Raw genomic sequence first — 56,235 nt, 5'->3', positions numbered from 1 at the left:
CAAGGCCCTGCTCTGGCAGAACGAGCACCCCGAGGAGTACGCGAAGGCGTACTACCAGCAGGTGCAGGGGCTCAACGAGGCCGACGCCCGGGCCGTCGTCGCACTGGCCGGCATCCGGGGCATCCCGGCGACCTGGGACAACGCCATCACCCGGCTCCAGGAGACGGCCGACCTGCTCGCCGTCGAACAGGGCCACGACAAGCTCGACGTCACCACGCTCGTCGACCGGCGCTTCGAGAAGGTGCAGGCCGACGCGGCAGGCGCCCAGGTGGTCACCGGTGATGCCGCATGACCACCACCGTCCAGCCGCCCGCCGTGGCCACCGCACCCATCGAGGACGTCCGGGTCGTCCGCCGGCGCCTCGGCCCCGGCAGGCGCATCCCCGGCGCCTTCTGGATCGGCCCGCTCCTGGTGCTGACCGTCTGGTCGCTGGGCTCGGCCACCGGCCTGCTGAAACCGGCGATCCTCTCCGCGCCCTGGGACGTCGCGGTGGCCGCCCGCGAACAGTGGACCGGCAACGACCTGCTCGGCAACATCCTCGCCTCCCTGCAGCGGGCCGTCCTCGGCCTCACCCTCGGCGTGGTCACCGGCAGCGTGCTCGCCGTCGTGTCCGGGCTGTCCCGGATCGGCGAGTCCCTGATCGACGGCCCGATCCAGATCAAACGGTCGGTCCCGACGCTCGCGCTGATCCCGCTGTTCATCGCCTGGTTCGGCATCGGCCAGGAGATGAAGGTGCTGACCATCGCCCTGATCAGCCTGGTGCCGATCTACGTGCACACGCACAACGGGCTGCGCGGCATCGACGGCCGGTACGCCGAACTGGCCGAGACCATCGGCATCGGACGCACCGAGTTCGTCCGGCACATCGTGCTGCCCGGGGCGCTGCCCGGCTTCCTGCTCGGCATGCGGTTCGCCGTCACCTCGTCGCTGCTGGGCCTCGTGGTCGTCGAGCAGTACAACGCGACAGCCGGCATCGGCCACATGATCACCCTCGCCGAGCAGTACGGGCAGACCGACGTCATCGTGGTCGGCCTGGTCATCTACGGCGTCTTCGGCTACTGCGCCGACAGCGCGGTCCGGCTCATCGGAAGGAAGGTGCTCGCATGGCGGCGCACGCTGGAGGACTGACCTCGACCCCCGCGGTACGCGTCCGCGACCTGCACCGCAGTTTCAGCGCGAACGGCGGGGTGCTCAACGGCCTCGACCTCGACATCGCGGCCGGCGAGTTCGTGGCCCTGATCGGCCGCTCCGGCACCGGCAAGAGCACCCTGCTGCGGGCCCTGGCCGGGCTCGACCGCGACGTCAAAGGCAGCGGCCGGATCGCGGTGCCGGACAGCGTCTCCGTGGTGTTCCAGGACTCCCGGCTGCTGCCCTGGAAGCGGATCCTCGGCAACGTCACGTTCGGGCTGCGCGGCGGCGACGCGGACCGGCGTGGCCGGCAGGCGCTGGCCGAGGTGGGCCTGGCCGGCCGGGAGCAGGCGTGGCCGTACCAGCTGTCCGGCGGTGAACAGCAGCGCGCCGCGCTGGCCCGGTCCCTGGTCCGGGAACCGCGGCTGCTGCTGGCCGACGAGCCGTTCGGCGCCCTGGACGCGCTGACCCGGATCCGGATGCACACGCTGCTGCGCAAGCTGTGCGAGGCACATCGGCCGGCGGTGCTCCTGGTCACCCACGACGTCGACGAGGCGATCGTGCTGGCCGACCGGGTGATCCTGCTGGACGGCGGGGTGGTCCGCACGGACGTCCCGGTGGACCTGCCGGACCGCTCCCGGAACTCCCCCGCGTTCGCCGACCTGCGCGCGCATCTCCTGGATCAACTCGGTGTGGAGGCGTCATGACCCGGCAACTGCATCTGAACCTGTTCCTGCACGACACGGGACACCACGAGGCCTCCTGGCGGTTGCCGGAGTCGGACCCGTACGCCAATCTCTCGCTCGAAGCCCATCAGCGCCTGGCCCGGATCGCCGAGGACGCCCGGTTCGACTCGGTGTTCCTCGCCGACAGCCCGGTGCTCTGGTCCGACCCGGGGCGCCGGCCCTCCGGCAAGCTGGAACCGACTCTGCTGCTGGCCGCGCTGATCGGCAGCACCAGCCGGATCGGGCTGATCGCGACCGCGTCGACCTCGTACAACGAGCCGTTCAACCTGGCCCGCCGGTTCGCCTCCCTCGACCACCTGTCCGGCGGGCGGGCCGGTTGGAACGTCGTCACCACCGCCGGTGACGCGGCCGCCCGCAACTTCGGTCTCGACGACCAGCCGCTGCACGCCGACCGGTACCGGCGGGCCGACGAGTTCCTGGACGTCGCCACCAAACTCTGGGACAGCTGGGCCGACGACGCGATCGTGGCCGACAAGCACGCCGGGGTGCACGCCGTCGCCGACCGGGTCCGCGCCATCGACCACCGCGGCGACTGGTTCCGCGCCATCGACCACCGCGGCGACTGGTTCCGGGTGGACGGGCCGCTCAACCTGCCGCGCTCCCCGCAGGCGTGGCCGCTGCTGGTGCAGGCCGGTTCCTCCGAGGACGGCAAGGAGTTCGCGGCGAAGTGGGCCGAGGCGGTCTTCACCGCGCAGCCGACCCTGGCCGAGAGCCGGGCGTTCTACGCCGACCTGAAACGCCGGGCCGCGGCGGCCGGGCGCGACCCCGACCACGTGGTGATCCTGCCCGGCATCGTGCCGATCATCGGCGACACCGAGGCCGAGGCCCGCGAACTCGACGCCGAACTGGAACGGCTGATCGCCCCGCAGTACGCCCTCGCCACCCTCGCGCAGACGCTGCGCGTACCGCCGGAAGCCCTTGACCTGGACCGGCCCCTGCCGCCGGACCTGCCCTCCGAAGACGAGATCGAGGGCGCGAAGAGCCGACGCACGCTGATCGTGGACTGGGCGCGACGCGACAACCTGACGGTCCGCCAGCTCATCGGCAGGCTGGGCGGCGGGCGCGGGCACCGGACCTTCACGGGTACGGCCGTGCAGGTCGCCGATACCATCGAGGAGTACTTCACCACCGGCGCGGCGGACGGCTTCAACATCATGCCCGCGGTACTGCCCTCGGGCATCGAGGCGTTCGCGGCGAAGGTCGTGCCGATCCTGCAGGAACGCGGCCTGTTCCGCACCGAGTACACCGGCCGCACGCTGCGCGACCACTACGGACTGCCCCGGCCCGCCGGCCGCCTGGCCCTTACCGGGGGACCCCGGTGACGTTCCTCTGGTACATCCCCAACACCGTCGACCCGGGGCACCGCGGCGACGACGCCGTGACCGGGTACGGCAGCCTCGAACACTCGACCGACCTGGCGCTCACCGCCGAACGGCACGGCTGGGCGGGCGCGCTGATCGGCACCGGCTGGGGCCGGCCGGACACGTTCACCGTGGCCACCGCGATCGCGGCGCGGACCACGACGTTCCGGCCGCTCGCCGCGATCCGGCCCGGCTACTGGCAGCCCGCCCATTTCGCCGCCGCGGCCGCCACCCTCGACCACCTCAGCGGCGGACGCCTCCTGATCAACATCGTGAGCGGCCGGGACAATGTCGCCGCCTACGGCGACACTGAGGGCGACCAGAAGCAGCGGTACGCCCGGACGGCCGAGTTCCTCCGCCTGGTGCGCCGGTTGTGGACCGAGGAGAACGTCACCTACGCCGGCGAGTACTACGGTGTCACCGGATCCACGGTGGCCCTGCGCCCGCACGGCACCGGCCCGCGCCTCTACTTCGGCGGTGCCTCCGCCGCCGCGGAACGGGTGGCCGCGGCCCAGGCCGACGTCCAGCTGTTCTGGGGTGAGCCGCTGGACGGCATCGCCGAGCGCGTCGCCCGGCTGCGCGCGCTCAGCGCCACCCTCGACCGGGACCTGCCGCCACTGGAGTTCGGCCTGCGGATCACCACGGTCGTCCGGGACACCACCGAGCAGGCGTGGCGGGACGCGGAGGCCAAGGTCGCGGCCCTGGGCTCGGAGGCGCTGCCGCCCCGAGGATTCGACCGGCAGCACGGGCCCGCGGTCGGCCAGCAGCGGCTGCTCGACCTGGCCGCCCGCGGCGAGGTCCTGGACAGCTGCCTCTGGACGGCACCCGGCCGATACGGCGGTGGCGGCGCCGGCACGACCTGGCTGGTGGGTTCGGCCGGTGACGTGGCGGCGGCGCTGCGGCGCTACGCCCAGTTGGGGATCAGTCACTTCGTGCTGTCGGACACGCCGTACAAGCAGGAGACGGCCCGGGTCGGCGACGCGCTGCCCCTCTTCCGCGCCGCCGTCTCTTCGGGCGCCGCCTCCCCGGGCGCCGCTATTTCGCGCGCCGCTTCCCCGGGCGCCGCTTCCACGGGCGCCGTCAGCGGGGGCTCCTCGACCCGCTCACCGCAAGCGGCCCGGTAGGCTTGGCGGGCCGCCCCCCCGTGCGGGGTCGGCCGGTGGGCGTCGACATACAGGCGGCGGACAGCGCCGGCCCGGTGACGGCTTTTCTCCGGTTTCTGCCGGTGTGGATTGAGTGCGGAAGTACAGCGTGCGGGACGTCAACGCGCGGCGGATGAGTGCGGCGTGGTGTTTCTTGCCCGCGGCTCCTCACGGTCATGGCCGCGGTCGGTCCGTGTGGCGTTGTTGATCTGCTAGCGGTGCGAGATCGCGGTTTTGACCCCTTGATCACAGCGATTTCGTAGCGCTAGCAGATCAACATCTCCGTACGCACACCGGCGTCACGCGCCCGTCTCCCCGCCGTCACGGCCGCCGCTGATCCGTCACCGCGGGTCCGGCGCCGGGTGGACGGGTGCCTGCGACCGGGTCGTGCGGCGGACGGTGCCGCGCCGTTCGTACTCGAGCACCATTTCGGCCTGCAGGGCAGCGTCGGGACCGAAGAACCGCTCGACGAGCCACAGGCCGAGGTCGAGCCCGGACGTCACACCGCCCGAGGTGACCAGGTCGCCGTCGTCGACCACGCGGCCAGGGACGGCCTCGCCACCCATCGCCCGCAGGTCGTCCAGGGCGACGTGATGGGTGGTGCAGGGCCGTCCGGTGGTGAGCCCGGCGGCGGCGAGCAGCAGCGTCCCGGTGCACACCGACGCGACGACCAGGCCGGGCCGGCGTGCGCCGGCGAGCGCGTCGGGCAGGGTGCGCCGGCGGATCTGCTCGCTCACTCCCGAGCCGTCCCCGTAGCCGCCGCCGGGCACCACGATCACGTCGGCGTCCCCCGGCGACCAGGCGCCACGCACGATCATCTCGATGCCCGAGTTGGTGGTCACGGTGCGCGCACCCTCGGCGGTGACATAGGAGTGCGCGATGTCCTCGACAATCCCGAACACGGCCACCGGCCCGGTGAAATCCTGCTCCTCCGCGCCGTCGTACAGGACTGTCTGAATCCTTACCGAAGTCATGCCCCGAGTGTTCCGCCTGGCACGCCCCGCCGGACACCGGCACGACCGCCGCCGACCCGTAAGATCCGGCCACATGCGCAGGATCGCGATTCTCGCCCTCGACGGCGTCGTCGCCTTCGACCTGACCATTCCGTGCCAGGTGTTCGCCGCAGCCCGGTTCGCCGACGGCACGCCCGCCTACGAGATCCGGGTCTGCGCCGACCGGTCCGTCACGACCACCGCGTGCGAGCAGCAGCCCTTCCAGATCTCCTCGCCGCACGGCTGGGACGACATTCTCGACGCCGACACGGTGATCGTGCCCGGTGCCGATCCGGATCGGGCGCCACATCCGCGAGCCGTACGCCTGCTCCGCGAGGCCGCGGCCCGTGGCGCCCGCATCGCGTCGATCTGCACCGGCGCCTTCGTCCTCGCCGCCGCCGGCCTGCTCGACGGCCGCCGGGCGACCACGCACTGGCAGCTCGCCGGCCGCCTCGCCACCGGGCATCCCCGGATCGAGGTGGATCCGTCAGTCCTCTTCGTCGACGAAGGCACGGTCCTCACCTCCGCCGGTGTCGCCGCCGGGCTCGACCTGTGCCTGCACCTGGTGCGCCGCGACCACGGCGCCGCGGTGGCGGCCACCACCGGCCGGATGATCGTCATGGCACCGCAGCGGGCGGGCGGCCAGGCGCAGTTCATCGACCACCGCCCCACAGCCGGCGACGCGGGCGACCTGGTTCCGACACTCCAGTGGATCCAGGAGCGTCTCGAGACGCCGTTGACCGTCGCCGACATCGCCGCCCGCGCGGCGATGAGCCCCCGCAATCTGGCCCGGCGATTCCGCGCCCACACCGGGGCCACGCCCATGCAATGGCTCCTCGGCCGGCGCATCCAGCGAGTCCGGGAACTGCTCGAGACCACCGACCTCACCGTGGACCGGATCGCCCGGACCACCGGCTTCGGCTCCACCGAGACCCTGCGGCACCATTTCGGGCGGCAGGTCGGCTGCACACCCAGCCTCTACCGCGCCACGTTCCGCGGTCCGGTCCGTTGACCGCGGTCACCCCTCGCGGCATGTACCACCGCAACGAGCCGGGCGGCACTGTCACGCCGGGGGGCCGGACGGGATCATCGCGGGGACCGGCGGGCCCTGTCCGGACCGGTGCCGTCCGACCCGGCTGCGGGCATCGAACCGCCGGCGGTACTCCGACGGTGCGGTGTGGAACGCCGCGGCGAAGCTCTGCCGCAGCGTGACCGTGCTGCCGAACCCGCACGCCGCAGCGACCTGGTCGATCGGCAGGTCCGTCGACTCCAGCAGGCGGCGGGCCTCGTCCAGGCGCTGACGCCGGACCCAGACCGCCGGGGTGACGCCGGTGGACGCCTGGAACGCCCGGATGAACGTGCGCCGGCTCAGGTGCGCGACGCCGGCCAGCCGCTCCACCGGCAACGGCTCCGCCAGATGCCGCAACGCCCACTCCAGCACCGCCGCGATCGGGTCGCCCGCCGGTCGCGGCGGCAGCGGCCGTTCGATGAACTGGGCCTGCCCGCCGTCGCGGTGCGGCGCCACCACGAGGCTGCGGGCCACCCGGTTGGCCGCCGCGGCGCCGAGCCGGGCCCGGACCAGGTGCAGGCACGCGTCGAGCGCGGAGGCGGTGCCGGCGGAGGTCAGCACGTCACCGTGGTCGATGTAGAGCACCGAGGCGTCCAGGTCGACGTCGGGGTGCCGGGCGGCGAGCATGTCGACGGCCTGCCAGTGGGTCACCGCGGTGCGCCGCGACAGCAGGCCCGCGTCGGCGACGGCGACCGCACCGAGGCACAGCCCGGCGATCGTCGCACCGCGGCCGTGTGCCCGCGTCAGGGTGCGCCGGAGCGCCGGACCGGCGGCGCGGCCGTCCTCGAACCAGGAGGGCACGACCACGATGTCGGCCTCCTCGGCGGCCGCGGGTCCCCGGATGCCGCCGATCGGATAACCCTCAGCGGTACGGACGGAGCCGGCCCGGTCGGCGAAGAGCACCGTCGTCCAGTTGCCGAGTCCCTGCCGCGCCACCTCGTCGAAGACGAGCTGCGGCACCGACAGATGGAACATCGTGATGCCGTCGAAGGCGTGGACGGCGATGCGCAGGCCGCCGTCGGAGGTTGGCACGATTTCATCGTAACGCCGCACTCGTGCCAATGGCCGGCAGCCGTCCGGGCCCGCAGACTCGATACGTCGCCCGGCAGGGACGACACCGCCGAACCAAGGAGAACCGATCATGACCAGCCCGAACCGTGCCCTCGTCGTCATCGACGTGCAGCAGGACTACTTCGGTGGCCCGCTGGAGATCCAGTACCCGCCGCACGCGGACTCGCTGCCGCAGATCACGCGCGCGATCGACGCCGCCACCGCCGCGGGCATCCCGGTCGTCGCGGTGCAGCACACGATGGGCGACGACGCCCCGCTGTTCAACCCCACCCTGCCCGGCTACCAGCTGCACCCGGAGGTCGCCGCCCGCCGCACGGACGCGTGGAAGCAGGTCGTCAAGCAGTACGGCACCGTGTTCGCCGGCACCGACCTCGTCTCCTGGCTGCGGGACCGCGGCATCGACACGGTCACGTTCGTCGGGTATATGACCAACAACTGCGTCCTCGCCTCCGCCGCCGAGGCCGAGACGCACGGCCTGGCCGCCGAAGTGCTCGCCGACGCCACCGGCGCGATCAACATCGCCAACGAGGCCGGCTTCGTCGACGCCAAGACCGTGCACACCACGCTGATGGCCCTGTTCAACTCGAACTTCGCCGCGGTCGCCGACACCGCCACCTGGTCCGCGGCCGTCGCCGCCGGTGAGGCGCTGCCCAAGCCGGACCTCGGCGCCTCCGCCGTGACCGGCGCCCAGCGCGCCGGCCAGGCCTGACGCGCCGGCCAGGCCTGACGGGTCGCGGCCCGATCGGTCGCGGCCTGACCGGTCGCAGGCTGATCCGTCGCGGCCTGACCGGTCGCCGCTCAGGCGGGCACGGTGCGGCGGCCGAACGCCCGCATCGCCGCCGCGCCCACCAGCGGCCCCGGGACGAGCAGCCAGAACGCCCATCGCCAGCCGGCCGCGGCGGCCACGACGGGCACCAGCTGGATCGTGACGACGGTCAGGGCGAAACCGATGGCCGTCTGCGCGGTGAGGGCGGTGCCGACGTACCGCGTGTCGGCCACCTCGCTCAGGGCGGTGGAGAACACGCCGGAGTCGGCGACGACGGCGGCGCCCCACACCGCGGCGAGCACGACGACCACGGCCGGCGCGGCGGTGAAGACCAGCGGCGAGATCAGGCAGCAGGCGCCGCTGACCGCGAGCGCGGTGACGGCGGCGGGTGATCTGCCGAACCGGTCCGCGGCCCACCCGCCGGCCACGCAACCGACCACGCCGGCGATGCCGGCGGACAGGAACACCAGCAGGCTGACGGTAGCGTCGGCACGGCCGGTCCGGGCGGCGGTGCCCGCGATCAGGAAGCTGGGCAGCCACGTCCACAGCGCGTACAGCTCCCACATGTGACCGAAATAGCCCAGGTTCACCAGTCGCGGCCCGCGCTCGCGGAACATCGTCAGCGCGTACCGGGGGTGCGGCCGCGGCGGCACGCCGGAGCCGAACTGCGGCCCCTCCCGGACCAGTGCCGCGGCCAGCAGCGCGCCGAGCGCCGCGCACCCGGCGGCGGCGCCCATCACGCCGCGCCACGGCAGGTCGCCGAGGCCGCTGATCAGGTGCGGCAGGGCCGAGCCGAGGGTCAGTGCGCCGATCATGACGCCGAACGCGAGACCCCGGCCGGCGGGCGGCGCCCAGGACCCGGTCAGCTTCATGCCCACGGGATAGACACCGGCCAGGAAGACGCCGGTGAGGAAACGCAACGGTACGGCTGCGGCCAGCCCGTCCGCCAGCAGGGCGAAAACGGCCGTGCACGCGGCCGCCAGCGCGGCGCACCCCGCCATCAGCAGATGCGCCCGCACCCGGTCGGCCAGGTTCAGCGCGGTCGAGGTGACCGCGCCGGCCACGAACCCCAACTGGACGGACGCGGTCAGCCAGACCGAGGCGGTCGCGCTGATCTGCCACGACTCGCGCAGCGCCGGCACCACGGCGGAGGCGGAGAACCACACCGCCAGGCCGAGCACCTGCACGGCCGCGATCAGCGCACGCTGCGCCGCGGGCTGGACCGCCATGGGCGTACTCCTCGAGTGATCATCCGGACGGGACCGGGCGATCTTCCCGCACCGGGCGGCGGCGGATCTCCCGGATCGAGCGGTAGCGGTCCCGGACACACACCGATGTGACGCGAGCCACCGATGACTCCGGCGCACCCGGCTGGTCTGATGGTCGGAATCGACCGACCTGAAGGAGATCGACATGTCCGAACCGGTGAAGGGCCCGGCCAGCTACTTCCCCTCGATCGAGAAGAAGTACGGCCAGCCGATCGCGCACTGGCAGCAACTGATCCGCTCGTCGCCGCTGACCCGGCACGGCGAGTTGGTCACCTGGCTCAAGACCGAGCACGGCCTCGGGCACGGCCACGCCAACGCCCTTGTCGCGCACACCCTCGCCGAGGACAAGCAGAACAGCTGACCGGCTGCGGAACGGAATAGTGCCAACCGCATTGCAACCATCGTGGAACCGCAATGAACACCGGCACATGAAATTGCGATAAGCCCTGCTCAGACGCGTACAAAAATTGTTTCACCGGTTTTCTCAAGCTCCGGGCGGATGCCGCCGATACGGCTGATCCGTGTCCGGAAATTGGGGAGGAACCGGAATGGTCAAGGGCTTTTCTCGTACGGCCGCACGTCGTGCCACCGCCGTGGTCGCACCGGCGCTGATGCTCGTCCTGGCCGGCGCCGTGCCGGCACAGGCCGCGCCGGCGCCGGCCGCACCCGACGCGTCGATCGCCGCGTCGGCCGGCACGACCTGGGCCGAGACCATGCGCCTCAAGCTGGGCCGCGACATCCACCTGACGCGGCTCGGCACCCAGCTGCCCGCCCTGCGCGTCACCGCGAAGACCCACGCCAGCACCCTGGCCGCGGCCCGCACGGCCGAGACCGCCGCGGTGGCCGTGGTGAACCGGGAGACCGCCACGGTCCGCACCACCCACGCGAAGCACGCGGCCGCCGCGACGGCGGTGACGGCGGCGAAGATGGCGCTGACCGCGGCGAAGAAGCACCGGCCGTACAGCAAGAGCCGCGTCGCCAAGGCCACCAAGGCCCTCACCTCGGCGCAGGCCACCCTGAAGGCGCGCGCGACCACCGCACAGCGGGCCACCACGGCCCTCAAGGCGGCCCGGGCGGCACACACCGCCACGGTGAAGCAGCTGACCAGTGCGACCGCGACCTACCAGACGGCGGCGAAGGCGGTCCGCAACGCCGAGATCGCGATCAAGGCGTGGCCGGCGGACCGGGCGGCGCTGGCGGCGAAGGCGTCGGCCCTCAGCGACCAGGTGGTCGTTCAGCAGCGCGCCAACTTCACCACGGACCGGACCACCCAGGTGTACGGCGTCACCGTCAACAAGGTCGTCGCGTACTCGTTCCAGCGCATGATCGACGACGCCGCCAAGGCCGGTATCAAGCTGTCCGGCGGCGGGTTCCGCACCAAGGAGCAGCAGATCCGCCTGCGTACCGTGAACGGCTGCCCCGACGTGTGGACCGCCCCGTCGTCGTCGTGCCGGGTGCCCACCGCGATCCCCGGCCGCTCGCTGCACGAACTCGGCCTGGCCGTCGACGTGAGCTCCGGCGGCAGCACCATCAACACCCGCAAGAGCGCGGCGTTCAAGTGGATGGCCGCCAATGCCGGCAAGTACGGTTTCGTGAACCTGCCGTCGGAGCCCTGGCACTGGTCCATCAACGGCAGCTGACCGGCACTGCCCCGCCCGCGCCGTCTTACCGGCCCGGACACGCCGTCCATGCCGAGATGTTGATCTGCCAGCGCCACGGAATCGCGGTGATCATGCCTTGATCACCGCGATTTCGCATCGCTGGCAGATCAACAACGCCGCGCGACCCACCTCAGCGTCAGTGGGCGTGGTGGTAACGGTGGATCACGGCGTGGCCCTTGCCGCGGGAGATCAGCCACCGGTTGACCGGGGTGGTCAGCACGAACGCGACGGCCAGCGCGAACGCCAGCGACGCCCAGAACACCCAGCTGCTCAGGCCGGCTTCCATCGCGCCCGGCACCGCCAGCATCACGGCGTTGTCCAGGATCTCCATCACCGTGATCGAGACGGTGTCGGCGGCCAGCGCCACCATCAGCGCCGCGCGGAGACCGACTCCCGCGCGGAGCACGCCACGCATGGTCAGGGCGTAGCCGAACACGAATGCCAGGGCGACCGCCAGGATCACGGTCGGCCAGGCGGACCAGCCCAGCGCGGTACCGATGACCATGCCCAGCACCTCGCCGATCGCGCAGCCCGTCAGGCAGTGCAGGGTCGCCTGCGCCGCCGTGCGCCACGACGTCCGCCCGGTCGCCGTGAGGGTTTCGTGGTGATGCCCGTGGTCGGGATTCATGACAGCCTCCTGGGACGTGAACTCACCTCCTTTATACCCCCAGGGGGTATGCGACGGCCACCCTCATCGCGGCAGGTTGTGGTTCGCCGGGCCACCGGCCGGAGCCGGGCGCCGCCCAGGCGCGCCGCGGTGGAGCGGTTACGCCGGACGAGGGACACGGGGGCGGGATTGAAATTCCGCAAAAAGGTAATACGGGGCGCTGAGCCCGCGGGGACCGGGGCCGTTCGACGAATCTGGACGATCATGGTCATGCTCGACGACAGCGTCATCGGTGACACCGAACGCCTGGCCGCGGTGCACCGGGCCCGCCGGGTGCTGCCGGCCCTGCCCATACCGCTCGACGCGATGGCCGGGCTGGCGGCGAAGCTGCTGCACGCGCCGATGGCGGCGGTGACCCTGGTCGGCGACGAGGAGGAGCACTTCGTCGGTGTGCACCGCCTCCCCGAATCGCTGACCGCGCAGGGCCGGGCGCCGCTCGCGTACTCGGTGTGCAAGTACATCGTCAGCCAGGACCATCCGGTGTTCGTCGGTGACATGCTCACCGACGACACCGGCCAGCTACGTGATCACCCGCTGGCGACCGAGTACGGGGTACGGGCGTTCCTGGGTGTGCCGGTCCGCGACTCCCGGGACCGCCCGGTCGGCTCCCTGACCGTGCTGGGGACCGAGACCCGGCAGTGGACCGACGACGACGTCGCCGCGCTCGTCGAGATCGCCGAGGTGCTGCGACCGCCGGACGCCCGGGACAGCACCCCGGAAATCGGCACGCTTGACACCGAGGACCTGCTCGACAGCGCGCAGGAGGCCTTCCTCGCGGTGAAACCGGACGGCGTGGTCGCCGGCTACAACCGGGCCGCCGAGGAACTGCTCGGGTTCACCGCCGACGAGGTGTGCGGCCGGCACCTGGACCACAGCCTGCTGCCGCACTACGACGAACAGCCGATCGGCGCGGCGCTCGACCGGCTGTTCACCGCAGCGCCGGAGCGGCAGCTGCTCCGCGAGATCACGGTGCGGCACCGGGCCGGCCACCGGCTGACCGTCACCGCGTCGCTGTCGGTGGTTCGGGGCACCGCCGGCGCCCTGGCCTGCGTGTTCCTCACCGACGTGTCCGAGCAGGCCGCCGCGCGCGACCTGGCGGTCCGCCACGGCAGTTTCCTGGCCGCGCTGCTGGACGCCCTCGCCGTGGGGGTCATCGCCTGCGACGACGCGGGCCAGGTGGTGGTCATGAACCAGGTGCTCCGCGACTTCCAGCGCCTGCCTGCCACCGGGCCGCTGCCCACGGACTACCCCGAGTCGATCGACGGTGTCCTGCACGACGCCGCCGGGCAGCCGCTTTCCTGGCAGCAGACGCCGCTGATGCGGGCGTACCGGGGCGAGCACGTCGAGGCCGAGGACGTACTCGCCGCCATGCCCGGTGATCAGACCCGGACCTTCGCCACCACCGCCCGGCCCGTCGTCGCCGAGGACGGGCGGCTGCTCGGCGCGGTGGCCGTCGCGCACGAACTCACCGAGATGCGGCGCGCCGAGCGGTTCCGCGCCTGCCATCTGGCCGTGCAGCAGAAACTGTCGGCGGCGGCGACGATGGCCGAGGCGACGCCCGGCGTCCTGGAAGTGGTCGGCACCACTCTCGCCTGGCCGTGCGCCGAACTGTTCCTCCTCGACGAAGTCACCGGCGACCTGCGGCCGGTCGGCCACTGGGCCGCGGACGGCGACGACGGGCGGGAGGTGGCGGACGACTTCTTCGGGCACCTCCCCCGGCGCGGCTACGGCATCACCGGCCGGGTCTGGCAGACCGAGCAGGCGTTGTGGGTGCCGGACATCGGCAACAGTGCTGAACTGCGATCCCCGTACGAGAAGGAACGGGTACGGGCCTGCACCCGCCGCGGCATCCACAGCGTCCTGGCCGTCCCGGTCCGCGACGGCGGCACCCTGCTGGGGGTGCTCACCTGTTACGCCGGCACCCGGGAACAGCACCACGACCTGCTCACCGTGCTGCTCGACGGCGTCGCCGCGCAGATCGCCGTCTACGTCACGCTGCGCCGCGCCGAGGAACTGGCCCGGCAGCTCACCCGCGCCCAGGACGACTTCCTCGATCTCGTCGGCCACGAGATGCGCACCCCGCTGGCCGCGATCACCGCCAACGCCACCATGCTCGCCGACGACGCGCACACCCTCGACGGCGAGCATCAGCAGATGGTCCATGCCATCGCGCGCAACACCGCGGCGCTGGAGAAGATCGTCGGCGCCCTGCTCGACCTCGCCGGCCTGGATTCCGGCCACGTCACCCTGAGCACCAGCCGCCTCGACCTCGGCGAACTCGTCGCCGCAGGCGTCGCGGCGGCCCGCCATCAGGCCGCCGGCAGCGGGGTGCGCCTGCACACCGACCTGAGCGCGGACGTCCGGCTCGAGGGGGACCCGCATCGGCTGCGGCAGGTCGTCGACGATCTGCTGTCCAACGCCGTCAAGTACAGCTTGCTCGGCGGTGACGTGCACATCCGCGTCACTCGCGACGCCGACATGGCCGAGTTGTGCATCAGCGACACCGGCATCGGTACCCCGCACGACGAACACGACCGCGTCTTCGACCGGTTCTTCCGCGGCAACAACGTCCGCCACCAGGGCATCACCGGCAGCGGCCTGGGGCTCAGCCTCGCCCGGACCATCGTCTCCCTGCACGGCGGCACGATCCGGCTCACCGAGAACCAGCCGTCCAGCACCATGGTTTGCGTCCGCCTGCCCGCCCCTCCGGAAACGCCGCCGGACGCCTGAACGTTCCGCCCGCCGTCACCGGTGCGGGCGGCTGTGGGTGAAACGGCGGGGCAGCGGGCCGACACCGGAGCGGCGTCCAGGGCGCATCGCCGCGTGCACCTGGCCCGGCCCCGGACCGGAACGCGCGGCGAGGGCGTCGGCGACCACGCCGGTGACGGCGGCGTACACGCCCTTGTGCAACAGGTCCACCGCCAGCTCCGCGCGGGGCCAGGTCTGCGGCGGGGCGCCGACCCCGGTGAGGTTCTCCAGGATCTGGTCGTTGGTCAGCCGGACCACGGCGAACTTCGCCGAGGACCACGGGCCCCGCAGCCCGGCGTGCGCCATGACCGAGCGCAGCACACCGAGCAGCATCCCCTGGCCGGCGTGCATGGCCCAGTTGACCGCCGCCGGCTGCTCCCGGGGGTGCTCCCGCATCCCGGTGAGGCGTTGCAGGACCCGCGCCGGCACGTACGAGTCCGGTCGCCCGGTCAGCCGCTGCTCGATCTTCTCCCCTACCGTCATCACCGCGACCCCGGCCGCCCCGGCGACCAGTCCCTGCCATATCGCACGCTGCATCATGCGGGCCGGGTACCCGGGTCAGCGCCGGCGAATCCACCGACCTGCGGCGTCTCAGCCGGGGTTCGGCGTGTCTGTCACACGCCGGGCAGGCCGGCGAGCCCGGCGACCAGGCCGAGGAGGGCGCAGACGCCGAGCACCCGCAGCACCGGCCAGGACCGCCAGAAGATCAGGGCGGCCGCGATGACGGCGATGACCAGGGGTACGGGCCGCGCGGACCCCAGTTCCGGCAGGGTCATGTGCACCGGTCCCGCCGTCACCTCGCGCACCGTGCCGAACAGGGTGTGCACGGCGAAGTAGAGGCCGAGGTTGGCGATGACGCCGACGACGGCCGCGGTGATGCCGGTCAGCGCGGCGGACAAAGCATGGTTGCCGCGCAGCCGTTCGACGTAGGGGGCGCCGAGCAGGATGAACAGGAAGCACGGCACGAAGGTGACCCAGGTGGTGAGCAGCGACGCGACGACGCCGGCCACCCAGGGGTCGAGGCTGCCCGGGTTGTGGAAGGCGCCGAGGAACGCGACGAACTGCACCACCATGATCAGCGGACCGGGGGTGGACTCGGCGAGCGCGAGCCCGCGGACCATGTCGCCGGCCGACAGCCACGCGTAGTGCTCGACGGCACGCTGGGCGACGAACGCGAGGACCGCGTAGGCGCCGCCGAAGGTGACCACGGCGGTGCCGGAGAAGAACAGCCCCTGCTGGGTGTAGACACTGTCCGGCCCGGTGAGCACGGCGAACACGGCGACCGGCAGGAACCAGGCGGCGAGACCGACGCCCAGGATCGTGGCGGCCCGCCGGCCGGAGGGCCGTTCGTGGTGCAGCGCGTCGTCGGAGATCAGCGGTTCGGCGCCGTCCTTCGCCGCGCCGTGCCCGCCGGCGGATTCGACGAGAGCGGGCCGCCACCGGTGCAGCGACCACCCGGCCACCGCCGCGAGCGCCACCACGATCGGGAACGGGACGGCGAAGACGGCGAGGGCGAGGAACGCCACGACGGCGAAGGCGACGAGGGTACGGCTGGACAGCGCCCGCCCGGCGACCCGCCACACCGCCTGCGCGACGATCGCGACCACGGCCGGCGCGAGACCGGCGAACAGGGCGGTCACGACGGTGGTGTCGCCGAACCCGACGTAGACGGCCGAGAGCACGAGCAGCGCCACCAGGCCGGGCAGCACGAACAGGGTGCCGGCGACGAGTCCGCCGCGGATGCCGTTGAGCAGCCAGCCGACGTAGATGGCGAGTTGCTGGGCTTCCGGCCCCGGCAGGAGCATGCAGTAGTTCAGCGCGTGCAGGAACCGGCGCTGGCCGATCCAGCGGCGCTCGTCGACGAGGTGGCGCTGCATGACGGCGATCTGCCCGGCCGGCCCGCCGAAGGTCTGCAGCGAGATGCTGAACCAGGCCCGCACGGCCTGCCGGAAGGGTACGACGTCACCGACCGGCACGCCGGCGGTCTGGCTGTCGGGTTCGATGGTGGGCACGTGCGTCTCTCCAGGTGCTCGGGCCGGACGGGTGCTCGGGCCGGACGGGTGCTCGGGCGGACGGCTCAGCCGGGCGTGCGGTTCAGCAGCACCGCGCGGCGCTGATATTCGTAGAGGCCGTCGAAGAGGGGGCCGGTCAGCGCCAGGACCTGCTCGTCGTCGCAGATCATCGAGAGGCCGCGCAGGATCACGTCCAGGCCCGGGCCCTCGGGGGCGTCGTAGCGCTCGTCGGCGAGGTCGGCCTCGTGCACGATCTCGGCGATCTTCCACAGCACCGGGTCGTGCAGCTCGTACCGGCGCAGGATCGTCTCGAACGAGCAGTCGCCGCCGTGGTGGCCGAGTGCGACGCCGCGCATGTCGAACGGGGTGGCGTCGTCGGGCACCTGCGCCCGGTCGCCGACGAACAGGAACGTCGCGTCGGTGTCGACGTGCCGGCGGATCAGCCAGGCACAGGCCGCCCGGTCGATGTGGACGCCGGCCCGCGTCGCCCACCTCATGCCGGTTCCCGCACGTCGGGGACGGCCCGGGCGGCGAGGTCCTGCACCGCGAGCCGCGCGGCCTCGCGTTCGGGCGGCGGAAAGTAGTCGCGTTCGTTGATGCGGCGCAGCTCACCGCGCAGGCGCCGCACGATGCGGGTGCGCTCGGTCTTGTCAGCGGGTCGGGCCCGGGCCTCGTCGATGATCGACAGGTACTCGGCGGCGCGGGCGGCCCGCATCGCCGCGATGACGCCCTGTTCCTGCGCGGTGTCGCCGGGGCTGGCGATCCAGAGCGTCGCGGAGCCACCGTTGTCGACGACCTCCTCGGCGAGCCAGTCCAGGTGCTCGCGGGTGCGGTCGTCGGCGGGCAGCGCGATCAGGCCGTCGCCGAGGCGGGCCACGCCGAGACGTTCCAGTTTGCGCCACACCGCGATCCGCGGCTGTGACGGCTCGCGCGGGATCCGGTAGGACAGCAGCACCCACCGCCCGGTCCGCTCCACCTCTTCCACGGAGCTACTGTAACCACGGTTACGGGCACAGTGGAAGAGCCGGCCGGCCTCCGGGAGTGGGGCGGCCCGCCCGAGCCGGCCGGGCCACGGGATACCGCCGCGCTGGATGAGCCGGCCGCGCCCTGCCCGATCGTCGGAGCCACCAAGCCGAACCATCTGCAGGACGCCGTGGCCGCGCTGGCGCTCGAACTCACCGAGGACGAGATCGCCGCACTGGAGAGCCCCTACCGGCCGCAGGACAACTACTGGTGGTGAGATCGGCGCGGCCCCGGGGCTCAACTGGGCCGGACCGGCGTCGATGGTAGGGCGTGCCCGACACGCCAGGCGGTCCGCCGATCTTCGCTGACCGGGCGTTCCAGGCCGTCACGGCTCTGACGATTGTCGATGTCGCGGCGTTTCTGGTGCAGGAGCACACCGGCCCGCTGTGGCCGGCGCCGGTCAACTGGCTGCTGATGATCGCGGTCCTGGTACCCACCCTGCTGCTGTGCCGCCGGGTGCAGGCCGACCCGGCGTCGGCGCCGGTGGTGCGCCGCTACTGGCGTACGGTGGAGATCGGCATCGTCCTGTTCGCGGGCGTCGCCGGGCTGCGCGTCCTGTCCGGGCTGGGCGCGGGCGACTGGTCGCTGGTGGCCTCCGTGGCCCTGCACGTCGTCGGCGGCGCCGTGCTCACCTGGCCGCTGGTCGGCCTGCCGTTCAGCGCCCGGGGCCGGGCCCGCAAGGTCGGGGTCTGGCTGGACCTGGGCACCCTGTCGGCGGCCGCCGGCCTGATGATCTGGCACTTCGTCGCGTCCGCGCAGTTCGCCGGTGGCCGGGTCACCGTCGCCGGGGTGCTGTCCGCCATCGTGATCATGGGCGCCGGCCTCAACGGCGTCTACCTGGCCGCCAAGGTCGTGCTCGCCGGGGTCGACTCCTTCGCCCGGCACGGCCTCTACTGGATCGGCGCGTCAGCGCTGATCGGCGGGCTGGGCTCGGCGATCAACTTCCTGCACCCGCACCAGCCGCACGGCGACCTGCTCGTGCTGGTGCTGCCGGTGGCCGCCTACGCGGCGGCGATCGGTGCCCGGATCCAGGTGGTGGACACTGCGATCGGTGACCGGCGGCGGCGTACGCCTCGTGGTTGGAGCATGATGCCGTACGCGGCCGTTGCGGCCGTCGACACCATGGTGATCTACCACAACGTCCGGGGCACCGCGAACGGCATCCTGATCGACGCCGTCGCCGTCACGCTGACCGCGATCGTGGTGATCCGCCAGTTGATCGCGTTCCGGCAGAACGACGCGCTGCTGGCCCGGATCGGCGTACAGGAGAAGCGGTTCCGCCTGCTGGTGCAGAACTCCACCGACATGGTCACCATCGCCGGCCCCGGCGGCATGCTGACCTATGTCAGCCCGGCCACGCGCACCATCCTCGGCACGCACGAGGACGACCTGATCGGCACCGGCCTGGTGGCGCGGACACACCCCGACGACCGGGCCGCGGTGACCGAGCGGATGGCGGCGGTGGCCGCGGCACCCGGCAACACGGCGACGTACCAGATGCGCCTGCGACACGCCGACGGCACGTACCGCTGGCTCGAGGTGACGAGCGCGAACCTGACCGGTGAGCCGAGCGTCGACGGCATCGTCAGCAACGCCCGGGACATCACCGAAACCCGCGAGGTGCAGGACCGGCTCAGCTACGAGGCCAGCCACGACATGCTGACCGGGCTGGCGAACCGGGCGCTGTTCGGCAAACGGGTGGCCGCCGCGGTGACCGGCGACGGCCCGGGCACGCCGGTCAGCGTCGTGCTCGTCGACCTGGACGACTTCAAGACCGTCAACGACACCCTCGGGCACGCCACCGGCGATGCGCTGCTGGTGCACGTGGCCGAGCGGATGCGGAACAGCGTCCGGCCCACCGACACGGTCGCGCGGCTCGGCGGCGACGAGTTCGCGATCCTGTTCGACACCGCCACCGGCGCCGACGTGGACCAGGTGCTGACCCGGATCGCGGCGGCCCTGCTCGAGCCGGCCGTGATCGACGGCGAGCCGATGACCGTCCGGGCCAGCTTCGGCGTCGTCGACGGACGCGGCGGCGACGACCCCGGCGACCTGCTGCGGCAGGCCGACATCGCGATGTACGAGGCGAAGGAGCGCGGCGAGGGCGGCTACGAGCGGTACCGGCCGGGCATGGAGGCCCGCGGCGCCGAACGCCGGCGGCGCGCTGCCGCCCTGCACACGGCGATCCTGGAGAACCAGCTCGTCACGTTCTTCCAGCCGGTGGTGACCCTGCCGGATGGCCGGATCACCGGCGCCGAGGCACTGGTCCGCTGGCAGCACCCCACCGAGGGGCTGCTCGGCCCGGGCGCCTTCATCGACACCGCCGAGCAGAGCGGCCTGATCGTGCCGCTCGGCACCTGGGTGCTGCGCGACGCCACCCGGGAGGCGGCGACCTGGCCCGTTGAGCTGACCGTGTCGGTGAACGTGTCGGCCCGCCAGCTGCGCGAGACCGGCTTCCCGGACGTCGTGGCGGCGGCCCTGCGTGACAGCGGCCTGCCCGCCCACCGGCTCACCGTGGAGATCACCGAGTCGGTCGCGGTCGGCGGCGGGGCGACCGGTGAGAACCTGCGCCTGCTGCGCGAGATGGGCGTACGCCTGTCCCTGGACGACTTCGGCACCGGCGCGTCCACGCTCAGCCTGCTCGCCGGCGCCCCGGTGGACCAGATCAAACTGGACCGCTCGTTCGTGCCCGACGGCGGCCCGGACGCGATCGCCGACGCGGTCGCCCAGATGGCCCGGGCGTTCGGCCTGCAGGCGGTGGCCGAGGGCGTCGAAACCCCGGAACAGGTGGCACGACTGACCCGGCTGGGGTACGAGCGCGCACAGGGCTTCTACTTCGCCCGGCCGATGTGCGCGGCCGACCTGCACCTGCGCATCGGCAGCCCGTCCACCGCCGACCCCGCCGGCATCTCCTGAGCGGATCGCCCCCGCTGAGCGGACCGCCACCGCCTGAGCGGCCCGCCACCGCCTGAGCGGACCGCCGCCTGAGCGGCCACGTCCGGCCCACCCGGCAGTCGCCCGCACATCCCCCGTGTCCCCCTTGCCGGCCCAGTGGCGCCCGACAAGCCGTCCAGCGCGAGAAGTGGATCTGCTAGCGATGCGAAATCGCGGTTTCAGCCCCATGATCACAGCGATTTCGCATCGCTAGCAGATCAACACCGCGACGCGGGCGCAGCGCAGCGCAGCAAGCGTCATCGACCGATGGTCCCACCGTGACCGGCGGTCACGATGCCTTGCGGATCGCCTTCTCCAGCTCCGGGCGGCTCATCGTGGAACGGCCGCGAATCTTCAGGTCCGCGGCCCGGGCCAGAAGCTCGGCCTTCGTCATCTCCGCGGCCTTGCCGCTCCTCTTCCGAGCGCCTCCGGTGCTCTTCTTCGCGCTGGAGCCACTGCCTTTCTTGGCGCCGCCGGCGGTGCTCTTCTTCGCCTTGCTGCCGCCGCGACCGCCGTCCGCATCGGCCGTCCCGGTGGCCTTGCGGCGCTGGGAGGCCGCCTCCACGCTGCGGCGCAGCGCCTCGAACAGGTCGGTGACCGGGGTCGGTTCCGGCGCCTCGTCGGCGCGGGTGATGTCCTTGCCCGCCTTCTTCTCGTCGATCAGGGCATTCACCCGGTCGGTGTACGTGTCCCGGAAGTCCCCGGGTTCCCACCGCCCGGTCATCGAGTCGATCAGCTGCTGCGCCATGTGCAGCTCGGCCGGCTTCGCCGCGTTGCGCCGCGGGAGGTCGTCGATCTGGTCCTTCGGGTCACGGACCTCGTCGGCGAAGTACATCGTCTGCAGGACCAGCAGGTCACCGTCGGCACGGATCGCGGCCAGGTACTCCTTGCCGCGCATCACCAGCCGCCCGATCGCTGCCCGGCCCGCGTCGGCCATGGCGTCGCGGAGCAGCCCGTACACCTTGGTGGTCTCCTCGTTGCCGGGCCCGAGGTAGTAGGTCTTCTGGTAGAAGATCGGGTCGATGTCGCCGAGGTCGACAAAGCGGTCGATCTCCAGGCTGCGCGACCGGCCGGGCGCCACCGAGTCCAGTTCCTCCTGGTCGAGCATGACGTAGTCGCCGCCACCGACGTCGGCGCCCTTCACGATGTCGTCGAAGTCGACCTCTTTGCCGGTCCGCTCGTTGACCCGGCGGTACCGGATCCGGTCGGCGGTGCCCTTCGCGAACTGGTGGAACGAGACCTCGTGCTCGTGGGTGGCCGAGTACATCCCCACCGGCACCGACACCAGGCCGAACGTGATCGACCCGGTCCAGATCGGCCGTGCCATGGCTGGCTCCCTTCGACCACAGCCCCGTACCCGTCGGCGCCCGGGGGCTAACCAGCCGGCTGGGGCTCGTCAGGCCCACTGCCGTTCGATGGTCACCAGGGTGCCGGCGTCGTTGGCGACCACGCGCACGTCTCCGTAGGCGTGCATCAGGATGGCACCCCGGCCGCGGTCCCGGGCCGCCGGCCGGGCACGCCAGTCACCGAAGTCCTGGATCTCGAGACGGACCCGGCCGCCGGTGACGAGCAGCCGCATCCGGACTTCGGGGCGGCGTGGCTGCTGGGCGTGCTCGACCGCGTTGTTGATCGCCTCGGTGGCGGCGACCTGCAGGTCGTACAGCAGGTCGGGGTCGATCGCGTCGCCGTCGAGGGCGGTGCGCAGGTCGCGGCGCGCGCCGGCGGCGGCACCGGCGTCCAGCGGGTACGTCCACGTGACGTCGACCGCCGGCGGTGCGGCCCTGGCGGGAGCGGCCGGCAGCGCCTCGCGGACCGCGGTGACGGCGACGTCGTGGGCGCCGGTGTGCAGGACGAGTTGCTCGCCGGGTTCCAGGGTGCCTTGATGCTGCGACCAGGTCCCGCCGCCCGGGGTCAGCGGTGGCCCGGCGCGGCCGGTCGGCGGCCGCAACGCACCGTCCGGCGACGTGTGCTCGGGACCGGGACGCCCAGCACCGGCCCAGGTGAAGCGGCCGGTACGCGGGTCGAGCAGCACCAGCAGCAGGGTGGTGGCCGGCGGATCGGGCAACCGGTTCAGGGCCGTGGCGAGGTCGGCGAGGAGGCGCGCGGGTTCGCGGCCGCCGGCGGCGTGGGAGCGCACGGCGGCGCGGAGCAGCGCGGCGGTGACGGTGGCGGTGAGGCCGTCGCCGGCGGCGTCACCGGCACTGAGCAGCAGGGAGCCGTCTCCGGTTCCGGTGACGTCGTGCCAGGAACCGGGTGCGGTCCGGTGGGTGTGGTGCACGGTCCAGCCGTCCGGTGCGGCGGACTGTTCCGGCAGGACGGCGCGGTGCAGGGCCTGCGCGCTCTGCTGCTCGGCGCCCGGCTGCCAGGCGGTGCCGGCGAGCGCGGCGCACAGCTCGGCCGCCGCGGTCAGGATCCCCCGGGCCGTGGCGGCCGGCCGGGCCGGGCCGTTGTGGACCGTGATACCACCGAGCCGGGTGCCGTCGGGTGCGCTGATGTCGGCCGTGGCGCCCGGCGACCGTACCCCGGTGTCGCCTGCGCCCGGCCCGCGCACCCCCGTGCCGCCGGCGTCCGGCGCGCGCACCCCCGTGCCGCCTGCGGTGAATCGCAGGGCGTGCCGCTGCTCGTCGCCGTCGATGGCGCCGTCGATGGCGCCGTCGATGACGACGTCGGCTGAAGTGCCGCCCAGCAGCGCCGAAGTCAGGTCGGTGGCCGCCTGGAACGCGTCGTGCAGCATGCGACCGGCGGCGATCACGGCGGGGGCGGCCAGGCTCGGCGCGGGGGCGGTGCTCCGCGCGGCGGCCAGGGTGAGTACGGCGCGGACCCGGGCGATCAACTCGTCGGCGCCGAACGGTTTGACGACGTAGTCGTCGGCGCCGGCGGTGAGGCCTTCGACCCCGGATTCCTGCCCGGCGCGCGCGGAGAGCATCACGATCGGCAGGCTGCGGGTGGCCTCGTCGCCCCGCAGGGTGCGGACCAGGGCGAAGCCGTCCAGGTGCGGCATCATCACGTCGGTGATCAGCAGGTCGGGCCGGTTGAGGTGGATGGCCCGCAAGGCTTGTTCGCCGTCGGCGACCGTGCGCACCTGCCAGCCCTGCGCGGTGAGCAGGCGGGTCAGGTAGGCGCGCATGTCACTGTTGTCGTCGGCGACCAGGATCCGGCTGCCGGACCCGCCGGGTGGGCCGTCGTCCACGGTGTCGTCCCAGCTGCCGGCGCCGAGGGCGGCCGCGCGGGCACCGGCCAGCAGGCCGGTCGCGCCGGGCATGCCGGGCATGCCGGTGGTTCGCACGGCGGCCCACGGCAGCACGACGGTGAAGGTGGTGCCCTCCCCTGGCGTGCTGTGCACCTCGACGTCACCGCCCTGCAGCCTGGCCAGTTCGCGGACAAGCGCGAGGCCGATCCCGGTGCCTTCGTGGCTGCGGGCCCGGGCGCCACGCACGCGATGGAACCGGTCGAACAGGCGCGGCAGGTCGGCGGCGGCGATGCCGATGCCGGTGTCGGCGACGGTGAGCCGCACCGCGGTGGCGTCGTGGTCCAGGGTCACCCGGATCTCGCCGACGAACGTGAACTTCAGCGCGTTGGAGAGCAGGTTCGTGACGATCGTCTCCCAGTGCGCGGGGTCGACCGCGACCGGGGCGGGCAGCGGCGGGCAGTCCACCAGGAGGCGCAGGCCGGTGCGTTCGATCGCCGCGCGGAACACGCCGGCCAGTTCGGTGGTGAACCGCGCCAGGTCCACCGCCTGCGGTGCCCGGCCGGTGTCGCCGCCCGCCACGCTGGAGAACGTCAGCAGCTCGTTGACCAGGTTGAGCAGCCGCGTGGCGTTGCGCCAGGCCACGTCCACGCGGGATCGCTGCGCCTCGTCGAGCGGGTGGGCGCGGTCGGCGAGCGCGTCCTGCAGCGGTCCCAGCATCAGGGTCAGCGGTGTCCGGAACTCGTGGCTGACGTTGGTGAAGAAGTCGGTCTTGACCCGGTCGAGTTCGGCGAGCGCGGCGGCGCGGTCACGTTCCTCCTGGAAGGCCTGAGCGTTGCGGACCGCGACGGCGACCTGCTGGGCGAGCAGGTGCAGGAACGAGCGGTACGTGCCGTCCAGGGCCCGGCTGGGACTGACCCCGGTCAGCAGGACGCCGTCCGCGGCCGGCAGCGGCTGGGCGACGGCTTCGCGGACCGGGTCGGCCCACGGCCCGCCGGCCACGGTCAGCCGGTCGGTGACGTCGCCGGTCACGGCGGTCTCTCCCGCGGCGGCGGCGGCCAGCCGCCAGGGGTCGGTGCCGCCCGGGTCGGCGGGCAGGCGCGACGGCAGCGCGGTCTCGTCGACGCCGACCACGGCGCAGCGGCGCAGCACGCCGCCCTCGCGCAGGTAGATCGCGGCGAACGGCACGTCGAGCGGGTGCTCGCCGATCACTCCGGCCAGGCGGCCACAGGTCTCGTCGACACCGGCGGGGCGATGCCCGTCCGGAGAAGCGGAATCAGGCCGGGCGAGGTCGGGCAGGGCCAGGTCCCGCAGCAGCCGCATCCGGCGGTCCCCGACCACCTGGTCGGTGACCTCGCTGCACACGGTCAGCACACCCACCGTGACACCGCCGTCGTCGCGGGCCGGGGCGTGCGAGACGCTGAAGTACGCCTCCTCCGGGTACCCCGCCCGGTTCAGCAGCAGTCGCAGGGCCGGCACCCAGCTGGCGACGCCGGTGGCCATCGCCTCCGCGATGAGCGGGGCCAGCACGTCCCACCCCTCCGCCAGGGTGACCCGCACGTCGCGGCCGAGCGCGTGCGGGTGCTTGTCGCCGATCAGGGCCGAGTACGCGTCGTTGTAGAGCTGCGTGAAGTCCGGCCCCCACAGCAGCAGCATCGGGTAACGCGACGACAGCACGATCCGCACGGCGGCCTTGAGGCTCTGCGGCCAGAACTCGGCCGGGCCCAGATCGGTGGCCGCCCAGTCCCGCCGGGCCATCAGGCGCCCGAGCTCACCGCCGCCGGAGAACAGGTCGTCGGGTGCCGCGTCCAAACCCGATCACCGTTCGCTTTCCGTGTGCACGAGCCAACCACCCCCGACGACCCAGGGATGTACCCCGTTGCAGGACTCTTGCACATGAACCTGTGCCACGGCCGTGGAGGGGGGTGGTGGGCGCGAGTCAGCCGACCTCGCCGAGCGCGGCATCCCTGATCCAGGCGCGCAGCGCCGGCGCGACCGGTCCGCTGTGCTCGGTGAGCTGCTGGATGCGCCGTTTGTGGGTGCGCCGGGCCGCACGGTCGAGGACGAGGGTGAGGTCCGCCGCGGCGACGACGGCCACGAGCGCGGCGTCGGCGGGGCCGACCCGGTCGAGGGGGTCCTTCAGGGCGCTGCCGACCCGGCCGAGCAGCTCCTTGCGGACGCGCGGGTCGCGGACGGTCACCCGGGTCGCCGGAAACAGTCCCAGGACCTTGCGCTGTTCCAGGCGGACCCAGCGGCCGTCGGCGAGCTGCCGGCGCACCGCCACGACGGCGGCCCGGTGCCGGCTGCCGATCCAGGTCTTCCAGGCGCGCGGCTTGGCGGCGGCGACCTGGTCCAGCACGGTCTGCAGGAAGGGATCGTGGCAGGGCTGCCGGATGCCGGGGACGGCGCGGCCGCGGTCGTCGGTGAGGTGGCCGCTGAGGTGCAGGTCGGCGAGGGCTGCCGCCCGCAGCACGACGCCGAGGTTGCTGCCCATCGGGACCCGGCCCTTGGCGGGGTCGTAAGCCAGCAGGTGGACGCGCTGCGGGAGACTGCCGGGCACTGCCATGTCACTCTCCTTCGGGGTGCGGCTCCGCTTCCGGTTCGGCCGGCGGCCGGCCCGGTCCGCGCATCCGGGCGACCCCGCCGGGCAGGCGACCGGCGTCGGCGAGGGCCTTGCGCAGGAGGTACTCGATCTGGGCGTTGGTGCTGCGAAGCTCGTCCCCGGCCCAGCGCGCCAGTGCGTCGTGCACCGCCGGGTCGAGCCGGAGAAGGAGCTTCTTGCGTTCGCTCGCCATCCGGTCAGGAGTAGAGCGTGCCCGCGTTGACCACGGGCTGGGCGTCCCTGTCGCCGCACAGGACCACCAGCAGGTTGCTGACCATCGCCGCCTTGCGTTCCTCGTCGAGGTCGACGACGTGGTTCTCGGCGAGCCGGAGCAGGGCCATCTCCACCATGCCCACGGCACCCTCGACGATCCGGGCGCGGGCGGCGACGATGGCGTTGGCCTGCTGCCGGCGCAGCATCGCGTGGGCGATCTCGGGTGAGTAGGCGAGCCGCGTCAGGCGGGACTCGATGATCTTCACGCCGGCGGCGGCGACGCGTACCCCGATCTCCTCGGACAGTCGCGCGGTGATCTCGTCGGCGTTGTCGCGCAGCGACATCAGGGCGGTGTCGTGCGAGTCGTAGGAGTAGCTGTTGGCGATGTGCCGCACCGCGGTCTCGGTCTGGATGGCGACGAACTCGATGAAGTCGTCGACCTCGAAGACGGCCCGGGCGGTGTCCTCGACCTGCCAGACGACCACGGCGGCGATCTCGATGGGGTTGCCGTCGGCGTCGTTGACCTTGAGAACGTCGGTCTCGTGGTTCCGGATGCGGGTGGAGACCCGGCGCCGGGCGGTGAGCGGGTTGACCCAGCGCAGCCCGTCGGTGCGCACCGTCCCGGTGTAGCGGCCGAGCAGTTGCAGGACCCGGGCCTCGCCGGGCGCGACCGGGGTGAGACCGGCCAGGGCCGCCGCGGCGGCGAGGACGAGCAGGCCGCCGGCCACGATCAGGCTCACCTGGACGACGGTGTTGCCGAGCAGCGCACCGGCGACGATCGCGGCGGTGCCGACCAGGATCACGAGCACCGACCCGGCGAGCACCGGCCAGCCCGACGCACCCCGGGCGATGCGCTCACGAACCTGGGGCGTGGGCAGGTCCAGGTATTCCGTCATAAGACGCTCCCTCCGAGTGGCGATGTCACTACGTTAGCAATGTGATATCACTTTTCCAAGAGGGCATCGTCGATACCTGAGGCCGGGCCGCCGCGCGACCGCCAAGCGGGAGATCCATATGATGGGGCGATGCTCGATTCCGGCCTGCTGGCCGCCGCCGCCGCGGCAACCGGGTTCATGCCCGCCGACGAGGGTCGCGCGCTGGCCGAGGCGGCCCTCGGCGCACCGGCCGGGCCGATCCTCGAGGTCGGCAGCTACCTCGGTAAGTCGACGCTCTACCTGGCCGCCGCCGCCCGCGCCCGGGGCGGCAAGGTCGTCACCGTCGACCACCATCGCGGGTCCGAGGAACACCAGCCCGGATGGGAGTACCACGATCCCGGGCTGGTCGACCCGGCGATCGGGCTGATCGACACCCTGCCGGGCTTCCGCCGTACGATCGCCGCCGCCGGCGCCGAGGACGTGGTCGTGGCCGTGGTAGCCCGCGCCGAGGACCTTGCCGGGCTGTGGACGGCACCGCTGGCGCTGCTGTTCCTCGACGGCAGCCACACCGACGAGTCCGCGCAGCGTGACCTCGCGAGCTGGGCGCCACACCTGGCCGCCGGCGGGATCCTCGCCATCCACGACGTGTTCCCCGACCCGGCCGACGGCGGGCAGGCGCCCTACCGCGCCTACCGCACCGCCCTCGACTCCGGCGACTGGACCGAGCTCAGCGGGCAGGGTTCGCTGCGGCTGCTGCGCCGGGACCGCTGAGCCCGTCGCCGTCCGTACCGGCGACTGCTGTGCCGGCGGGTGCTGTGCCGGTGGGTGCTGTGCCGGCGGCCGGCGCCTCGCGGAAGATCCCGGCGCGGGGGTGCTGCCCGTGCAGGGCGTCGACCGCCAGCACCACCGCCGCCCCCGTCCAGGTGGTCCGTTCCACCGGCCACCGCACGCCGTCGGTCAGCACAAGACCCGTCCAGTACGAGCCGTCGGCCTCCCGCAGGTGCTGCATGGCCGCGACCAGCTCGCGCGCGGCGGCCCGCTCCCCCATCGCCTCCAGGGCCAGGGCCAGCTCACAGGTCTCCGCGCCGGTCACCCACGGCCGGTCGGCGACACAGAAAATACCCCGGCCGGGTACGACGAACTCATCCCACCGCCGCTCGATGCGCTCCCGGGCCGCCGCACCCCGGACCGCCCCGCCCAGGATCGGGTAGTACCAGTCCATCGAGTAGCGGCCCTTGTCGGCGAACGCCGCCGGCCGGCCGCGGATCGCTTCGGCCAGCAGGTCGGCCGCCAGCTCCCAGTCCGGCTGAGGGTCACCGACGTGACCGGCGATCGCGGTGCCGCAGCGCAACGCCTGATGGATGCTCGAACAGCCGGTCAGCAGCGCCAGCTCATCGCCGGCCGCCCACCCGACCTCCCCACCGGCGGCCTGGCAGCCGGTGACGAAGTCGAGCGCCCGGCGCACCGCCGGCCACATCCGGGCCAGGAAGTCGTCGTCGCCGGTGGACAACCAGTGATGCCAGCACCCGACCGCGAGGTAGGCGGCGTGATTGGTCTCCGCCGTCGCGTCCGCGACCACCCCGCCCGGGTCGTACCGCGACGCCCACGACCCGTCCGGCCGCTGCGCCCGGCGCAACCAGTCGTAGGCCGCCGCCGCCCGCCCGTGCTCGCCGCCCACGTCCAGGGCCATGGCCGCCTCCACGTGGTCCCACGGGTCGGCCTGGCCGCCCGCGAACCACGGGATCAGGCCGTCGGCCTGCTGCACGGCGGCGATGCTCGCGACGGTCTCCCGGACATGGTCGGCGCCGAGTACCCCGGGCAGGTCAGGCACCGACATGTTTCTCCAGGTAGATGACCACGCTCTTGCCGATCAACGGGTTCAGGGCCTGCTCCAGCACCCGGGTCAGCGCCGGGCGGTCGGTGATGTCCCAGACCAGCATCCGGTGGTAGGCCCGGGTCGGTGCGGCGTCACCGATCGCGCACTTCAGCCACCAGTACGGGCTGTGCAGCGCATGCGCGAAGCCGTTGCCTGTCACCGTCAGCCCCGCGTCGCGCAGCCGGCCGGCCAGCTCGTCCTCCTTGTAGATGCGCACGTGCCCGCCCTCGTTGGCGTGATAGGCGTCGGACAGCGCCCAGCACACCCGCTCCGGCAGCCAGCGCGGCACCGTCACCGCCGCCAGCCCGCCGGGCCGCAGCACCCGGGCCAGCTCCGCGATCGCCGTCACGTCGTCCGGGATGTGCTCCAGCACCTCGGAGGCGATCACCCGGTCGAAGCTCCCGTCCGGGAACGGCAGGTCCAGCAGGTCCCCCTGCACGGTCGTGGCGCTCGCCGTCTTCGGCGCCTCACCGGCCAGGTCCATCGCCGTGCACCAGGACGCGGTCGTCGCCAGGTCCTTCGCGTTCAGGTCCAGGGCGACGACGTCCGCGCCCCGCCGGTACGCCTCGAAGGTGTGCCGGCCCTCGCCGCATCCCAGATCGAGAACCCGCATACCCGGCCGTACGTCCAGCCGGTCGTAGTCGACGGTCAACAACGTTGTTCTACCTGCCCTCTCGGTTTCGGTGCGCGGCGATCGCCTCGGCGTACCACTCGGCGGTACGCATCGCGGTCCGCCGCCACGTGAATTGCTCGACCGCCCGGCGGCGGCCCTGTTCGCCCAGCCGGCGGCGCAGCGGCTCGTCGTCGAGCAACGTGCCGATCGCCGCCGCCAGCGCCTCCGCGTCCCCGGGTGCGACGTGCAGCGACGCCAGCCCGTCCGGCCCGGCCACTTCCGGCAGCGCGCCCGCCGTCGTCACCACCAGCGGCACCCCGCACGCCATCGCCTCCACGGCGGGCAGCGAGAAGCCCTCGTACCGGGACGGCACCGCGGCCACCGTCGCCGACCGGAACAGATCAGCGAGGTCTTGGTCGGAGATCCCGGACACGAAGCGCACCGAACGGTCCAGGCCCAGCCGGGTGATCGCCCGGGCGGCGGCACCCTCCGGGCGCGCGGTGCCGACGACGACCAGCTCGGCGTCGTGGCCGGCCCGGACCTTGGCCACCGCCTCGATCAACTCGGCGAGACCCTTGAGCGGTACGTCGGCGCTGGCCACCGCCACGATGCGAGCCGGGGTGCCGGGGGTTTCCGCCCCGGCGGCCGGTGCCGGTGCTGGTGCTGGTGCTGGTGCTGGTGCTGGTGCCGGGCTGAACACGTCGACGTCGACACCGACCCCGATCACCCGGAGCCGGTCGGCCGGCACCCCGAAGGCGTCGACGATCTCGGACCGGGCGGCCTGCGACACCGTGGTCAGCCACCGCAGGTCGCGCGCGACCCGGGCCTGCATGCGGGTGAACGCGTACCAGCGGCGCAGCGACAGGCGCCGCTTCCAGTTCGGTGCCGCGGCCAGTTCGAGGTCGCGGTCCACGGTGATCGGATGGTGGATGGTCGCGACGAGGGGGATGTCCGTGCGGTTGAGCGGCAGCAGCCCGTACCCCAGGCTCTGGTTGTCGTGCACGACGTCGAAGTCCGCCAGCCGCTCGCGCAGCTGCCGCCAGGCCCGCAGCGAGAACGTCAGCGGCTCCGGGAACGCGCCCGTGCACATCGCCGCCCACTCCAGCACGTCGATCGACGTCCGGAACTCCGACGGCCGCGGTGTCCGGAACGGATCCGGCTCCCGGTAGAGGTCGAGACTCGGCAGGACGGTCAGGTCGACGCCGTCGTCCAGTTCGGGCAGTGGCGGCCCGGAGAAGACCTCCACCCGGTGACCGAGTCGGACCAGCTCCCGCGACAGATGCCGGACATAGATCCCCTGACCGCCGCTGTGCGGTTTGCTCCGGTAGGACAACAGGGCGATGCGAAGAGGCGCGGGAATCACGAGACGACCCTACGAGGCCGGACGCGAATGATCACTATTGGTCGGCCCGGACCTTCGATCACTTCACCGGCCCGAAATGGGATCGACGTCGTCGATCGAGCTGCTTAGCCTGAGGTCTCCTGGCAACGACCACCCGAGGTGACGTTCATGGAGATGCGCCGCGACCAGCGAACCGTCCTTCCGCCGGTGACCGCCGTGCGGGTCCCGGCCGTGCTGCCGCCACCCGGCGGGATCGAGCGCCGGGCCGGTTGCCCGGTCGCGACACCGTTCCCCCGTCCGGGCGGCCGGGTCGTGGTCCGCGGTCTCGGCGAGAACCACGAATTCCGCACGGCGCTCGCCCGGCTGCGGCAGACCCGGCACGAACCCGACCGGCACCCGCACCGGCGCTCCCGGACGACGCCGTTCGCCGCGCACCGCCGCTGGTCCGCCCGGCGACCCGGCGCCCGCTGGGACATCCCGCGCCGCCGGCACCGGTGACCCCCGCCCGCCGCGGACCGGACTGATGGGTGACCGGCCTGCGACCGTCCCGGCCGGACGCCAGCCCTGGTGGCGTCCGCGCCGGTGACGGGCCGGCTCAGCCGGCCTGCCGGTCCACGCCGACCAGGGATCCGCTCTCCATCGCCACCCAGACGTGGGTGTCCGACACCCACAGGCCGTGCGGTTCCCGGCCGGGCAGTGCGTGCAGACGCACGTCCCCATCGGGACGGACCCGGGCCAGTTCACCGGAACCCCAGAGGGTGACCCAGCAACCGCCGTCGGGGTCGGCGGCGACGGCGTGCGGCCGGCACTCCGGGTCGGCGAACCGGATCTCCCGCACCGCACCGGCGTTGTCGACGTGCCCGGCACGCCCCCGGGCGATGTCGGCGTACCAGACACCGGTCCGGTCGGCGGCCACCCCGACCGGGGCGGCCGGGACCGGGCCGCCGGGCAGTTCGACGATCTCCGCGGCGCCGCCACGGACCCGGGCCAGCGCGCCCGCGCCGTTCAGCGCGGCCCACGCCGTACCGTCGGCGCCGACCGTCAGCATGGCCGCCCGCGCCTGCCGCACCGGCAGGTCGATCAGGGTCACCTCGCCGCCGTCCGTGACCCGTCCGATCTGGTCGGTGCCGGCCGCGGTGAACCACGCGCCGCCGCCGGGTACGGCGGCGATGCCGTACGGCGCCGCGCCGGCCGGCAGCGCGACGACCGTGTGCGTCCCGGCCGCGTCGCGCCGGCCCAGCCGGTCGTCGGTGCGGGTGTACCAGACCGTGGCGTCCGCGCCGACGCTCAGCTGCATCGGCTGCCCACCGTCGACGGGTTCATGGGCGACACCGGCGGGCATCCGTGCCGATTCGACGTGGGCCGGGTCGACGTGAGCCGGGTCGACGTGAGCCGGGTCCACATGGGCCGGGTCGACGTGGGCCAGGCCGGCGGGGGTCAGCACGGTCGCCCACAGCCGGCCGGCGGAGTCCCCGGCAACCGCGTACGGCGCCCAGCCCGACGGCAGAGCCACCTCGATCATTGACATGCCATTCCCTCCCGTAAACGCTACAGGTGTAGCATTAACGATATGGAGGAGCCCGCGCAACCCGTTACCGCCCGGCCCGGCGGCCGCACCGCCCGCACCCGGCAGCACGTCCTCGACGCGGTCACGGCCCTGCTGGTCGAGCAGGGTTACGAGGCACTGACCGTCGACGCCGTCGCGGCGCGCTCCGGCGTGCACCGCACCACCGTCTACCGGCGCTGGCGCGATGCGGGTGGCCTGCTCGCCGACGCCCTCGACGCCGCCCGTGAGCAGCCGTGGGAGCCACCCGACACCGGTTCCCTGGCCGGTGACCTCGGCGAGATCAACCGGCAGGTCGCCGACGCCCTGACCGGCACGCCGCCGATCGCGGCGGCGCTGATCGCGGCGTCGTTCCGCTCCCCCACGGCCGCCCGGGCGCTGCGGTCCTTCTGGGAGGACCGCTACGCCCGGGCGGCCGTGGTCGTCCACCGGGCGATCAGCCGGGGCGAGGCCACCACGGGCACCGACCCGCGCACCGTGATCGTCGCCGCGTGCGCGCCGGTCTTCCACGAGCTGGTCCTCATGCGGGCACCGGACACGGAGGACCTCGCCCAGCGGTACGCCGAGCTGGCCGCCGCCGGCACCGCGGCCGCCGGAGGAACCACCGCCGCCGGGACTGCCGCCGCCGGGTAGATCACCGCCGCCGGAACCGCGCCCCCCGGAGGAACCACCGCCGCTCCCGGAAGCGCGGCCGCTCAGCGCCCCGCAGACGAGACCACCACGGAAGCCGGCCCGGCCCGGATCACCTCATAGAGAGCGGTCCAACCGCTGGTGCCGTACCCCGCCTCGATCGCCCGGTCGTAGTGCGAGCGCACCGCCGCCGGCAACTCCCGGTCCACGCCGGCCTCCGCACTGGCGCGCAGGACGTGCGCGGCGGTGGCGCCCATCATCAGCGTCGTGCTCAACTCACCCGGATGCTCCCCGGCGGTCACCACCCTCGCGAGCTCGGCACCGCCGCCGACCATCCCCGGGATGTCGGTGAGTGTCCGCATCGCCTCGGGCAGGAAGTCGGCCGCCGGCACCCCGGATGCCGTGACCAGCGCGGTGGCGTGCAACAACCCCGACAACGCGGTCAGGAAGACGTCCAGCTGCGCCTGGTAGAGCAGCTGCGCCAAGCCGGGATCCTCGCCCAGGTCACGGCCGGCGAACGCCGCCGCGGGGACATCACGCAGGATGTCGTACATCGCCGGGTAGTCGGTGAGGCTGAGGATCGTCACCGGGCTCGCGGTGACGGCGTCGGCTGCTGTCGCCGCCCGGCGGGCGCCGGCCCGGACCAGGTCGTCGCCGCGGCCTCCCGTCCGGTTGAAGACGGTGACCGGGTGCCCGGCGCGCAGCAACGCGCCCGCCATGGCCCGGCCCATCGGGCCGAGGCCGATCACGGTGATCGGTTCCGGTCTCATCGCGTACCCCTCAGCTCCTCGTAGATCCGTGCGGTGCCGAGATCGCCGTGCCCGGCGGCCACCTGCCGGGCGACCAGGTCGCGCATCGGTTCGAGCACGTCCGTGGCGACGCCCTGCTCGGTGCTGGCGCGCAGCAGGGCGGCCAGCGCGGTTTCGGTGAATCGCAGGCTCTGCTGGCCCTCGCCGGCGTAGTCACGGGCGTCGACGGTGGCGGCGTACCCGGCCAGGCCGGCGGTCATGGCGGCCAGGAACGGCGCCTGCCGCCGGGCGAACTCGGTGGCGGTGACGCCTTCGGCGGCGACCATCGCCGCGCCGTGCAGGAAGCCGGCGACCATGGTGTACATGCCGGTGAGCATGGCCATGTCGTACACCGGGGCGAGGCCCGCGTCCGCACCGAGGTAGACGCTCTCCCCCCAGCGATCGAGCAGTTCCTTGTGCTCGCCGACGACGTCCGCGCCGCTGTAGAAGACGACCGAGCCGGGGCCGCCGATCATCTCGGGGACGGCCAGGATCGCACCGTCCAGATAGGTGATGCCGTGGCCGGCGGACCAGGCGGCGAGCTCCCGGGCCTCGCCGGGTGTCGTGGTGGTCAGATTGATCACGGTACGGCCGGACAGGCTCGCGGCGACCGGGTCGAGGACGTCGTGGACGGACCGGTGATCGAACAGGCACACGACGATCGGACCGCTGCCGGCCACCGCGTCCGCCACACCGCCGGCCACTGTCGCGCCACGCTCGGCGAGTGGCCGGGCGCGCCGGGGGTCACGGTTCCAGACGGTCACCGGGCCGCCGGCGTCCAGGGTCGTCGTGGCGAGGGCGCTCCCCATGGCGCCCAGCCCCAAGAAGGTTGACATGCGTCCATCGTCGGGAGGTACCGTCGGGCCGGACAAGTACCCACTAAATAGTGCGTACTTACCACGAGGTAAGCATGGAGGCGTGATGGTGTCGCCGGGCAGGCGTGGACCGTACATCTGTGGCATCGACGCGGCGATGGACGTGGTCTCCGGCAAATGGAAGTCGCTGATCCTCTGGGAGCTGCACCAGCACGGCACCCGGCGCTTCGGTGAGCTGCGCCGCGGCCTCCCCGGGGTCAGCGAGAAGATGCTCGTCCAGCACCTGCGCGAGATGGAGGAGGACGGGCTGGTGCACCGCGAGGTCCACCGGGAGGTGCCGCCGCGGGTGGAGTACTCGCTGACCGAGCAGGGACGCAGCCTCAACGCCGCGCTCGGCGCGCTGGGCGACTGGGGTGAGCAGCGCCGCCGCCGGCTGGCCGCCGACGGCGCCCTCGTCGAGGCCTCCGGGGGCGGGCGCGCAGGATTCGAGAGCTGATCAGCGGGTACGCCCGGAGCATGACCGTGACCATTCGCTGTGCCGATTTCAACAACGACTGTCCCGCCCAGTTCACCGCACCCGACGAGGACGAGCTGCTCCAGCACGTGGAGCTGCACACCAGAGCCGCCCACCAGCCGATGGAGTGGAGCCCTGAGCTGGCCGAGGTCGTCAAGACCCACGTCAAGGCCGGTTGAGGGAGTGTCCCAGGCGCACGCCGGCCCCTCAGCGCAGGTCGGCGTGCAGCACTCGCTGCCAGAGCGCGATGACGACCAGCACCAGCTCGGCGCCGGCCACCAGGGTCAGTGCCAGGTTGAAGGGCGCCGACGCCCAGTAGAGGACGAGAGCGGCAACCGCCGGGACGGTGAACGTCATCAGGTCGGCGGTCAGCTGCAAGGCCTTCCGGGACGGCCGCCGGCGTTCACCGCGGTGCTCGGTCTCCCAGGCGAACACCGGCGCCGCCTCGGGGTGCAGGCGTTCCAGCCGTGGCGCGAGGGCGCCACGCATGTACCGCCCGAGCGCGGAGATCCGGCCGTCACCGGCCAGATGCGTCCAGCCGAGAACGATGGCGACGGCGGGCAGGAGAAGCAACAGCTCGCTCCGGCGCGGGGAAGCCAGCACAGCGGCCACCACGGCGGCGTAGGCGGCCACAGTGACGTAGACCAGATTGTCCCGCACGGTGATCCGTGCGCGCTGTTCCGCCTTGAGTTGTTCGTACTCCAGGACGAGCAGGTCGTGTGCCGGGTCGGTGGGCATGGCGCCTCCTCACTGAGGTGACGAGTCGTCGGTTCGGGTACGCAGGATCGGTGGCTGCACCAGCCGGGCGGGGCCGGCCCGGTACAGCAGGGCAGGCCGGCCCCCGTTGCGGACGGTCTGCTTCCCGGTCGCCTCCACGAACCCCGGGATGTTGAGGATCTTCCGCTGGAAGTTGCGCGGGTCGAGCCGCCGGCCCCACACGATCTCGTAGACGCGCCGGAGCTCGGACATGGTGAACTCGGGCCCGCAGAAGGACGTCGCGACGGTGGTGTACTCCAGCTTGCTCCGGGCCCGTTCGACCGCCTCGGCGAGGATCGTCGCGTGATCGAACGCGAGAGACGCCGGTTCGATGTCGTCCACCGGCCGCCAGGCGGCGTTGCGGGCGTCACCGCCCGCCATCGGTGACAGCGGACCGGGCACAAGAGCTAAGTAACACACGGTGACCACCCGTTGTCGTGGGTCCCGGTCCGGCACGCCGTAGGTGGCGAGTTGCTCGAGGTGCACCTGAGCCGCGTCCAGCCCGGTTTCCTCGGCGAGTTCCCGGGCGGCTGCGGCACTCAGGTCCTCGCTCGCCGTGGCCAGGAAGCCGCCCGGCAGCGCCAGCGAGCCGATGTCCGGCTCGATACCGCGCTCTATCAGCAGCACCGCGAATTGCTCGTCGAGCACGGTGAAGACCGCGAGATCGACCGCGACGGCGATCAGCGGGGGCGTCCAGGGTGTTGCTTGCGGCACCGAGACTTCCTCCTTTTGGTCACCTTGACGATAGCACCGGATGTGGCCTAGCCTCACTCGCAGTATTGGTCAAACTGACAAGATGTCGACCTTGGTGGCGCCCGGCGAACCGCGGCGCGCCGGATCGACGCCATCGGTGCACATGTCCGATCAAGATCCACCTCAAGAATTCGCGAGGGTGCAGATGATCGTGGTGCTCGTGGCGCTCGAAGTGGAGCGCCAAGAAGTCAGGAGGAGACTGCTCGACGTGCGTGTCGAGCGGCATGAGGCGGGGACGCACTTCGACATGGGAGTGGTCCGCGGCCGTGACGGCCGATCTGCCCGGATCGCACTCGCCCTGGCCGGCCGGGGCAGTTCGGCTGCCGGTGTCATCGCCGAACGGGCCATCAGCCGTTATCAACCGCGCGCGGTGCTGTTCGTGGGTGTGGCCGGCGGTCTTCGCGACTGGCTCGCCCTCGGGGACGTCGTGGTCGCGACCAAGATCTACGCGTATCACGGTGGCCGCAGCGAGGACGCCGGGTTCCGCGCCTACCCGCAGGCCTGGAACATCCCGCACGAGATCGACCAGGCCGCCCGTCATCTCGCCCTCGGCGACGACTGGTTCCCGGAGCCACAGCGCCGGCCGCGGGTCCACTTCGAACCGGTTGCCGTGGGCGAGGTCGTGGTCAACGGACGCGACGCCCCGGAGATCGAGCTGCTGCACAAGACCTACGCCGACGCGGTCGCCGTCGAGATGGAGAGCGCCGGCGCAGCCCACGCCGGCCACGTGAACCGGACCGTCCCGACGGCCGCGATCCGGGGCATCAGCGATCATGCCGGGGGCCGGAAGGATCACACCGACGCCGAGGGATGGCAGCCGGTCGCCGCGGCGAACGCGGCCACGTTCGCGCTGGCGCTGGCCCTCGAGTTGGACCTCGACGACGACAGCGGGACGCCCGCCTCCACCGGCCCGGCAGATCCGGGTGGCACCGCCGGCCCGCGATACACCGTCACCTCGCACGGCGAGAACTCGCCGGCCATTCAGCAGAACAAGACCACGACCGGAGACATACACCTCGACTACCGGCGGGGAGCATCATGACGACCAGCGCCGCATCCCACGGTGACTACTCACCGACCATCCAGCAGAACGGAACGGTGCACGGCGACACCAACATCTACTACGCCAGCCCGGACGACACCCCGGAACGCAAGTACGAGGTAGCACTGCGGCGGCTCGACGCCGGGATGACACGTTTCGCCGAGGAACTGCTCGCCGAGGTACTGCGAACCGGCCGGGGCGGCAACCCCGACGTGCTGTATCACTACCTGGTCGCCGCCCTCAGTGAGCGATCACTGGCCGACCTCGACAGCTGGCACCATCAGGCACTGGCAACGGCCCATCAGATGATCAGCACCAGCCCCGGAACCGCCGGGGAAGATCTGAGCCGGCTACGGAACCTGATGGCGCTCGTCGCCCTGGCCAGTCGCGTCAACGACCACGGGCAGCTGTCGGCCGCGGACTCGGAACGCATGCGACAGGCTTACCAATGCCTGCCGCTGGAACATCAACGAGCCCTGGACACCCTGCTCGCGGGGCCGGGCAAGGACACCGCCGCCCGGGAGTACGCGAACCAGGTGCGGGCGCGGCGCGGCGCGGACATCGTCAACCGTACCCAGCGGGTCTGGAAGTTCTTCGAGGCGGACCCGGCCCCACCCCGGGAGGTTCGCCGGCCCCTGCCGGTCATCGCACCGGCCGTCCGGGCGGCGGGAATCGGCGGCGCGGCTCTGCTCGTGCTCGGACTGGTCGGCCTGCTCGTCCAGATCTCCACGGCCGGCGACGCCGGTGCTCTGGCCGGCGGCCTGATCCTCGCCGCGGCCGGTGCCGCCCTCGGCCCCGGCACCTCGTGGCGCCGGGCTCGCGACCGGGAGCTGCTGTGCCTGCGGCAGGCCCGGCTGGACGGATCGGTGAAGCTGTCCGACCTGTTCAGCAAGGATCTGCACAGCGTGCTGAATGCGACAGGCGCCGCCTTCGACGAGGTGGGCCGCGGCGACCATGCCGCCTGGCAGAAGCTCACCGCGGGGCTGCGCACCACCCTGGCCTACGAGTTCCTGACCGCGTACGAACCGGACGACGTGCTCCAAGGACGGCTGACCTGGCTCGCCCGCTGGCATGCCCGCCAGACGCTGGAACAGGCCCAGGCCGGGACGCTGCTCGAGTTCCAGGAGACATACCGGGAACGACCGGGTCTGAAACGGGCCGGACGGGCCGGGATCGCCTTGCTGGTCATCGCCGCGCTGATCCTGTACGGCGCCCTCGGCCCGGGCGCGTCCGCGCTGCCGTGGCTGGCCGCGGTCACCGGCACCGTGCTGATCTGGCGGCCGTTCCTGACCGCCCTGGGCCGGCAGTCCGCGCATCAGGTCGCAGGCCGCTGGAGCATCGAGCGCTTCGCCGCCGAGCAGGCCGAATGGGAACGCTGGTCGGGTGTCCTGAGAGACCGGCCCACCGACGCGGAGATCGCTGCCTGGCTGGCCGACGACATCGACGTCTTCAAAGCCGACATCATGGAGGAACGGGGCATCCGCCCCTCCGAGGTGCTCTACACGGTGGAACTGGCCACCGCCGACGCCCCGACCAGGCGAGCACGCCAGGCCTACGGTCCGATCCGCTACTCCCGATACCTCTTGACGATCTTCCTGCTCACGCCCTCCGGACTGCGCCAGTTCCAGGCTCACCTGGACCTGGGCAACGGCGAGATCGAGGGCGAGCAGCGACGCTCGGTCCCGTATGGCGCACTCCGTGAGGTTCAGGTCGAACAGCGCAGCGTCCGCCTGCCACAGACCGCGGCGATCCCGGGACAGTACGCGGTCGAGCCGGCCGGGGTGGCCGGCCCGGCGATCACCTCGGACGTGGTGATCTCACACCGGAGGTTCGTCATCCGGCTGGACTCGGGCGGCACCTTCGAGATCGAGCTGGGCGGCTTCGAAGGGCTGCAGGCCGGTTCGGAACCGAAGGACATGGTTGCCCGGCTGGCTCTGGAGGCGACCGGTGCGGAGGCCGCCCTGCACGTGCTGGAGACGGTGGTGGTCGACGGCGCGGAGTGGCTCACCAAGGAACAGGCCCGCCGCCGCCACGCCGCGATCGACGACCTGCCGTCCGAGCCGCCGGCACTCCCGCCCGACTCGCCGGAACTGCCGCCCGACTCGCCGGCACCTCCGGCACACTGAGAACTGGGGCGCACGCCCTGTCGCCGTCGGCGGCCCACCCGGCGCGACAGGCGTGCAGCACTTATGTACGGTCGTACACATGAACGGATCACCCCGCGCCGACAACCGACCGGCACCAGGCACACGATGATGACCTCCACCCCGGCCGCACCGCCCACACCGAAGGCCGTCAGGACCGCCACCGCCGCCACCTATGTGGCGTTCATCGGCTCGGGCTTCGCGTTCGCCAGCTGGGCGTCGCGGATCCCGCAGGTCCGCGACCAGCTCCACCTCGATGCGGCGGCCCTCGGCCTGGTCCTGCTCGCCATCGCCGCCGGTTCCCTGCTGGCCCTGCCGCTGTCCGGCCCGGTGGTCACCAGGATCGGGTCGTCGCGGACCGTGATGGCGATGTCGGTGCTGCTCGGCACCGGCCTGATCGTCGCGGCGCTCGGCTCGCACGCCGGCGTCGTACCCGTGGTGATCGGGCTGTTCCTGCTCGGTTTCGCCAACGGCGCCTGGGACGTGGCGATGAACGTGCAGGGCACCATCGTGGAACGCCACCTGGCCCGCTCGATCATGTCCCGCTTCCACGCCGGCTTCAGTCTCGGCACCGTCGCCGGCGCGCTCGCCGGCGCCGCCATGGTGGCCCTGGACGTGCCGGTGTCCACCCACCTGACCGTCGTCGCCGTCGTGGTCGTCGCCGCGGTCGTCACGTACGCGCGCCGGTTCGTCGCCGACCAGGACGACACCGCACCGGCCGCCGGGGAGAAGCCGGTCAGCGCGCTCACCGCATGGAAGGAACCCCGGACCCTGCTGATCGGGGTGTTCGTGCTCGCGTTCGCGTTCACCGAGGGCGTCGGCAACGACTGGATCAGTGTCGCCGCCATCGACGGCCACCACGTCTCCGCAGCGATGGGCACGCTCGCCTTCGCCGGCTTCCTCACCGCGATGACCGTCGGCCGCTGGTTCGGTCCGGCGCTGCTGGACCGCTACGGCCGTACCGCCGTGGTCCGCGCCCTCGCCGTGATCGGCGTCGCCGGCGTCAGCCTGTTCGTCTTCGCGCCCAACCCGGGCCTCGCCTACGCCGGCGCGCTGCTCTGGGGCCTCGGCGCCTCACTGGGCTTCCCGGTCGGCATGAGCGCCGGCGGCGACGACCCGCGCCGCGCCGCCGCCCGGGTCAGCGTGATCGCCTCGATCGGGTACTGCGCCTTCCTCGCCGGCCCGCCCGTCATCGGCCTGCTCGGCGACCGCATCTCCGTGCTGCGCGCGCTCATCGTGGTGGCCGCCCTGCTCGGCGTGGCGGCGCTCATCGCGGGCAGCGTACGGCCCCTGCCCGGCACCGACCGGCAGCCCACCGACAGCGACCGCCCTTCTCCCTCCTCGCCGCCTTCCCCCGACGGCGCTCCGAGTCTTGCCGACAGCGACCGGGCGATGACGGCGAGCGATCGGGCGCCGTTCGCCGGTATCCGCTCTTTGCCGGACAATGAGGATATAAAGGATAGCTGAACGCACGTTTTCGCCCGTCCGGGCGTTGCCGGACGGGGCATCGGCTTTGTACGGTTCCTCGTCATGGAGTTGGATCAACGCCGGGCCGTCTCGGCCGGGGCGCGGCTGGTGCTGGACTGGTGGTCGCAGCGGCTCGGCGAGTCGGGGACGGACGCGATGCGGGCCAATCCCGGGCTGACAGCGCAGGTCGATCAGCACGTCGCCCAGATCCGGCGCTCGGTGGGCGACGCGTCGGGGCAGGTAAGCGCGGTGCATCTGGCGGCGTACGCCGACGGGGTGTCTGACGTGGCGGCGGCCCGCGGGTGGTCGGCCGACGAGACCGAGAGCGCGGGCTGGCACCGCGCCTCCTGGCCGTCGCTGCACCTGCTCGCGGTCTGCGTGCTGGCGGCCGACCCCGCCTGATCAGTCCGGCCGACTCTGATCAGTCCGGCCGACCCTATGAGTTCCGGCCGACTCTGATCAGTTTCGGTCGGCCTGATCAGTTTCGGTCGGCCTGATCAGTTCGGTCGGCCTGATCAGTCTCGGCCCCGCTGGATGAACCGGTGCCCCGCCGCCGGCAGACCGCGGGGCACCGGGTGCGGCAGGTGATCAGTCGAAGGTGCGCCGGCCGCGCTCGTCCGGCAGATCGGCCTCGATCCGCTCCTTGCGGACCTCGCCGGACACGGTCTCCTGCTCGGTGACGGTCTCGGTGCCGAGGCGCACCCGCTCGACCGGGACGGCCTCCCGGTCGACGACCGGGCGCTCGGCGTGCAGGGTCACCTCGTGCTCGGACTCGGAGATCGCCGGACCGGAGAACGCGGCACGGCGGTTCGCCTCAGTGATCGGTTCCCGTTCGAGGCGGACCTCCTCCCGGCTGACCGGCACGTCCACCTGTTCCTGCTCGGTCACCACGTACTTGCGGAGACGGGCCCGGCCGACCTCCTCCGCCTCGGTGCCCACGTTGAGCCGCTCCTCGGAGCGGGTCATGGCGTCGTCACCATCGAGGTCGCGACCGTCCCGGTCGTAGCCGGACCGGTCGTAGGCCTCCCGGTCGTAGCCGGATCGGTCGTAGGCCTCCCGGTCGTAGCCGGATCGGTCGTAACCCGACCGGTCGTGGTCCGCGCGCGTCCCGGACCGTTCCTGGTGGACGCCCGTGTAGGACCGGCTGGTCGCCTCGGCACCCGCCTGGTACGAGCGGTAGGTCTCGTCCCAGTTCATCCCGTAGTACTCGTAGAGCCGCCCGACCTCCTCCCGCGACAGCGGCTCGTCGTGGTCGGCGTCCACGTTGGGGGCGTCCTTGACGGTCGCCTTGTCGAACGGGACCACCACGTGGTCGCCTTGCAGGTCCGCGTTCTGCAGCGGGAACAGGGACTCGTTGAGGCCGAACAGTCCGGTGCGGACGCTCGCCCAGCTGGGCTGACCGACCGCGTCGTTCCACACCGCGCCGATCGAGCCGATCTTGTCGCCGTCACGGTCGACGACGTCCATGCCGTAGAGCGAACGAATCTTGTCCTGGGTGATCACAGGAGACTCCCTTCACTGGGGGGTTCAACGGCTACGAGGAGTTAGCTACCCGCCGGATTCGGGCCCATTCCACACACCACCCGGAACGGTGAGTGAGTGAATCCGAGAAGAATTGCGGTGAGGGCGGCAGCGGGCGCCGGCTCAGCGACCGGGCGCGGCCGAGTCCGTAGTCCGCTGCGGCCAAGGTCAGCGGCCGGGCACGGTGAGATCAGCGGCCGCGCGCGGCGGGTGGCCAGGTCAACAGGGCCATGGCGGCCACCTGCTGAAGGTCGTCGCGGGTGGCGCCGCCGGCGGCCTGGACGGCGATGCCGTTGGCGACCGTCATCAGGTAGCGGGCCAGCAGGCCGGGGTCTGACCCGGCCGGCAGGTCGCCCTCGTCGACGGCCCGGCGGAATCGGTCCCGCAGGTGGGCGACGCCTTCCTCACGCCAGGCGGCCAGCAGGTCGCGGGCGCCGCGACCCGACTCGCCGGCGGCCAGCGAGCCCTGGACGCCGAGGCATCCGCCGGGGGTGCCGGGTTCGGTGCCGGTCCCCACGGCTCCGGCGAGGAACGCGGTGGCCACCTCCCGGGCGGTCGGCTGCGTCAGCGCGCCGCCGACATAGGACGCCGGACCCTCGGTGTAGCGGGTCAGCGCCTTGCGGAACAGCTCGTCCTTGTTGCCGAACGCCCGGTACATGCTCGTGCGCGTGATGCCCATCGCGCCGGTCAGGTCGTCGAGGCTGGCGCCCTCGTAACCCTGCGCCCAGAAGACCAGGACGGCCCGGTCCAGAGCTTCGTCGGCGTCGAACCCCCGGGGCCTGCCGATCGGCTTGTTCTGCACGAAAGCCATCCTACCCCTTCGGTACTGATCGGTTCGAAAGTGCTACGGTCTGGTTCGGCACCGATCGGTACCGAATTAACGGAGGTCATTCATGGGACAGGTCGTCCTCATCACCGGCGGAACCTCGGGCATCGGCCTGAGCCTCGCGGAAGCCTTCGCGAGCCGGAACGCGGACGTGGTCGTGTGCGGCCGGTCGCAACCGGCCCTGGACCGCTTCGCCGCCGCGCACCCGCAGGCCCTTGCCGTCCGGGCCGACGTCACCGACCCCCGGGCGCGGACTGCGGTGCTGGACGCGGTCGCCGACCGGTTCGGCCGGCTCGACGTGCTGGTCAACAACGCCGGCACGTTCGTCGAACGGGACTTCACCGGGGGCGGCGACGCCACCGGGGACCTCGATCAGGAGATCGCCCTGAACCTGACGGCACCCATCCAGCTGACCGGCGAGGCGGTCCGGCGCTGGCCCGCCATGGACGCGATCGTCTTCGTCACCTCCGGTTTCGCGCTGGTCTCGCCGACGCGGGCGCCGACTTACGGCGCGGTCAAGGCCGGCTTGCACGGTTTCGCCGACGGACTGCGCCGGCAGCTGGCGCCCCGGGGCACCCACGTGCTCGAAGTGCTCCCGCCGAGAACGGACACGCCCATGAACGCCGGCTCCGACGGCGCGAAGATGTCACCGACCGAGGTCGCGGCGGTCACGCTGGAGGCGCTCCGCCGCCGCCGGCCGATGGCGCTGCCGGGCTCCACGAAACTGCTGCCGTCGCTGCTGCGCGTCGCGCCGAACACCCTCGGGCGCATGGTCGCGAAGATGTGACCGCCGATCACTGCCGGGGCGTCGCGGTGACCACCACGTTGTCCCGGTAGTGCCGGGTCTCCGGATCGAACGGCCCACCACACGTGATGAGCGTCAGCCGCACCGGGCCGTCACGCACGAAGTATTGCTCCAAGGGGATCGCCGCCTTCCGATATCTCTGCCGTGCGGTCACCTCGAAGTCTTGTACGTCGCCACCCGGACCGACCAGTGACACCACGTCACCTTCCTCCAGCGAGCCGAGCCGGAAGAACGCGCCGTCGCCCTGGTCGGCGCTGTCCACGTGGCCGGCGATCACGATGGAACCGGCCTTCGCGGCGAAGCCGGGCCCGAACCGGTACCACCCCACCCGGTCCACACTGGGCGGCACGGCGAAGTCACCGGTCCGCGCGTCGATGCCCACGGCGTCGACGGCGGCGTCCAGCTCCAGCGCGGGCACCCGCAACCGGCCGGGTGCCTCCGCGCCGGCCTCCGGAAGATCACCATCGGTCACCGGCACAGCCCCGCCCAGGGAGCCGCCCCCACCCAGAGAACCCGCCCCGGACGAAGAGCCGGGAGCAGAGCCGGACGCAGGCCCGGACCCAGACCCGGCCCCGGGCGAGGAGCCGGCCACGGACGCAGAGCCGGCCACGGACGCAGAACCGCCCGCGACCACCGTAGCCCCCGGCGGAGCACCGAAGTCCCCTTCCGGCCGCGCCTGCCAGACCGCGACACCGGCCGCCCCGGCCAGCAGCACCCCCACCATGACCAGCAGCAGACCCCGCCGCGGGGGCCGCGAAGTAGGCACCGAACTCATCGCCGACCCACCGGACCCACCATGGCTGCGCGGCACGAGCACAGGATAGACATCGAGACTCCTAGATCGACGAGGCGGGAGATCCGGTACGCCCGGTCCTTCGTCACCACCGCGCCGGCTGGATGCGGCCGGAGACGAAAAAATTGGGTGCATCCATCCGGGCGGTGCCGAGCGAACACCCGGAGGAACCTATTAGTGCGGAGAGGAGGTCGATTGAGCTCCGACGACGAGCTCGCCGAGCGATTGCGCGACGGCGACGAGAAAGCATTGCGTACGGCGTACGACCGGCACGGCGCCGCCGTCCTGTACCTCGCCCAGCGTCTGCTGGGTAACCGGGCGGACGCCGAGGACGTCACGCAGCTGACGTTCGTGGCGGCGTGGACGGGCCGGGACACGTTCGACCCGGGGCGCGGCACGATGCTGGGCTGGCTGCTCGGGATCGCGCGGCGCAAGGCCGTCGACCGGTTGCGGTCCGCGGCACGCGACGATCGGTTGACCGAGACGGTACGGGCACAGACCGCGCCCGCCGACGAGACCGAGTCCCCGGAACGCATCGTCGACCGGCTGGTCGTCGCCGACGAGCTGGGCCGGTTGCCCGACGAGCAGCGGCGCACCCTGGAGCTGGCGTTCTACGACGACTTGACGCACCCACAGATAGCGGCCGTGACCGGGCTCCCGCTCGGTACGGTCAAGAGCCATATTCGCCGCGGAATGGCGAACCTGCGACGCCGATGGGAGGTGGACGGTGCAGCATTTGGATCCCGATCGGTTGGTCCTTCTCGCGCTCTCTGAGGACCAGCAGCACTCCGACGAGTCGGAACACCTGGCCGGGTGCGCCGGCTGCCGGTACGACCTCGAGAGCCTGCGCGAGGTCAGCGAGATCGGTGCGCAGACCCAGGACCTGCGGGACCTGCCGCCGCCGCCGGAGCACCTGTGGCGTGCCATCGAGGCCGAGATCGCACCGGCCGCGGCGTCCCCCGGCGGGTCCGCCGCGGTCACCGACCTGGCGGCGCACCGCGGCCGGGCACACCGGCGGCGGTCCCGCTGGCTGGCGCCGGTGCTGGCCGCGGCGGCGGCAGCGGTGCTGGCGGTCGCCGGCACCGTGGTGTTCGACCGGCTGGCCGGCCGGACGGGCGGCGAGCAGGTGCTGGCCCGGGCCACGCTGGCGCCACTGGAGACGGTGCCGGCGGCGGCCGGCGGTGACGTGCGGGTGCTCGCGGACGGGCAGATGCGCGTCGACGTGCGTGGCCTGCCGCTGACCACCGGCTTCCACGAGGTGTGGCTCATCGACCCGGACGACCTCACGAAGATGGTGGCGATCGGCAACCTGTCCGGGCAGCCCGACGTGGTGCTGCCGGTGCCGGTGGGCACCGACCTGAATCGGTACCGCCTGGTCGACGTGAGCGACGAACCGCACGACGGCGACGCGACGCATTCGGGTCGCAGCCTGTTGCGCGGCACGCTCACGTCCTGAGCAGCGCCGGCCCGCGGTTCCCTCACGTCCCGCGGGCCGGCGCCTTCCTACCCCGGCGACCGGCCGCCGCCGGGGGCGGCGGACCGGCCGCTCATCAGTGCCGGGTGCCCGCGGGCGTGGCGGCGGTGACGGCCCGCAGGATGTCGTCGACCCGGTCCTTGGCGTCACCGAAGAGCATCGCGCAGTTCTCCCGGAAGAAGAGCGGGTTCTGCACGCCCGCGTACCCGGAGGCCATCGACCGTTTGAAGACGATCACGTGCTCCGCCTCCCAGACGGTGAGCACCGGCATGCCGGCGATCGGGCTGGACGGGTCGTCGGTGGCGGCCGGGTTCACCGTGTCGTTGGCCCCGATCACCAGGACGACCGACGTACCGGCGAAGTCGTCGTTGATCTCGTCCATCTCGCAGACGATGTCGTACGGCACGCGGGCCTCGGCCAGCAGCACGTTCATGTGACCGGGCAACCGGCCGGCGACCGGGTGGATGCCGAATCGCACGGTCACGCCGCGGTCGCGCAGCACCCGGGTCAGCTCGGCCACGCCGTGCTGCGCCTGGGCGACCGCCATGCCGTACCCCGGCGTGATGACCACCGAGTCGGCCTCGGCGAGCAGGTCCGCCACGCCCTCCGCGGTGATCTCCCGGTGCTCGCCGTAGTCCCTGTCCCCCGCCGGGCCGGCTTCGATGCCGAAGCCACCGGCGATCACCGACAGGAAGGAGCGGTTCATCGCCTTGCACATGATGTACGAGAGATAGGCGCCCGAGGATCCGACGAGCGCGCCGGTGACGATCAGCAGATCGTTCTCCAGCAGGAAGCCGGCGGCCGCGGCGGCCCAGCCGGAGTAGCTGTTGAGCATCGACACGACCACCGGCATGTCGCCGCCGCCGATCGAGGCCACCAGGTGCCAGCCGAGCAGCAGCGCCAGGGCCGTGACGGTGATCAGCAGCCAGAGCGCGGGGTTGATCACGAACCAGACGGTGAGCAGGACGAACGCGGCAAGCGCACCGATGTTGAGGACGTTCTTGCCGGGCAGCACGAGCGGGCTCGAACTGATCCGCGCGGAGAGCTTGAGGTAGGCGACGATCGAGCCGGTGAAGGTGACCGCGCCGATGAAGACGCCGATCACCACCTCGGCACTGTGGATGCCGAGCATGCCCTGGGCCGCCAGCACCCGGGCCTCCGGGCTGCCGGCCTCGGCCTCCACGTGCAAATACCCGTTCCAGCCGACGAGCACGGCGGCGAGGCCGACGAAGCTGTGCAGCAGCGCGATGAGTTCCGGCATGCCGGTCATCTCGACCTTACCGGCCCGGTGCAGGCCGATGGCGGCGCCGATCAGGGTGGCCACGAGCAGCAGGATCAGCCCGGTGCCACTGATCTTCTCGGTGACCGCGAGGGCGATCGTGGCGGCCAGGGCCACGCCCATGCCGGCGATGCCGAAGGCGTTGCCGGCCTTCGCGGTCTCATGCTTGGAGAGCCCGGCCAGGGCCAGGATGAACAGCAGGGCGGCGACGATGTACGCGGCCTGGGCCGCGGCGGCGACGGTCAATGTCAGCTCCTCGAGAACATCGCCAGCATGCGGCGGGTCACCGCGAAGCCACCGAAGATGTTGATGCTGGCCAGCAGGGTCGCCACGAAGGCGAGGCCGGTCACCACGTCGTCGCCGTGACCGATCTGGAGCAGCGCGCCGACCACGATGATCCCGGAGATCGCGTTGGTGACCGACATCAGTGGCGTGTGCAGCGCGTGGTGGACGTGGCCGATCACGTAGTAGCCGATCACGATGGCCAGGGCGAAGACGGTGAGGTGGCCGCGCAGGGCGGCCGGCGCGAACGCGGTGAGCAGGAAGAGCGCCGCGGCCGCCGCTCCCACCAGGGGATATTTCGGCAGGGCCCGCTTCGGGGGCGCCGGGGGTGGCGGCGGTGCGGGGGCGACCACGGGTGCCGCGGAGACCGCCACCGGCGGCGGGGGCCAGGTCAGCGACCCGTCGCGGACGACCGTGATCGATCGCTGGACGACGTCGTCGAAGTCCAGGACCAGCCGGCCGTCCTTCTCCGGGGTCATCAGCTTCAGCAGGTTGACGAGGTTGGTCCCGTACAGCTGGGAGGCCTGCGCGGGCAGCCGGCCGGGCAGGTCGGTGTACCCGATGATGGTCACGCCGTTGGCGGTGACCACGACCTCGCCCGGGACGGTGCCTTCGACGTTGCCGCCGTTGGCCGCGGCCATGTCGACGATCACGCTGCCGGGCCGCATGCCCGCCACCATCGGAGCGGTGATCAGGCGGGGTGCCGGTTTCCCGGGGATCAGCGCGGTGGTGATGATGATGTCGACCTCACCGGCCTGGGCGGCGTAGAGGCGGGCGGCGCGCTCGGTGTAGTCGTCGGACATCTCCTTGGCGTAGCCGGTCGCCGAGACCTCGACGTCGGCGGCCTCGACCGGGAGGTATTCGCCGCCCAGGGAGCGGACCTGATCGGCGACCTCGGGGCGGGGGTCGGTGGCCCGTACGATCGCGCCCAGACTGCCCGCCGCGCCGATGGCCGCAAGGCCGGCGACGCCCGCGCCCGCCACCAGCACCTTGGCCGGCGCGACCTTGCCGGCGGCGGTGACCTGCCCGGTGAAGAAGCGGCCGAAGGCGTGCGCGGCCTCGACGACCGCGCGGTACCCGGCGATGTTGGCCATCGACGACAGCACGTCGAGCGACTGGGCCCGGGAGATGCGGGGCACGGCGTCCATCGACAGGGCGGTGATCGGGCGGCGGGCCAGCTCGCCGACCAGGCCGGGATCGAGCCGCGGGTTGAGCATCCCGATCAGCGTGGCGCCCGCGGCGAGCTTGTCCAGCTGCTGGGCGGGCGGCGGGTTGACGGTGAGGACGATGTCCGCGGCGTACGGGTCACCGACCGTCGCGCCGGCCCCCGCGTAGGCCTCGTCGGAGAAGGCGGATCCGGCGCCGGCCCCGGACTGCACGACCACGTCGTAGCCGAGTTTGGACAGTTCCGCCACGGTGGCGGGGGTCGCCGCGACCCGGCGTTCCCCCGGTTGCGGGTCACGCGGTACACCGATGATCATCGTTGACTCCCGGTATCGAAGTTACTCGCCAGTAGGGCGAGGGTAGGGGCTCCGCCGGCAAAAGCCCAGGGCCGTCCCACACCCAATGTCACCGGAAGAACGCGCTGAGACAACCGCGCAACCCCCGATCGACCGTGTCCGAGATCCATCGAACGCCTATAGCATCCATGGACATCGAATAGATGTACGTCACTGGGGGGACTAGGCATTGGACGGACACCTGCTCCGGCGCTCGGCGACCGTGATCACGGCCGGCGTCACCATCGTGGCTCTCGCGGCACCCGCCACCGCCGGCGAACCCGGCGAGCCCGCCGACCGCGCGTACGCGCAGATCGCCGCGCTCCAGCAGCTCAAGAAGTCGATGACCACCACCGAACGCAAACTTGACAGCCGTCTCGCGATCGAGCTGCGCAGACGCACCAACCGGGTGGCCGCCGCCACGCTGCCGAAACTGGCCACCGGCGTCACGGTCACCCCGGCGGGCACCACCGAGGTCGAGGTGCACGCCCGGCAGGTCGACGACGCCCTGCTCGACCGGCTCCGCAAGGCCGGCGCGGGCATCCGGCACCCGTCCGCCAAGACCGGCACGGTGCTCGTGGAGGCGCCCCTGACCGCGCTGCCCACCATCGCCGGCTGGTCCGACGTGACAGGCGTCAACGCCGCACACGGCAAGATCAGCGGACGGCAGACCGATCCGGCCCGGAAACCGTCGGCCGAACCCAAGGACGCGAAGGCGGCCCGGATCGAGACCGCGGTGCGCGCGGCCCGGTCGGTCACCCGGGCGGCCGCACCGGCATCGGGCTCGGTCGTCTCGGAGGGCGACCGGACACACGCCGCCGACACCGCACGCACCCGCTATCGCGTCACCGGGACCGGCGTCAAGGTGTGCGCCCTCTCCGACGGCATCGACTCGCTCGCCGGGTCCCAGGCCACCGGCGACCTGCCCGCCGACCTCGACGTGCTGCCCGGCCAGGAGGGTTCCGGCGACGAGGGCACCGCGATGCTGGAGATCATCCACGACCTGGTGCCGAACGCCGAGCTCGGGTTCGCGACCGCGTTCACCAGCGAGGCCAGCTTCGCCGAGAACATCCGGGCGCTGCGGTTCACCGCCGGTTGCGACATCATCGTCGACGACGTCGTCTACTACCACGAGAGCCCGTTCCAGGACGGGCAGCCGGCGCAGGCGGTCAACGACGTCACCGCCGACGGCGCGTTCTACTTCAGCTCCGCCGGCAACGAGGGCAACACCCTGGACGGCACCTCCGGCAACTGGGAGGGCGACTTCGCCGACTCGGGCCGCGGGATCGGCAAGTTCGCCGGGGACGCCCACGACTTCGACCCGGGAGCGGGCGTCCAGGAGTTCAACCCGCTGTCGCCGAACAGCGCCGGCCGGGTGACCACCCTGTGGTGGGCGGACCCGCTGCTCGGCTCGGCCAACGACTACGACCTGTACCTGCTGGACGCGGCGGGCAACGTGACGTCGTTCTCGCAGGACGTGCAGAACGGCGACGACGACCCGTTCGAGATTCTCGCCACCGGCAACACCAACGGACAGCGGCTTGCCGTGGTGAAGTACGCCGGCGCCGACCGCTACCTGCAACTGTCCGCCTTCCGGGGCCGGTTCGCCGATTCCGCCGACGGGCTCACCGGCTTCTCCACGCCCGGGGTGAGCCGCGGGCACAGCGCCGCCGTGGACGCGTTCTCGGTGGCCGCGACGCCGGCCAAGGATCCCCTGCCGTTCGACCTCGAGGACGGCGACCCGCCGAACCCGGCCGGGCCCTACCCGAACGTGCACACCCGGCAGTCCAAGCCGGAACGGTTCACCTCGGACGGACCGCGGCGGATCTTCTTCACCGCCGACGGCGCGCCGATCACCCCGGGTGATTTCAGCTCGACCGGCGGAACCGTCCGCGCCAAGCCGGACATCACCGCCGCCGACGGCGTGAACACCACCGTCGCCGGCTTCGCGCCGTTCTTCGGCACGTCGGCGGCCGCACCGCACGCCGCGGCGATCGCGGCGCTGGCCCTGTCCGGCAACCCCGGAATGACCGGGGACGAGATCCGCGCGGCGCTGACCGGCACCGCGCTGGACCTGGCACCGGCCGGTTACGACAACCGGACCGGTCACGGTGTGATCCGGGCCGACCTGCTGCTGCGCAACACCGGCGCCACCCCGCAGCCGCTGGTCCGGCCCGGCACCCCGGCGGTCACCCCGGCCACCGGTGACGGCGACGCGTACCTGGAACCGGGTGAGCGGGCGACCGTCACGCTGCCGGTGCGCAACGCCGGTGACGGCACGGCGACGGGCGTGAACGTGGTGGTGGAGACGGACGACCCGAGGGCCGTCGTGACGCCGCGGGCGCGGTCGTACGGCACCATCGCCGCGGGGGCCACCAAGAGCCGTGACTACACGCTGCGGCTGGCCGCCGACTACCCGCTGGGCCGCCCGGTGACGCTGCGGATCCGGGCCACCTTCGCCGGGGTGCTGTCGCCGACGACCAGCACCGAGGTGGTGTCGACCGGGCAGCCGTCGGCGACCGTGCGGGACTTCGCCTACACCGGTCCGGTCGTGCCGATCCCGGACAACGACCCGACCGGGGCGGCGGCGACCGTCGACGTCAGCGGGGTGGGGTACGCGTCGTCGCTGACGTTCTCGGTCGACGGGACGGCGTGCTCGACCACCGCGGCGTCACCCACGGTGGGTCTGGACCACACCTTCGTCGGTGACCTGGTCGGGACGCTCACCGCCCCCGACGGCCGGACCGCCACCCTGTTCGCCCGCGGCGGTGCCGGTGGCAACAACCTGTGCCAGGCCGTCTTCGACGACGCGGCGGCGACACCGTTCGCCGCGGCGCTGTCGGCGGCGGCGCCGTTCACCGGCACGTGGCGGCCGGACGGCTCGCTGGCGTCGCTGCGGGTGTCACCCGCGGACGGGACGTGGACGCTGCGGGTGGCCGACCGGGCCAACGCGGACACCGGCTCGATCCGGGCGTTCTCGCTGCACGTGAGCGGTTTCGAACCGGCGTGACGAAGAGGCCGTCCGGGTGCGCCTCGGCACACCCGGACGGCTCCCGTCCGTCACTCCCCGGAAGGCGCGGTAAGTGTGACGCCGAGCCGGACCGGGGTGCCGAAGTTCGGCGTCCCGTCCGCGTTCCAGGTGAACTTCTGCGCCCGGGTGGACCGGTTCATGTCACAACCCCCGCCGGCCGAGTCGTTGGCGTGGTAGACGATCCAGTCCTCGGTGCCGTCCGGGCTCTTGAAGAACCCGTTGTGGCCGGGCGCGAAAACACCGTTGGCGTCGTTGCGCTGGAACACCGGGTTCGGGCTCTTCGTCCAGTGCGCGATGTTCAGCGGATCGGTGCCCGTCAGGGTGAGCATCCCGAGCTTGTAGTCCGGGCCCCAGCACGCCGACGCCGAGTAGACCACCATGACCCTGCCGTTGCGGTAGAGCGGTTCCGGGCCCTCGTTGACCGCGCCGGTCTGCCGCTCCCACGACAGCGTCGGCGAACTCAACCGCGCCCGGCTGCCGGTCAGCGTCCACGGGTTCGACAGCCGCTGGATGAAATTGCTCTGTCCGAAGGAGCCGCCCGCGTTGTACGTACCCATCAGATAGAGACTGCTCCCCACCCGCAGCACGCTCGCGTCGAGAGCCCACTCAGCACCAAGATCGGCTTTGAACGAGTACGGGCCCATCGGGTCGCTGCCCGCCGACTCCAGCACGTGCAGCCGCTGGGTCGGGTTGTAGTCCGACACGTTCTGCCCGGCGGTGTAGTAGAAATACCACCGCCCGTTGATCAGATGGAACTCCGGCGCCCACATGTTGCAGCAGCCGTTGGCCCGCCCGGCCAGATTGAAGATCACTTGGTCGGCGGCGGTGGCGAGACCCGCCAGTGTGGCCGACCGGCGCATCGTGATCGTCGAGTTCCACGTCGTCGTGGCCAGGTAGTAGTAGCCGTTGTGGCGCTGCAACCACGGGTCCGGCCCGTTCCGCTTGATCGGATTGGTGAAGGTGCCGGCGACCGAGGTCAGCGGCACCAGCTGCCACTGCTGGTTGGCACCGTCCAGGTCCTGGTACTGCGAGACCTTCGCGCCGTCCGTGGTCAGCCACTCCCAGACGTCGAGGGCCTTGCCGCTGTTCCGGTTGATCAGCCGGACCAGCCCGCCCGCCGAGTCGGCGAGCCGGAACTGCTGACGCGCGTCGCCACGGTCGGTGTTCTGCACGAGCTGAATGCCGTCGTCGGTGGTGGGCAGGTCGAGGACCTTGCCGCTGTGCACCGACTGCACCCGGTACCAGCCACCGCCCGAGTCGAGGAACCTCCACTGCTGCCAGGCGCCGTCGTTGCGGGTGTACTGATTGATCGCCGCCCCGTCACCGGTGGCCAGGTTGTAGACGTCGAGTGCCTTGCCGCTGTTGCGGTTGACCAGGACATAGGGCGTGCCGGGCGTGACCGTCGCGGCCGCGGCGGCCGACCTGGCTTCGGCAACGGCCGGCCCGGCTTCGGCAGCGGCCGGCACGGCTGTCACGGCGGCCGTCAGGAGCAGGGCCGTGGCGAGCTTGGTGAAGCGCATCGTCACTCCTAGTAGACGTAGGGCCAGCCGGCGGCGTCGTACCCGAGCAGGTTGATGCCGAGAAGCGCGGCACCGTTGTTCGCGTAGTAGTGGTAGACCAGCGCGTCGTCGACAAGCGCCTGATGCCCGGGACCGTGGATGTTGCCGTGCCCGGCGAGCACCTCGGTGCCACCGCCGGAGGTCATCGCGACACCGTTGCGGTCGGCGTAGGGCCCGGTCACGCTGCTCGACCGGCCCACCATGACGCGGTAGGTGCTGGCCGCACCCTGGCAGCACCTGTCGAACGAGACCCACTGGTAGTACCAGGACCCGCGCTTCGTGATCACCGGCGCCTCGATCGCACCACCGCCACGCCCGGCGATGCTGTGCAGGGCACTGCCGCTGCGCTTGCCGGTGGCCGGATCCAGCGGGATCAGCTTGATCCCGGACCAGAACGACCCGAAGCTCAGCCACCACCGGCCGTCCGTGTCGACGAACAGGTTCGGGTCGATCGCGTTGTAGTTGTCCGACGTCCGCGACTCGATCACCAGGCCGTGGTTGGTCCAGCTCCCGGACGCGCCGGTGGTGCTGGTCGCCAGGAAGATCGCCGACCGGTTGGAGCCGAACGTCGAGGCCGAGTAGTACAGCCAGTACCGGCCGTCCCGATAGGTGAGATCCGGCGCCCAGAGGTTGCGACTGCCGCCGGTGTAGGCAGTGGTCCAGGGTGCACCAGCGGGAAAGACCGCGCCGGCGTTGCGGAACGCGATGCGGTCGGCAGAGGTCTTCAACGCGATGTTGTCACCGGTATGCGCGACCAGGTAGCCACCGCCGGGGCGGCGCACCATCGTCGGGTCGTGCACACCGATGTCACCGGTCACCGGACCGGGATCGGGGTAGGCGGCGTACGCCGGCGAACCCGGCGCCACGGCGACAACGATCGCCGTGAGCAGGGCGAGCGTTCTTCGAACGAGGGGCATCGTGACGGTCCTTCGCATCGGGGCACGGCGGCGGCCCCGGGAAACAGGCACACCACCGCTGCGTCGGCCCGCGACCGGTCGTTGTGTTTTGTTGCCGTTCGATGACCGGTCTGTTACGGGACGGGGATCCACCGATGTTGTCGCTAACATCTACATCCGTCAAGATGCAAAACGCTCGACCAGCGCCAATCCATGAAGATCAACCAACCGAAGGCGTACGGTCAATCTCGTTAACACCGCCGGTTGGTCGCCTGCCATCGGCTTCCGACCGCAAGCCGGATGCTCAGCTGCCACGCCCACCGTCATCCCGCTCAGGCTCGCCGGATCGCCGACGACGGCGCCATCACGATCCGCGGCCGCTGTGCCGGGTCCAGCCATTTCAGCAGGCGCACCACGTTCGCCCGGCTGACCGACACGCACCCCGCCGTCGCCCCCTTCCCGCTGGCGTGCAGGAAGATCGCCGAACCGCGCCCCACCTTC

At 72.3% G+C, this 56,235-nt stretch carries 54 protein-coding genes (2 of these 54 cut by a window edge); 25 read left to right on the top strand and 29 right to left on the bottom strand.

The genetic code is table 11. The features are described from left to right. The 5 genes in view from LPA41_RS06900 to LPA41_RS06880 are tightly spaced (each overlapping or abutting the next) and all read left to right on the top strand, a layout consistent with a single transcriptional unit that may run on beyond the window. On the top strand, window positions 1–292 hold the 3' portion of the coding sequence (locus tag LPA41_RS06900; RefSeq protein ID WP_229069089.1) for an ABC transporter substrate-binding protein. It extends 776 nt beyond the left edge of the window; the window shows 292 of its 1,068 coding nt (coding positions 777–1,068); its start codon lies off the left edge, out of view; its stop codon occupies window positions 290–292. After that, window positions 289–1,128, top strand: a complete 840-nt coding sequence (locus LPA41_RS06895) for an ABC transporter permease (protein ID WP_229069088.1) — start codon at window positions 289–291, stop codon at window positions 1,126–1,128. The genes LPA41_RS06900 and LPA41_RS06895 overlap by 4 nt, the downstream gene beginning before the upstream one ends. Further along, window positions 1,104–1,835, top strand: coding sequence for an ABC transporter ATP-binding protein (locus LPA41_RS06890; RefSeq protein ID WP_229069087.1), 732 nt, complete (start codon window positions 1,104–1,106; stop codon window positions 1,833–1,835). Before LPA41_RS06895 ends, LPA41_RS06890 begins: the two co-directional genes overlap by 25 nt. Further along, window positions 1,832–3,196, top strand: coding sequence for an LLM class flavin-dependent oxidoreductase (locus LPA41_RS06885; RefSeq protein WP_229069086.1), 1,365 nt, complete (start codon window positions 1,832–1,834; stop codon window positions 3,194–3,196). Before LPA41_RS06890 ends, LPA41_RS06885 begins: the two co-directional genes overlap by 4 nt. Further along, a complete protein-coding gene (locus LPA41_RS06880; RefSeq protein WP_229069085.1) occupies window positions 3,193–4,359 on the top strand; it encodes an LLM class flavin-dependent oxidoreductase in 1,167 nt (388 codons plus the stop codon). Before LPA41_RS06885 ends, LPA41_RS06880 begins: the two co-directional genes overlap by 4 nt. 359 nt (window positions 4,360–4,718) lie before the next feature. Here the strand turns inward: LPA41_RS06880 and LPA41_RS06875 are convergent, their stop codons facing one another. After that, the gene (locus LPA41_RS06875) at window positions 4,719–5,351 is read right to left on the bottom strand and encodes a DJ-1/PfpI family protein (RefSeq protein WP_229069084.1); all 633 of its coding nucleotides are present in this window, start codon (window positions 5,349–5,351) and stop codon (window positions 4,719–4,721) included. A gap of 73 nt (window positions 5,352–5,424) precedes the next feature. Here LPA41_RS06875 and LPA41_RS06870 point away from each other — a divergent pair, with 73 nt between their 5' ends. Continuing rightward, entirely contained in the window at window positions 5,425–6,381 is a 957-nt protein-coding gene (locus LPA41_RS06870; protein WP_229069083.1) for a GlxA family transcriptional regulator, read from the top strand. Window positions 6,382–6,432: 51 nt separating this feature from the next. Here LPA41_RS06870 and LPA41_RS06865 read toward each other — a convergent pair whose 3' ends face one another. Then, window positions 6,433–7,470 carry a GlxA family transcriptional regulator gene (locus LPA41_RS06865; protein WP_229069082.1) on the bottom strand — a complete coding sequence of 346 codons (1,038 nt, stop codon included), beginning with the start codon at window positions 7,468–7,470 and terminating at the stop codon, window positions 6,433–6,435. 109 nt (window positions 7,471–7,579) lie between these two features. Between LPA41_RS06865 and LPA41_RS06860 the strand changes: the two genes are divergently transcribed. Beyond that, window positions 7,580–8,218 (top strand): isochorismatase family protein, encoded by a 639-nt coding sequence (locus LPA41_RS06860; protein ID WP_229069081.1) that lies wholly within the window; start codon window positions 7,580–7,582, stop codon window positions 8,216–8,218. 89 nt (window positions 8,219–8,307) lie between these two features. On the opposite strand, the gene LPA41_RS06855 is transcribed toward LPA41_RS06860, so the two are convergent. Next, entirely contained in the window at window positions 8,308–9,504 is a 1,197-nt protein-coding gene (locus LPA41_RS06855) for an MFS transporter (RefSeq protein WP_229069080.1), read from the bottom strand. A gap of 184 nt (window positions 9,505–9,688) precedes the next feature. Here LPA41_RS06855 and LPA41_RS06850 point away from each other — a divergent pair, with 184 nt between their 5' ends. Continuing rightward, window positions 9,689–9,904, top strand: a complete 216-nt coding sequence (locus tag LPA41_RS06850) for a DUF4287 domain-containing protein (RefSeq protein WP_229069079.1) — start codon at window positions 9,689–9,691, stop codon at window positions 9,902–9,904. A gap of 187 nt (window positions 9,905–10,091) precedes the next feature. Continuing rightward, the gene (locus LPA41_RS06845; protein WP_229069078.1) at window positions 10,092–11,183 is read left to right on the top strand and encodes a M15 family metallopeptidase; all 1,092 of its coding nucleotides are present in this window, start codon (window positions 10,092–10,094) and stop codon (window positions 11,181–11,183) included. Between the two features lie 157 nt (window positions 11,184–11,340). Here LPA41_RS06845 and LPA41_RS06840 read toward each other — a convergent pair whose 3' ends face one another. Then, window positions 11,341–11,832 carry a DUF4396 domain-containing protein gene (locus tag LPA41_RS06840; protein ID WP_229069077.1) on the bottom strand — a complete coding sequence of 164 codons (492 nt, stop codon included), beginning with the start codon at window positions 11,830–11,832 and terminating at the stop codon, window positions 11,341–11,343. A 249-nt stretch (window positions 11,833–12,081) separates the two neighbouring features. On the opposite strand from LPA41_RS06840, the gene LPA41_RS06835 reads away from it, so the two are divergent. Further along, window positions 12,082–14,601 (top strand): ATP-binding protein, encoded by a 2,520-nt coding sequence (locus LPA41_RS06835; RefSeq protein WP_229069076.1) that lies wholly within the window; start codon window positions 12,082–12,084, stop codon window positions 14,599–14,601. Window positions 14,602–14,616: 15 nt separating this feature from the next. Here the strand turns inward: LPA41_RS06835 and LPA41_RS06830 are convergent, their stop codons facing one another. From LPA41_RS06830 to LPA41_RS06815, 4 genes are all read right to left on the bottom strand, one after another. Beyond that, window positions 14,617–15,159: a hypothetical protein gene (locus LPA41_RS06830; RefSeq protein ID WP_229069075.1), complete on the bottom strand. Its 543-nt coding sequence runs from the start codon at window positions 15,157–15,159 to the stop codon at window positions 14,617–14,619. A 74-nt stretch (window positions 15,160–15,233) separates the two neighbouring features. Next, window positions 15,234–16,631, bottom strand: coding sequence for a chromate efflux transporter (gene chrA / locus LPA41_RS06825; protein WP_229069074.1), 1,398 nt, complete (start codon window positions 16,629–16,631; stop codon window positions 15,234–15,236). 65 nt (window positions 16,632–16,696) lie between these two features. Continuing rightward, the gene (locus LPA41_RS06820) at window positions 16,697–17,128 is read right to left on the bottom strand and encodes a chromate resistance protein ChrB domain-containing protein (RefSeq protein WP_229069073.1); all 432 of its coding nucleotides are present in this window, start codon (window positions 17,126–17,128) and stop codon (window positions 16,697–16,699) included. After that, a complete protein-coding gene (locus LPA41_RS06815) occupies window positions 17,125–17,616 on the bottom strand; it encodes a Chromate resistance protein ChrB (RefSeq protein WP_229069072.1) in 492 nt (163 codons plus the stop codon). Before LPA41_RS06815 ends, LPA41_RS06820 begins: the two co-directional genes overlap by 4 nt. A gap of 30 nt (window positions 17,617–17,646) precedes the next feature. Here LPA41_RS06815 and LPA41_RS06810 point away from each other — a divergent pair, with 30 nt between their 5' ends. Both LPA41_RS06810 and LPA41_RS06805 read left to right on the top strand, forming a co-directional pair. Further along, window positions 17,647–17,871 (top strand): hypothetical protein, encoded by a 225-nt coding sequence (locus LPA41_RS06810; protein ID WP_229069071.1) that lies wholly within the window; start codon window positions 17,647–17,649, stop codon window positions 17,869–17,871. A 53-nt stretch (window positions 17,872–17,924) separates the two neighbouring features. Beyond that, complete coding sequence (locus tag LPA41_RS06805) at window positions 17,925–20,570, top strand: EAL domain-containing protein (RefSeq protein WP_229069070.1); 2,646 nt, start codon at window positions 17,925–17,927, stop codon at window positions 20,568–20,570. Between the two features lie 307 nt (window positions 20,571–20,877). Here LPA41_RS06805 and LPA41_RS06800 read toward each other — a convergent pair whose 3' ends face one another. From LPA41_RS06800 to LPA41_RS06780, 5 genes are all read right to left on the bottom strand, one after another. Beyond that, on the bottom strand, window positions 20,878–21,915 hold the full coding sequence (locus LPA41_RS06800) for a Ku protein (RefSeq protein WP_229069069.1): 1,038 nt from the start codon (window positions 21,913–21,915) through the stop codon (window positions 20,878–20,880). Between the two features lie 69 nt (window positions 21,916–21,984). Beyond that, entirely contained in the window at window positions 21,985–25,587 is a 3,603-nt protein-coding gene (locus LPA41_RS06795) for an ATP-binding protein (protein ID WP_229069068.1), read from the bottom strand. 127 nt (window positions 25,588–25,714) lie between these two features. Further along, window positions 25,715–26,341: a GPP34 family phosphoprotein gene (locus LPA41_RS06790; protein WP_229069067.1), complete on the bottom strand. Its 627-nt coding sequence runs from the start codon at window positions 26,339–26,341 to the stop codon at window positions 25,715–25,717. Between the two features lies 1 nt (window position 26,342). Next, on the bottom strand, window positions 26,343–26,570 hold the full coding sequence (locus LPA41_RS06785; RefSeq protein ID WP_229069066.1) for a hypothetical protein: 228 nt from the start codon (window positions 26,568–26,570) through the stop codon (window positions 26,343–26,345). A 4-nt stretch (window positions 26,571–26,574) separates the two neighbouring features. Further along, window positions 26,575–27,486 carry an SPFH domain-containing protein gene (locus LPA41_RS06780; protein ID WP_229069065.1) on the bottom strand — a complete coding sequence of 304 codons (912 nt, stop codon included), beginning with the start codon at window positions 27,484–27,486 and terminating at the stop codon, window positions 26,575–26,577. Window positions 27,487–27,615: 129 nt separating this feature from the next. On the opposite strand from LPA41_RS06780, the gene LPA41_RS06775 reads away from it, so the two are divergent. Beyond that, window positions 27,616–28,236 carry a class I SAM-dependent methyltransferase gene (locus tag LPA41_RS06775; RefSeq protein WP_229069064.1) on the top strand — a complete coding sequence of 207 codons (621 nt, stop codon included), beginning with the start codon at window positions 27,616–27,618 and terminating at the stop codon, window positions 28,234–28,236. Here the strand turns inward: LPA41_RS06775 and LPA41_RS06770 are convergent. Genes LPA41_RS06770 through LPA41_RS06760 form a run of 3 tightly spaced genes read right to left on the bottom strand, consistent with a single transcriptional unit; the run spans window position 28,193 to window position 31,317 of the window. Next, window positions 28,193–29,302 carry a prenyltransferase gene (locus tag LPA41_RS06770; RefSeq protein WP_229069063.1) on the bottom strand — a complete coding sequence of 370 codons (1,110 nt, stop codon included), beginning with the start codon at window positions 29,300–29,302 and terminating at the stop codon, window positions 28,193–28,195. The two genes, LPA41_RS06775 and LPA41_RS06770, sit on opposite strands and share 44 nt — an antisense overlap. Then, on the bottom strand, window positions 29,289–29,993 hold the full coding sequence (locus LPA41_RS06765; protein ID WP_229069062.1) for a class I SAM-dependent methyltransferase: 705 nt from the start codon (window positions 29,991–29,993) through the stop codon (window positions 29,289–29,291). The genes LPA41_RS06770 and LPA41_RS06765 overlap by 14 nt, the downstream gene beginning before the upstream one ends. Before the next feature lie 10 nt (window positions 29,994–30,003). After that, a complete protein-coding gene (locus LPA41_RS06760) occupies window positions 30,004–31,317 on the bottom strand; it encodes a glycosyltransferase family 4 protein (RefSeq protein ID WP_229069061.1) in 1,314 nt (437 codons plus the stop codon). 147 nt (window positions 31,318–31,464) lie between these two features. On the opposite strand from LPA41_RS06760, the gene LPA41_RS06755 reads away from it, so the two are divergent. Further along, on the top strand, window positions 31,465–31,794 hold the full coding sequence (locus LPA41_RS06755) for a hypothetical protein (RefSeq protein WP_229069060.1): 330 nt from the start codon (window positions 31,465–31,467) through the stop codon (window positions 31,792–31,794). Between the two features lie 97 nt (window positions 31,795–31,891). On the opposite strand, the gene LPA41_RS06750 is transcribed toward LPA41_RS06755, so the two are convergent. Then, entirely contained in the window at window positions 31,892–32,824 is a 933-nt protein-coding gene (locus LPA41_RS06750; RefSeq protein WP_229069059.1) for a hydrolase, read from the bottom strand. A 42-nt stretch (window positions 32,825–32,866) separates the two neighbouring features. Here LPA41_RS06750 and LPA41_RS06745 point away from each other — a divergent pair, with 42 nt between their 5' ends. After that, a complete protein-coding gene (locus LPA41_RS06745) occupies window positions 32,867–33,493 on the top strand; it encodes a TetR/AcrR family transcriptional regulator (RefSeq protein ID WP_229069058.1) in 627 nt (208 codons plus the stop codon). A gap of 62 nt (window positions 33,494–33,555) precedes the next feature. Here LPA41_RS06745 and LPA41_RS06740 read toward each other — a convergent pair whose 3' ends face one another. Next, entirely contained in the window at window positions 33,556–34,260 is a 705-nt protein-coding gene (locus LPA41_RS06740) for an NAD(P)-binding domain-containing protein (protein WP_229069057.1), read from the bottom strand. Beyond that, window positions 34,257–35,114, bottom strand: coding sequence for an NAD(P)-dependent oxidoreductase (locus tag LPA41_RS06735; RefSeq protein WP_229069056.1), 858 nt, complete (start codon window positions 35,112–35,114; stop codon window positions 34,257–34,259). Before LPA41_RS06735 ends, LPA41_RS06740 begins: the two co-directional genes overlap by 4 nt. Window positions 35,115–35,199: 85 nt before the next feature. On the opposite strand from LPA41_RS06735, the gene LPA41_RS06730 reads away from it, so the two are divergent. Both LPA41_RS06730 and LPA41_RS06725 read left to right on the top strand, forming a co-directional pair. Then, window positions 35,200–35,589: a helix-turn-helix domain-containing protein gene (locus LPA41_RS06730; RefSeq protein WP_229069055.1), complete on the top strand. Its 390-nt coding sequence runs from the start codon at window positions 35,200–35,202 to the stop codon at window positions 35,587–35,589. Between the two features lie 20 nt (window positions 35,590–35,609). Then, complete coding sequence (locus LPA41_RS06725; RefSeq protein ID WP_229069054.1) at window positions 35,610–35,786, top strand: DUF1059 domain-containing protein; 177 nt, start codon at window positions 35,610–35,612, stop codon at window positions 35,784–35,786. Window positions 35,787–35,814: 28 nt separating this feature from the next. On the opposite strand, the gene LPA41_RS06720 is transcribed toward LPA41_RS06725, so the two are convergent. Further along, window positions 35,815–36,345, bottom strand: a complete 531-nt coding sequence (locus LPA41_RS06720; RefSeq protein ID WP_229069053.1) for a hypothetical protein — start codon at window positions 36,343–36,345, stop codon at window positions 35,815–35,817. 9 nt (window positions 36,346–36,354) lie between these two features. Beyond that, window positions 36,355–37,077, bottom strand: coding sequence for an NUDIX domain-containing protein (locus LPA41_RS06715; protein ID WP_229069052.1), 723 nt, complete (start codon window positions 37,075–37,077; stop codon window positions 36,355–36,357). Between the two features lie 184 nt (window positions 37,078–37,261). On the opposite strand from LPA41_RS06715, the gene LPA41_RS06710 reads away from it, so the two are divergent. The 4 genes from LPA41_RS06710 to LPA41_RS06695 all read left to right on the top strand — a co-directional run bounded on the left by LPA41_RS06710 (window position 37,262) and on the right by LPA41_RS06695 (window position 42,171). Further along, window positions 37,262–38,158, top strand: a complete 897-nt coding sequence (locus tag LPA41_RS06710) for a 5'-methylthioadenosine/S-adenosylhomocysteine nucleosidase (RefSeq protein WP_229069140.1) — start codon at window positions 37,262–37,264, stop codon at window positions 38,156–38,158. Then, window positions 38,155–40,284 (top strand): hypothetical protein, encoded by a 2,130-nt coding sequence (locus LPA41_RS06705; protein ID WP_229069051.1) that lies wholly within the window; start codon window positions 38,155–38,157, stop codon window positions 40,282–40,284. The genes LPA41_RS06710 and LPA41_RS06705 overlap by 4 nt, the downstream gene beginning before the upstream one ends. 129 nt (window positions 40,285–40,413) lie before the next feature. After that, window positions 40,414–41,769, top strand: a complete 1,356-nt coding sequence (locus LPA41_RS06700) for an MFS transporter (protein ID WP_229069050.1) — start codon at window positions 40,414–40,416, stop codon at window positions 41,767–41,769. 63 nt (window positions 41,770–41,832) lie between these two features. Next, the gene (locus tag LPA41_RS06695) at window positions 41,833–42,171 is read left to right on the top strand and encodes a DUF6401 family natural product biosynthesis protein (protein WP_229069049.1); all 339 of its coding nucleotides are present in this window, start codon (window positions 41,833–41,835) and stop codon (window positions 42,169–42,171) included. 186 nt (window positions 42,172–42,357) lie between these two features. Here LPA41_RS06695 and LPA41_RS42920 read toward each other — a convergent pair whose 3' ends face one another. Continuing rightward, on the bottom strand, window positions 42,358–43,272 hold the full coding sequence (locus LPA41_RS42920; protein WP_229069048.1) for a DUF2382 domain-containing protein: 915 nt from the start codon (window positions 43,270–43,272) through the stop codon (window positions 42,358–42,360). 208 nt (window positions 43,273–43,480) lie between these two features. Beyond that, window positions 43,481–44,092, bottom strand: a complete 612-nt coding sequence (locus tag LPA41_RS06685) for a TetR/AcrR family transcriptional regulator (protein WP_229069047.1) — start codon at window positions 44,090–44,092, stop codon at window positions 43,481–43,483. 91 nt (window positions 44,093–44,183) lie between these two features. On the opposite strand from LPA41_RS06685, the gene LPA41_RS06680 reads away from it, so the two are divergent. Next, window positions 44,184–44,903, top strand: coding sequence for an SDR family NAD(P)-dependent oxidoreductase (locus LPA41_RS06680; RefSeq protein WP_229069046.1), 720 nt, complete (start codon window positions 44,184–44,186; stop codon window positions 44,901–44,903). Window positions 44,904–44,910: 7 nt separating this feature from the next. Here LPA41_RS06680 and LPA41_RS06675 read toward each other — a convergent pair whose 3' ends face one another. Beyond that, a complete protein-coding gene (locus tag LPA41_RS06675) occupies window positions 44,911–45,696 on the bottom strand; it encodes a class F sortase (protein ID WP_229069139.1) in 786 nt (261 codons plus the stop codon). A 213-nt stretch (window positions 45,697–45,909) separates the two neighbouring features. Here LPA41_RS06675 and LPA41_RS06670 point away from each other — a divergent pair, with 213 nt between their 5' ends. Next, complete coding sequence (locus LPA41_RS06670) at window positions 45,910–46,488, top strand: RNA polymerase sigma factor (protein WP_229069045.1); 579 nt, start codon at window positions 45,910–45,912, stop codon at window positions 46,486–46,488. Then, a complete protein-coding gene (locus LPA41_RS06665) occupies window positions 46,466–47,170 on the top strand; it encodes an anti-sigma factor (protein ID WP_229069138.1) in 705 nt (234 codons plus the stop codon). The genes LPA41_RS06670 and LPA41_RS06665 overlap by 23 nt, the downstream gene beginning before the upstream one ends. 94 nt (window positions 47,171–47,264) lie before the next feature. Here LPA41_RS06665 and pntB read toward each other — a convergent pair whose 3' ends face one another. Both pntB and LPA41_RS06655 read right to left on the bottom strand, forming a co-directional pair. Further along, on the bottom strand, window positions 47,265–48,713 hold the full coding sequence (gene pntB / locus LPA41_RS06660; RefSeq protein WP_229069044.1) for a Re/Si-specific NAD(P)(+) transhydrogenase subunit beta: 1,449 nt from the start codon (window positions 48,711–48,713) through the stop codon (window positions 47,265–47,267). Window positions 48,714–48,715: 2 nt separating this feature from the next. Next, window positions 48,716–50,230, bottom strand: a complete 1,515-nt coding sequence (locus LPA41_RS06655; RefSeq protein ID WP_229069043.1) for a Re/Si-specific NAD(P)(+) transhydrogenase subunit alpha — start codon at window positions 50,228–50,230, stop codon at window positions 48,716–48,718. 208 nt (window positions 50,231–50,438) lie between these two features. Here LPA41_RS06655 and LPA41_RS06650 point away from each other — a divergent pair, with 208 nt between their 5' ends. Further along, window positions 50,439–53,258 carry a S8 family serine peptidase gene (locus LPA41_RS06650; RefSeq protein WP_229069042.1) on the top strand — a complete coding sequence of 940 codons (2,820 nt, stop codon included), beginning with the start codon at window positions 50,439–50,441 and terminating at the stop codon, window positions 53,256–53,258. Between the two features lie 50 nt (window positions 53,259–53,308). Here the strand turns inward: LPA41_RS06650 and LPA41_RS06645 are convergent, their stop codons facing one another. The 3 genes from LPA41_RS06645 to LPA41_RS06635 all read right to left on the bottom strand — a co-directional run. After that, the gene (locus LPA41_RS06645; RefSeq protein WP_229069041.1) at window positions 53,309–54,799 is read right to left on the bottom strand and encodes a family 43 glycosylhydrolase; all 1,491 of its coding nucleotides are present in this window, start codon (window positions 54,797–54,799) and stop codon (window positions 53,309–53,311) included. Window positions 54,800–54,807: 8 nt separating this feature from the next. Next, the gene (locus tag LPA41_RS06640) at window positions 54,808–55,755 is read right to left on the bottom strand and encodes an arabinan endo-1,5-alpha-L-arabinosidase (RefSeq protein ID WP_229069040.1); all 948 of its coding nucleotides are present in this window, start codon (window positions 55,753–55,755) and stop codon (window positions 54,808–54,810) included. Between the two features lie 311 nt (window positions 55,756–56,066). Beyond that, window positions 56,067–56,235, bottom strand: partial view of a L,D-transpeptidase gene (locus LPA41_RS06635; protein ID WP_229069039.1) — the 3' end only. It continues 578 nt past the right edge of the window; only the last 169 of its 747 coding nucleotides appear in the window; its start codon lies off the right edge, out of view; its stop codon occupies window positions 56,067–56,069.

This window comes from Actinoplanes sp. DH11 (assembly GCF_020873875.1).
Taxonomy (GTDB): domain Bacteria; phylum Actinomycetota; class Actinomycetes; order Mycobacteriales; family Micromonosporaceae; genus Actinoplanes.
This window is presented reverse-complemented; position numbering and strand designations above follow the sequence as displayed.

Excerpts from the sequence above, each read along its gene's own strand:
- LPA41_RS06710 (WP_229069140.1), top strand. The coding sequence starts at position 37,262 with ATGATCGTGGTGCTCGTGGCGCTCGAAGTGGAGCGCCAAGAAGTCAGG.
- LPA41_RS06720 (WP_229069053.1), bottom strand. The coding sequence starts at position 36,345 with ATGCCCACCGACCCGGCACACGACCTGCTCGTCCTGGAGTACGAACAA.
- LPA41_RS06855 (WP_229069080.1), bottom strand. The coding sequence starts at position 9,504 with ATGGCGGTCCAGCCCGCGGCGCAGCGTGCGCTGATCGCGGCCGTGCAG.
- LPA41_RS06730 (WP_229069055.1), top strand. The coding sequence starts at position 35,200 with ATGGTGTCGCCGGGCAGGCGTGGACCGTACATCTGTGGCATCGACGCG.
- LPA41_RS06895 (WP_229069088.1), top strand. The coding sequence starts at position 289 with ATGACCACCACCGTCCAGCCGCCCGCCGTGGCCACCGCACCCATCGAG.
- LPA41_RS06870 (WP_229069083.1), top strand. The coding sequence starts at position 5,425 with ATGCGCAGGATCGCGATTCTCGCCCTCGACGGCGTCGTCGCCTTCGAC.
- LPA41_RS06775 (WP_229069064.1), top strand. The coding sequence starts at position 27,616 with ATGCTCGATTCCGGCCTGCTGGCCGCCGCCGCCGCGGCAACCGGGTTC.
- LPA41_RS06645 (WP_229069041.1), bottom strand. The coding sequence starts at position 54,799 with ATGCGCTTCACCAAGCTCGCCACGGCCCTGCTCCTGACGGCCGCCGTG.
- LPA41_RS06745 (WP_229069058.1), top strand. The coding sequence starts at position 32,867 with ATGGAGGAGCCCGCGCAACCCGTTACCGCCCGGCCCGGCGGCCGCACC.
- LPA41_RS06770 (WP_229069063.1), bottom strand. The coding sequence starts at position 29,302 with ATGTCGGTGCCTGACCTGCCCGGGGTACTCGGCGCCGACCATGTCCGG.
- LPA41_RS06675 (WP_229069139.1), bottom strand. The coding sequence starts at position 45,696 with ATGAGTTCGGTGCCTACTTCGCGGCCCCCGCGGCGGGGTCTGCTGCTG.
- LPA41_RS06860 (WP_229069081.1), top strand. The coding sequence starts at position 7,580 with ATGACCAGCCCGAACCGTGCCCTCGTCGTCATCGACGTGCAGCAGGAC.
- LPA41_RS06755 (WP_229069060.1), top strand. The coding sequence starts at position 31,465 with ATGGAGATGCGCCGCGACCAGCGAACCGTCCTTCCGCCGGTGACCGCC.
- LPA41_RS06750 (WP_229069059.1), bottom strand. The coding sequence starts at position 32,824 with ATGTCAATGATCGAGGTGGCTCTGCCGTCGGGCTGGGCGCCGTACGCG.
- LPA41_RS06700 (WP_229069050.1), top strand. The coding sequence starts at position 40,414 with ATGACCTCCACCCCGGCCGCACCGCCCACACCGAAGGCCGTCAGGACC.
- LPA41_RS06800 (WP_229069069.1), bottom strand. The coding sequence starts at position 21,915 with ATGGCACGGCCGATCTGGACCGGGTCGATCACGTTCGGCCTGGTGTCG.
- LPA41_RS06850 (WP_229069079.1), top strand. The coding sequence starts at position 9,689 with ATGTCCGAACCGGTGAAGGGCCCGGCCAGCTACTTCCCCTCGATCGAG.
- LPA41_RS06655 (WP_229069043.1), bottom strand. The coding sequence starts at position 50,230 with ATGATCATCGGTGTACCGCGTGACCCGCAACCGGGGGAACGCCGGGTC.
- LPA41_RS06885 (WP_229069086.1), top strand. The coding sequence starts at position 1,832 with ATGACCCGGCAACTGCATCTGAACCTGTTCCTGCACGACACGGGACAC.
- LPA41_RS06790 (WP_229069067.1), bottom strand. The coding sequence starts at position 26,341 with ATGGCAGTGCCCGGCAGTCTCCCGCAGCGCGTCCACCTGCTGGCTTAC.
- LPA41_RS06640 (WP_229069040.1), bottom strand. The coding sequence starts at position 55,755 with ATGCCCCTCGTTCGAAGAACGCTCGCCCTGCTCACGGCGATCGTTGTC.
- LPA41_RS06830 (WP_229069075.1), bottom strand. The coding sequence starts at position 15,159 with ATGATGCAGCGTGCGATATGGCAGGGACTGGTCGCCGGGGCGGCCGGG.
- LPA41_RS06725 (WP_229069054.1), top strand. The coding sequence starts at position 35,610 with ATGACCGTGACCATTCGCTGTGCCGATTTCAACAACGACTGTCCCGCC.
- LPA41_RS06890 (WP_229069087.1), top strand. The coding sequence starts at position 1,104 with ATGGCGGCGCACGCTGGAGGACTGACCTCGACCCCCGCGGTACGCGTC.
- LPA41_RS06740 (WP_229069057.1), bottom strand. The coding sequence starts at position 34,260 with ATGAGACCGGAACCGATCACCGTGATCGGCCTCGGCCCGATGGGCCGG.
- LPA41_RS06695 (WP_229069049.1), top strand. The coding sequence starts at position 41,833 with ATGGAGTTGGATCAACGCCGGGCCGTCTCGGCCGGGGCGCGGCTGGTG.
- LPA41_RS06735 (WP_229069056.1), bottom strand. The coding sequence starts at position 35,114 with ATGTCAACCTTCTTGGGGCTGGGCGCCATGGGGAGCGCCCTCGCCACG.
- LPA41_RS06845 (WP_229069078.1), top strand. The coding sequence starts at position 10,092 with ATGGTCAAGGGCTTTTCTCGTACGGCCGCACGTCGTGCCACCGCCGTG.
- LPA41_RS06835 (WP_229069076.1), top strand. The coding sequence starts at position 12,082 with ATGCTCGACGACAGCGTCATCGGTGACACCGAACGCCTGGCCGCGGTG.
- LPA41_RS06785 (WP_229069066.1), bottom strand. The coding sequence starts at position 26,570 with ATGGCGAGCGAACGCAAGAAGCTCCTTCTCCGGCTCGACCCGGCGGTG.
- LPA41_RS06840 (WP_229069077.1), bottom strand. The coding sequence starts at position 11,832 with ATGAATCCCGACCACGGGCATCACCACGAAACCCTCACGGCGACCGGG.
- LPA41_RS06780 (WP_229069065.1), bottom strand. The coding sequence starts at position 27,486 with ATGACGGAATACCTGGACCTGCCCACGCCCCAGGTTCGTGAGCGCATC.
- LPA41_RS06705 (WP_229069051.1), top strand. The coding sequence starts at position 38,155 with ATGACGACCAGCGCCGCATCCCACGGTGACTACTCACCGACCATCCAG.
- LPA41_RS06680 (WP_229069046.1), top strand. The coding sequence starts at position 44,184 with ATGGGACAGGTCGTCCTCATCACCGGCGGAACCTCGGGCATCGGCCTG.
- LPA41_RS06820 (WP_229069073.1), bottom strand. The coding sequence starts at position 17,128 with ATGAGGTGGGCGACGCGGGCCGGCGTCCACATCGACCGGGCGGCCTGT.
- LPA41_RS06875 (WP_229069084.1), bottom strand. The coding sequence starts at position 5,351 with ATGACTTCGGTAAGGATTCAGACAGTCCTGTACGACGGCGCGGAGGAG.